The following is a 57,306-nucleotide window of genomic DNA, read 5'->3' as shown; positions in this document are numbered from 1 at the left end:
AGGTGCTCGCGAAGATCGTCTTCTACATCGCCACGCCCACCCTGCTGTTCACGACGATCGCGACGACTGACCTCGCGTTCATCTTCTCCACGCAGCTCCTGGCCACGGGCGGCTCGGCGCTCGTGTGCGGCATCCTCCTCTTCCTCTTCGTGAGGTTCGCGCGCCGGGGGAACGCACGAGAAGCACTGTTCGGCGCGTGGTCGGTGAGCTATGTGAACATCGGCAACCTCGGCATCCCGATCGCCGTCTACGTGCTGGGCGACCTCAGCTACGTCGCACCCGTCCTGCTGTTCCAGCTGCTGCTCCTCGCCCCCATCGGCATGGCGATCCTCGACTCCACGGGACCGGGCGGGAATCCGCACTGGTACTCGCCGCTGGTCTCCATCGCCCGCAATCCCATCGTGATCGGCTCGGTGCTCGGCATCCTCGTCTCCGCGACCGGGGTCGAGATCCCCGCCGTCGTCTTCGATCCGCTCGAGATGATGGGGGCGATGTCCGTGCCCGGCGCGCTCCTGGCGTTCGGGCTGAGCTTCCGGGACGGCTGGAGCCTGCCCGCCCGGGGCACGCGCACCCAGCTCACGGTCATCACCGGAGTGAAGCTCGTGGTGCAGCCGCTCATCGCATGGGCCGTGGGCGGGCCTCTGCTCGGCTGGGACGGGATCGACCTGCTCGCCATCGTCGTCACCTCGGCTCTGCCGACGGCCCAGAACGTCTACATCTACTCGATGCAGTACCGGCAGTCCGAGAGGCTCGTGCGGGACGCCGTCTTCATCACGACGGTGCTCTCGGTGCCCGCGCTGCTCATCGTCTCCGCGCTCCTGGGGTGAGGCGGCAGCCCGGGGCCGACAGCGGCTCCTGAGGCCCGCCGCACCACCGGGCGGCCGGGCAGCGGAGAAGCCGCAGGGCCGCGGGAAGCGACAGGCGCAGACCGGACTTCGCCGCCTCGGGCGTGTCCTCCCGGGCTGCGGGGGCCGGCTGCAACAGAATGGCTGCGTGACTGCAGACGATTCGAACGAGCCCAAGGACCTCCTGTCCCGCAGGCTGAGCTCGCAGCCGGACGGGGACGAGCCCACGGCAGCCCAGTTCGCCGCGCCCGCGGAGCACTCGTCTGCGTCCTCCGACGCCGCGGCTGCGGGCGATGGAGCCTCCGGTGGCACTGATCTCGAGGACACCCAGGCGTTCGAGCCCTTCGCGGCGGACGGTCCTGCGCACACGGCCTCGGCTGCCTCGACTGCTCCCGGGTCCTCCGGACACGGCGCCGCGGGCAGCGGGACGACTGCGAGGCCGGCCATGTTCTCGGACGAGGAATGGGCTCTGTTCGAAGGCGGGTCCGCCGCAGGCGGCGCCTCAGCCGGTGCTGCGGGAGGCACTGCGGCACCGGGAGCGGGGACCACCCTGCCGCTCCGGGTGAAGGCGGGAGAGCCCTCCGCCCCCGCCGGGAGCCGCAATGACGACAGGCGCGGCCGCAGTGCGCTCGATGTGATCGGCGCGATCTGGATCGCCGCCGCGATCCCGTTCGTGATCGTCGCGCTGGCGGTGCGGGCGGTGGCCTCGGGCACCTTCCTCAAGTGGACCTACTTCTGGCGCCCCGGCTTCCCCGAGGACCAGTACGGCTTCACCGCGGAGGACCGGCTGCACTACGGCTCCTACACCGTGGACTACCTCTACAACCTGGACTCCTCGCGCTATCTCGCGGACATCGTCACCCCCGAGGGCGTGCCCGTGTTCACCTCCGGCGAGCTCGCGCACATGGCCGATGTCAAGTCGCTCGTGGGCCTGCTGACGCTCATCGCGATCATCGGCGGGATCGGCGCGCTCCTGTTCGGGCTGTACAAGTGCCGCACGGGAGGGACGGGAATGCGGGGCAGCCTGCGCGTGGGCTCGATCCTGACCGTGGTGCTGTTCGCGGTCCTCGGGGTGCTCGCGGTCCTCGGCTGGGACACGTTCTTCACGCGCTTCCACGAGGTCTTCTTCGCCGAGGGCACCTGGACCTTCTACCTCGACGACTCGCTCATCCGCCTGTTCCCGCCCCAGTTCTGGATCGATGCGGGGATCGCCGTCGCCGCGCTCACCCTGATCCTGAGCGTGTTCGCGTTCGTGCTCAGCTTCGTGGGCCGCAGGCGCGCGGAACGGGAGGGCTCGCTGCGCTGAGCAGGGCTCAGTGCGCTGAGCGCGGCGCGCGACCGGTCGTCGTCCCTGCCCGACGAGCGCACCGAGCGCGTCGGGACTGCGCGGTGGTCCCCGGGACGCGGTCGCCATCCGGACGTGGAGCCGGGCGAGTTTTCCCCTCTCGCCCGGCTCCAGTGCTGTCCGCTGCTGCGACCTGAGAACGCGGCAACCGGGAATGCCGGCTTCCGGGACGGCGTTCTCCTCAGGTGAATATCGACATCTGGTCCGACATCGCCTGCCCGTGGTGCTACATCGGCAAGCGCCGGTTCGAGAGGGCGCTGGCCGCCTTTCCGCATCGCGAGGAGGTCACGGTCACCTGGCACTCCTTCCAGCTCGACCCTTCGCTCCCTGCCCATTACGACGGCACCGAGGCGCAGTACCTCTCCACCCGCAAGGGGATGTCAGAGGAGCAGGTGCGCCAGATGTTCGCCCACGTGAGCGAGCAGGCGGCCGGGGAGGGACTCGACTACGACTTCGACTCCCTCGTGGTGGCGAACTCGATGCGGGGGCATCAGCTGCTCCACCTCGCGAAGGAGCACGGTGCTGCCGATGCGGTGAAGGAGGCGCTGCTGAGCGCTCACTTCGAGCACGGCACGGACATCGGCGAGACCGAGGCGCTCGTGCGGATCGGCCTCAAGGCGGGCCTCGACGAGCAGGCCGTCCGCGAGGAGCTCGCCACGGGCTCTCGCGTTCCGGCCGTCGGGGCGGACATCGCGGAGGCCGCCGCGCTCGGCATCCGCTCGGTGCCGACCTTCGTGCTGGACATGCGGTATGCGGTCTCCGGCGCTCAGCCCGTCGAGGTCTTCGCCCAGGCGCTCGCGCAGGCCCGGCAGGCCTCGCACGAGACCGGCTGAGCCGCACGCGCGAGGACAGCGGGCACTTTCTGACAGTGCGGGCACCCAGCAGCGTGCCCGCACCGTAGAAAAGTCCCCGCTGATGCTGAGCCGTTGATGCTGAGCCCTCAGTCCCCCACGGCGTCGAGGCCGCGCTGCACCAGCTGCTCGTCGGCGGGGTACACGACGGTGTCGTCACGTCCCTCGTAGTCGAACTGGTTGAGGAAGTGGCGCAGGGCGTTGAGCCGTGCGCGCTTCTTGTCATTGGACTTGATCGTGATCCACGGCGCGAAGTCCGTGTCCGTGCGCAGGAAGGTCTCTTCCTTGGCCGCGGTATAGTCCTCCCACCGGTCCAGGGACTCGAGGTCCATGGGCGAGAGCTTCCACTGCCGCACCGGGTCGATCTGGCGGATGGCGAACCGCGTGCGCTGCTCGGCCTGGGTGACGGAGAACCAGAACTTGGTGACGTGGATGCCGGAGTCGATGAGCATCTTCTCGAACAGCGGCGCCTGCGTCATGAACGTCTCGTACTCCTCGTCCGTGCAGAAGTCCATGACCCGCTCCACGTTCGCCCGGTTGTACCACGAGCGGTCGAACATGACGATCTCCCCGGAGGTCGGGAGGTGCTGGACGTACCGCTGGAAGTACCACTGGCCGCGCTCCACATCGGAGGGCTTGCCCAGAGCCACGACCCTGGCGGCCCGAGGGTTGAGGTGCTCCGTGAAGCGCTTGATGGTGCCGCCCTTGCCCGCGGCGTCGCGGCCCTCGAAGACGATGACGTGCTTGAGCCCCTCGTCCTGCCCCCAGTACTGGAACTTCAGGAGCTCCACCTGCAGTCGGTACTTCTCCAGCTCATAGGCCTCGCGGTCCATGCGCTCGTCGTAGGGATAGCCCTCACGCCAGGTCTCGACGGCGCGGCCGCCGGGGTCGATGAGATCGGGGTCGTGGGTGTGCCCGTCCGCCACGTGGTAGCCCTCGAGGTGCAGGCGGTCGATGTACTCCCGCAGGTTCTCCCGCTGCCGCGGATGCATCTCGTCCATACCCATCGCCCCACCCTTCCGTATGCGCGCACGCGCCGTGACCGTCTTCCCCGAGGCTAGTGCGGGCGGGTGAGCAGTTGATGAATTCCACGCCCTCCGGGTGTGAACGGGCCGGCCGCGCCTTCCGTCCGGCGGCGGTGTGCGCGGACGCTCACGGCCGCTCCACATCGTGCCGCGGGACGAGGAGGGAGGCGACGACCGGAACGGCCGCCACGCACGCCAGCGCCGCCGGATAGCCCAGTCCGGTGATGAGCGCGCCCACGAGCGGTCCGACGCCCGATGACACGATGTGCTGGCCCGTGTTCTGGATGCCGAGCGCCTTGCCCGACCACCGGTGGCCCGCCGCCTCGGCGATGGAGGTGAACGCGAGCCCGTTGTCCGCCACGGACGCCGTGGAGGCGAGCACGAGCAGGACCGCGCCCAGCACCGGCCACACGCCCAGCGATGCCGCCGCGACCGCGCCCGTGAGCACCGCGGCGGCGAGCGCGACGAGGCGCAGGACGAACATCCGCGAGGGCGCCAGATCGCTGAGGCCGCCCATCGCGATGCGCCCTCCGGCGCCCACGAGCTGAGCGGCGCCCACCACCAGGCCCGCCGTGTGCGCCTCCATCTGCTGGACGTCGATGAGCCACACCAGCCCGTAGGTGACGAAGGTGAACTGCGGGATCACCAGCAGTGCGGAGACGAGGTGGATGCGGTGGAGGAAGGAGCTGCCGCGATAGGGGTTGGAGGATGCACCCGCCGAGGCGGTGTCGGCTGCCGGTGCCGCATCGGCTGCCTGTGCCGGATCGGCTGCCGAGGCCGGACCCGCCGCCGAGGCCGCCGCGGGCAGCTCCGTCCGCGCCGGTCGCGGAGGATCGACCACGCCCAGCCAGCACGCGATTCCGGACACGGCGGCCAGGACGGTCGCGAGCGCGAAGAAGCCCGGCAGGTCCCAGCGGGCGGCCGCGGCGGGGACGAGGAGTGCTGCGATGCCCGTGCCCAGGGGCTGCGACATCTGGCGGATGCCCATCGCGAGCCCGCGCCTCTCGCGCGGGAACCAGCCCGCGACCACCCGTCCCGTCGCAGAGTTCACACTCGCCCCGGCCGCGCCGGCGAGGGCGAGCACGCAGAAGAGCGGCAGGGGTTCCGCGAGCCGGCCGTCGAGGGCCAGGAGCAGCCCGAGGCCGGTCGCGAGCGCGGCGCCGAGGAGCCCCGCGGCGATCACGAGACGCTCGCCCAGGCGATCGGCGAGCGCGCCCCAGGCCACGAGCGTGAGCACCATCCCGACACTCGTGGCGGCCGCGGCGGTGCCCGAGAGGGTCAGCGAGAATCCGTATGCGCTCCGGAGGAAGGGGATGAGGAAGGCCGGCCCGGCGATGACGACGGTCGCCGTCGTCTGCCCGAGCACGCCGAGGGCCAGACCCCGCCAGGCCAGCACGGCTCTGCGCCTCTCGTCGAGAACGGGGGCGCCGTCGCGGGGACCGTACGGCCCGCGCGGGCCGTCAGTTCCATGTCGGCCGTCCGGGCAGGGGTGCTGATCAGGTGGTTCCGGTGCGTCGGGGTCGGCGGGCATGTCCGCAGACTACGCCCGTGACCGCCATCCGGATGATTTCCGCTCACCGATCGGACAGCTCGAAGGCTGGCGGTCCAGAGTCTGGTGCCGCGGGCAGTCGAGCATACGGCATCCCGGCCGAGCGGAGTCAGCCCAGCAGCACCGTCGTCCGCGCGTGCGCCCTGAGCGCGCGCCCCGCGTCGAGCCCGACGACCGCCTCGACGCGGCCGCTGCGCGGGTCGGCGAACTCCACGAGGAGCGGCTCCTCGCTCACCGTCCGCGGCACGAGACCGGGCCGGACCGCGCCGAACCCGGCGAGCTGGCGTCCGTGGATGCGTGCGAACCAGGCGCTCGTGGGGACGTAGGGCGCGTATCGCCCTGCGCTCCCGGGAGCCTCCGCAGCCGCTGACCGGACGCCGGCCCCTGCCGCAGCGGTCCGGTGCCCGTCACCGCCTGCGCGGGCGCGCGGTGCACCCTGTGCATCTGTGTGCAGCGCGCCTTCTGCATCGGCACGCAGCGCACCCTCCGCATCCGCGCCGGAGAAGGCCGCGAGCACCGCCCTTGCGGCATGTGCGCCCTGGGCCTCCGCATCGTCCCAGTGGTCCACGAGCCAGCGGTCATCGGCGCCGGGCTCCCCGAATCCCTCGGCACGGCCGGCATGCGCGGCGACAGCGCCCGCGGCCCAGATCGGCAGACCCGGGGATCCGCTCATGACCCGCAGACTGCCGTCGACGGGCAGACCGCGCGCGGCCCTGAAGCCCACGCGCGTGAGCACATCGCCTCCGGCACCTGTCGAGGCGGTCGCATCCTGCGCGCCCTCCGCGCCCCGCGCGGCCGCTGTGTCCTGTACGGCTTCCGCACTCCGCGCATGTACAGTGCCCTGCACAGCGCTCGTGCCATGCGCAGCGCTCACGACCTCCTGCTTCCGCGCCTCTCCCGCGAGACCCTCCAGCCCCAGTGGGAGCAGGGGCTCGGCGCCGTGTGCGGCGATGACGAGGCCGGCTTCGAGCCGTGTGCCGTCGTCGAGGCGCACCGCACCGGGAGCCCCGCCCGCGGGAGGCGCGTCCAGCGACGCGATCCGCGCACCCCAGCGCGCGTCCACGGCGGCCGAATGTGCATCGGCCAATGCCCTCGCGATCGGTTCGCCCAGCACCTCGGCCCCGGGGACGGCGCTCCGGGACACGAGAGTCACCTCGCAGTCGGCGCCGGACAGGAGGCCGGCGGCCTCCGAACCCACCAGACCGGTGCCGGAGACGATGACGCGCAGGCGGGACTGCGCCTCGGCGGCGGCCTCGACGAGACCGCGGATCCTGAGCGCATCCGCGGCGGAGTGCAGGGAGGTGAGCCTGCCGGCCTCCCGCCAGTCCGCGGCGCCGGGCACGTCCAGAGTGCGCGGGGCCGAGCCCGTCGCGACGATGAGCGCTGCGGCGTCGAGGACCTCTCCCCCGCTCAGCACGAGCCGCAGCGGCGCAGCGCTCCCGGTGCCCTCCCCGGTGTGTTCGACCCGCAGCAGGTGCGCGTCCCGGGTCTCGACGCCCTCCACCGGCGGTCGCAGTGACACGGCCCGCTCCGGCGTGAGGCGGCCGGTCATGAGGGCCTTGTCGACCATCGTCCGGTCGATCGCCTCCGCCGCGGGGCCCGTGAGGTGGACGATGCGGGCAATGCCGGGGCCCGAGCCCCGGGAGCGGGATTCTGCGAGGCCCGCGACCAGCGCACCGGCCGCCGCCCGTCCCGCAGCGCCTCCTCCGGCGATGACGACTGTGGCCGCTCCGCTGTCCGCCATCCGGCCTCCTCTGCCGCTCACAGGTCCGCCGACCGCCCCGGCCGCGGTTCCGCCCCGATCCTAGTCCGCGGCCCCTCACGGCGCAGTGAGCTCGCTCACCTCGGCGAACGACCATCAGCCGGTTCCTGCAGCGCTGTCCCCCCACAGGGACTCGAACCCTGACTGAACCGATTTTAAGTCGGCTGCCTCTGCCGATTGGGCTATAGGGGGCCGGATCAGCCTAGCGGTCCTCCACGTCGAGGCGCACCTCGATCCGTGAGCTCTCCCCCGGCCCCGCAGTCCCCGCAGCGGACCGCCCTGCGCTCTCCTCAGGTGCCGGCCCGGCTCCCGTCTCAGCTGCACCCGTCCGCCTGCGCCGCCGTACGGGTATGAGCACCAGCAACGCGATGAGCACCACGATCACCGCGCCTGCCGCACCGGTCGCCGCGGGTGCGCGCTCGAAGGCGAAGCGCACCGCCGCGAACCCTGCGAAGCCCACGAGCGAATAGACGCTCGCCCAGGCCGCACCGCCCAATGCCAGCGCGGGCAGATAGCGGAGCAGCGGCATGCGGATCGTGCCCGCCGCCAGGTTCGCCACCGTCTGGAAGCCCACCGTGAGGAAGCTCAGCGCCACGATGGGGGCACCCCAGCGGCTCACCCTCGCCTCGGCGGCCGCATAGCGCTCGGAATCCAGCAGCCTCCGCACCCGCAGGGACCGTGAAAGACCTCCGCGCGCCAGCCGGCCCAGCGCATAGGTGCCTCCGGCCCGCAGCAGCACGATGCCGTACATGATCAGCCACACGAGCACGAGGGGCAGATTCCACGAGGTCGGGTCCACAGCACTCCTCTCGCATCGGCGCTCCGCCCCACCATAGTAAGGCTCACCTCAGCGACGCAGTGACGCCCGGCACGTTTCCAACGGTCGGCCCAGCAGGAGAGAGGAGCCGCCGCGAGCCGGAGGGAGACCAGCCGGGGCCGGAGAGGAGGATCGCACCGGGTCGAAGAGCAGCCGGCCGCGCCGGAGAGGGAAGCGGCCGAAGCCGACGAGAGCCCGACAGGAGCCGCAGACGACGACAGGGCCCGGACCGGTTCGCCCGGCCCGGGCCCTGTTCCTCGGAGTGCGCTGCTCAGTGAGAGGCGCTCACCGCCTCCGCACTCGCCCAGCCGCTCTCAGCAGCAGGGATCGTCCAACAGGGATCATGCGGCAGAGGTCACGCCGGCACGGGCTCCTTCTTGGGAGCCGGCTTGGAGTGCGCGGCCTCGACGAAGGCCTTGCGCGGCACATCGAGGTCCTTGAGCGGCGTGACGTCGCGGCCCAGCACGAGGTTGAGGCCCCAGTTCGCGAACACGCGCACCTTGCGGTCCACCGTGGGGATCGCGTAGCCGTGGTAGCCGCGGTGCATGAGCCAGGCGAGCACGCCGCGGGTCTCGAAGCTGCCCATCTGGCTCACGCCCTTGTACAGGCCCATGCCCGCGACGGCGCCCAGCGACTTGTGGAAGTACTGCGTGAACTCGGACTCCCCGCGCATCGCGGCGAGCAGGTTCTTCGCGAGCACCGGGGCCTGGCGGACGGCGTGCTGTGCGTTGGGCACGCAGAAGCCGCCGGGGCCCTCGCCCGAGAGGTCCGGGACGGCGGCGTTGTCACCGGCGGCCCAGGCCCCTTCGACGACGCCGTCCTCGCTCTCCACGCGGAGGTCGGCGCGCACCGTCACCCGGCCGCGCTCGTCGAGCGGGAGGTCCGAGTCGACGAGGATCGGGTTGGCCTTGACGCCGGCGTTCCAGACGATGGTGTCCGCATCGAACTCCTCGCCGTTGGAGAGCTTGATGTGCTTGTCCGTGCAGTCCTGGAGGAAGGTCTCGAGGTAGACGTCGATGCCGCGCTCGCGCAGGTGGTCCACCACCCAGCGGGCCTGCGCCTCGCCGACCTCGGGCATGACGCGGCCCAGGGCCTCGACGAGCACGAAGCGGAGATCGGCCTCCGTGAGCGTGTCGTACTGCGCCACCGCGGCGCGCGCGAGGTCCTCGAGCTCGCCCAGCGCCTCGATGCCCGCGAAGCCGCCGCCCACGAACACGTAGGTGAGCGCCTTGCGGCGCTCCGCGTCGTCCTCCATGAGCGAGGCCTCGGCGATGCGGCTCAGGACGTGATCGCGCAGCGCGACGGCCTCCTCGATCCGCTTGAGTCCGATCGCCTCCTCCGCCAGACCCGGGATCGGCAACGTGCGCGGCACGGAGCCGGCGGCCAGGACGATCTGGTCGTAGTCGAGTTCGAAGGGCTCATCGCCCTCCTGCTCGATGACGACGAACTTCTTCTCGTGGTTGATGCTCGCCACGGAGCCGGTGATGACCTCCGCACCGCGGAGGTTGCGGCGCAGCGGCACGACGGCGTGGCGCGCCTCGATGTTGCCGCCGGCGACCTCCGGCAGGAACGGCTGGTAGGTCATGTACGGGTTGGGGTCCACCACCGTGACCGTGGCCTCACCCCGGCCCAGGTCTCCGAGGAGGTTCTGAGCCACCACGAGGCCCAGATAGCCGCCGCCGACGATGAGGATGCGAGGACGCAGAGCGTTGTTTCGAATGAGAGCCATGACCTCATCCTAGGCCCTTGTGAAAACTTTCACTAGCCGCGCCGGGACGACCTGCGGATCCGCAGGAAACCCACACCGCCCGCGGTCAGAAGACCCAGCGAGACGACTCCTCCCGCCACCAGGAGCGCAGGCCCCAGGCGGGCTGCAGGAGCGGCCGCGGCCCGCACCTGCGGCTCCTCGTCCTCGCCCGTCGCGGTCCCCTCACCGTCGGCGTCCGCCTCCCCGGACGCGCTCGGCGGCGAGTCCGCCGGGCCCTCGGCGCCGGCCTCGGCCTCGGCGTCCGCCCGGCGGTGCATCCGGACCCAGTCCTCGAGCTGCTGCGCCGCCGAGGCCTCGCTGCCGTCGGGCTCCCAGGCCAGTGCCGCGCCCGGGTCGACCCGGCCCCAGCCCACGATCGGGTCGGGTTCCTCGGCGGTGCTGCGGCCCTCGTGGCCGGCGACGTCTCCCGCCGTCTGCGTGAGTGCGGCCACGACCTCGTCCGCGGACATCTCCGGGTGCGCGGACCGGAGCAGCGCCGCGATGCCGGAGATCACGGGCGCGGCGAAGGAGCAGCCGTCGGCGGTGCCGTAGCCGCCGTCGTGATAGGGCACGGGAATGTCCTCCGCCGGGCCCATGAGGTCGACCGCGGTGCCCGGCGCCGTCGAGGACTCGCGGACCTCGCCGGAGCGGCCCAGTCCCCCCACTCCCACGACGCCGGGCACGGTGGCCGGCGACCACGCCTGGCTGGCCCCCTGCGAGCGGTTGCCCACGCAGGCGATGACGACGACGTCCTCGGCGTAGGCGTGCGCGAAGGCCTCGTCCCAGGACTCCGGCCATGCCGGGTCGTTCCAGCCCAGGGACATGTTCACGACCGAGGCCCCCGAGTCCACGGCCCACTCAAGGGCCTGCTGGGCCTGCACGCGCGTGGACTGCGCGGCGGACGGCCCGCCCGCGCCCAGCCACACCGAGGCCGAGGCGATCTCCGCCTCGGGAGCCACTCCGGTGGGTCCGGCCCCGCTGCCGTTGCCCGCGATCACGCCGGCCACCGCCGTGCCGTGGTGGATGATCTCCTCCGGCCCCACCGGCACGGTTCCGTCATGCCCCGAGCCCGAGAAGTCGCGGGAGGCCTTCACCTTCCCCGTGAGGTTCTCGTGATCGGCCTTCACCCCCGAGTCGACCACCGCGACGGTGACCCCCTCGCCGCGCGTGGTCTCCCACAGCTCGGGAATGCCGTAGTCCTCCATGAACCACTGCCCGGGCCCGGGCTGCGGGCCGTCCTCGGCGGGGGCGCTGTGCGCGGGGGCGGCGCCCGCGGTCCCGCCGAACACGTAGACCGCGATCATCCCGAGCGCGGCGACCACCGCAGCGACCCGGAGGAGGCGCGAGCGCAGCCGCCTGCGGCGCTCTCTCCGCTGCCGGTACTCGTCCATGCCCTCGCTCCCGTCGGTCGGCCCTGTGCGGTCGGCCCTCTGCGGTCGGCGCGTGCGGGCCTGCCGCACAGCCGGCCCCGTGCAGTGTCCTCCGAGTCAGTCTGCCGGATCCGCGAGCCCCAGCGCGATCCCGTCGAGGATGTCGGACTCGCTCACCCGGATCTCGAGGCTCCCGCCGGCGCCCGCGACCGCATCGTCGATGAGCTCGACGAGCCGTGCGAACACCTGGGCTCCTGCGGCGATGACATCGGCGCGTCCGGGGTGCATATAGGGCAGGGAGCGCCGCTCCTCCGCGGTCATGGCGGCGAGGCGGTCCGCGGCCGCGACGATCTGCTCCCGGCCGAGCACGGAGCCGTGGATCGCCTCCCGGTCGTACGCGGGCAGTTCGAGGACGGCAGCCGCCACCGTGGTGATCGTCCCGGCCACGCCCACGAGGGTGCGGGCCGAGGCGATGTCCACGTGCGCGGAGGCCTCGGCGAACGCCTGTTCGACATCGGCACGGAGCGCGGCGAGCTCCTCGGCCGTGGGCGGATCGTGGCGCAGCCAGCGCTCGAACAGCCGCACGCAGCCGATATTCATCGAATGCCCCGTCTCGGCGCCGCCCAGGCCCACTACGAGCTCGGTCGACCCCCCGCCGAGGTCCATGACGAGGTGCGGGCCGGGCGCATCGAGCCCCGCCGTCGCCCCGCGGAAGGACAGCTGTGCCTCCTCGGCGCCCTCGATCACCTCGGGCTCGATCCCCAGCCGCTCGCGCACACCCGCGATGAAGGTCTCGCGGTTTCGCACATCGCGGCTGGCCGAGGTCGCGACGAACCGCCTGCGCTGCGGTGCGAGGCTCTCCACGATCCGCGCGTACTCCTCGCACACCGCGAAGGTCCGTTCGAGGGCCTCGGGCGCGAACTCGCCCGTCGCGTCGACGCCCTGCCCCAGGCGCACCACGCGCATCTCGCGGGCGAGCTCCGTGAGCGTGCCGTCGGGAGCGACATCGGCCACCAGCAGGCGCAGGGAGTTCGTGCCGCAGTCGAAGGCCGCCGTGCGCACGGTCTCCGCCGGAGTCGCGGCAGCGGCCGGGGCCGCAGCCGGCGCAGCAGCCGACGTCGCGTCCTGTTCGACCGCGGGCACCCCCGTCATCCGGGACAGGGCGAGATCGCCCACCGGGTTCACACCGGGACCGGCGGCGAGGCTGTGGCCCACGAGGGCGTGGAGGCACTTGACGCGCGTGGGCATCCCGCCCGCGGAGAAGTCCTTCACCTCGGCCACCTCGTCGAGGCCCGCCTCGGCACCGATCCGCGCACGGTCGGCGAGGTAAGCGGTGTGGGCGCGCGCATAGGCCGCGCGCAGCTCCTCGTCCTCGGCCAGCAGCGTGGAGAACTCCGCCATCGCACCGCCGGCCTCCATGCGCGAGCACTCGGCCACGTAGTCGGGGTGCGTGAGGTAGTAGGTCGTGGGGAACGGCGTGCCGTCCTCCAGCCGGGGCGCGGTCGCGACCACGAGCGGCTCTCCGGTGGACGCGGCGCGCGCGGCCACGCCGACCACTCCGCGGGGCATCCGGCCCAGTTGTTCGCGGATGCGCTCGCGATCAGCGTCGGTGCAGGGGGTGATCACCGTTCCTCCTCGTATGCGTAGCCGACCGCGCGCAGGGAATCGGCGAGCTCGATGTACCACGGGCGGGCGCGCGTGGTCCGGGACGCTCCGGCGGACGAGGTCACATTCGCCTCGTCGGCCTCGGGCCCGCCGACGACGATATAGGCATTCTCGCCCTCGCGCACATAGCCCATCCGCTCACGTGCGAGCCGCTCGATGTGCTCCGGGTCGTCGAGCTTCGCCCGCTCCTCGCGCAGCTGCTCGACCTCGCCCTGCGTGGCCTCGATGTCCGCCTCGAGCGCCGCGATCTGCTGCATCTGGCTCAGGCCCGTGCCGATGGGCTTGAGCAGGCCCGCTCCCACGATGACCAGCGCCCCGAGGATGACGGCGGAGCGGTAGGTGAGCCGCCTGCCCGCCGCGGTCTCGTCCGCGGCATCGGGATCCGTGATCGAGGAGCCGGGCCGCCAGCCGGAGCCGGCGCGCCGGGCGCCGGTGCCCCTGCGCCCTGGACCGCGGTCCGGGCGGCTCTTGTCGCTGCGTCTGCTCATCGGTTCACCTCGGGCCGTGGGAAGGAGGAAGGGGCACGGCACACCCAAGTGTGCCGTGCCCCCGACGCCTGCGAGCGGATTGCCCGACCTCCGGCGTGTCAGCGCCGATGCCGCGGTGCAGAGGCGTCTGTGCTGGTCGCAGGCCCGCACAGACTTCGGGAGCAGTCTGCCGCAAGACCGCTCCCGAAGCCGCGGAGGGCCCGCTCGGCCTCTCGCACGTACAGCGCCGCGTGGGTGCGGCCCGGCGCGTCCGGCCCGTGCGTTCCGCCTGTGTGCTCAGCCCTGGAAGCGGGGGAACGCGGAGCGGCCGGCGTAGCGCGCGGCGTCGCCCAGCCAGTCCTCGATGCGCAGGAGCTGGTTGTACTTCGCCACGCGCTCCGAGCGTGCCGGTGCGCCCGTCTTGATCTGGCCGGCGTTGAGCGCGACGGCGAGATCGGCGATCGTGGTGTCCTCGGTCTCCCCGGAGCGGTGGGAGATCATCGCGGTGTAGCCGTTGGTCTGGGCGAGGCGGACGGCCTCGAAGGTCTCCGTGAGCGTGCCGATCTGGTTGACCTTGACCAGGAGCGAATTGCCCGCGCCGGAGTCGATGCCGCGGCGCAGCCGCTCGGGGTTCGTCACGAAGAGGTCGTCGCCGACGATCTGGACGCTGTCGCCGAGCCGCTGCGTGAGCGCCACCCAGCCGTCCCAGTCGTTCTCGTCCAGGGGATCCTCGATGGAGACGAGCGGGTACTTCGCGACGAGGTCCGCATAGTAGTCGGTCATCTGCTCCGCGGTGCGGACCTCGCCCTCGAAGCGGTAGCCGGCCTCGGCGTGGAACTCGGAGGAGGCCACGTCGAGGGCGAGCGCGATCTCCTTGCCCGGGATCCGCCCGGCCGCCTCGATCGCGGTGACGATGAGGTCGAGCGCCTCGGCGTTCGAGTCGAGGTTGGGCGCGAAGCCGCCCTCGTCGCCGAGGCCGGTCGACAGCCCGCGCTCCACGAGCACCTTCTTGAGCGCGTGGTAGACCTCCGCGCCCCACTGCAGGGCCTCGCTGAAGGAGGCCGCGCCCACGGGCGCGATCATGAACTCCTGGATGTCCACATTGGAGTCCGCGTGCGAGCCTCCGTTGAGGATGTTCATCATGGGCACGGGCATGACGTGCCCGTTCGGTCCGCCCAGGTAGCGGAAGAGCGGCAGGTCCGCGGAGACCGCTGCGGCGCGCGCGACCGCGAGCGAGGTGCCGAGAATGGCGTTGGCTCCCAGCCGGGACTTGTTCTCCGTCCCGTCGAGGTCGATGAGCACCTGGTCGACGATGCGCTGCTCATCGGCGTCGATGCCGGAGATCGCGTCGTGGATCTCGTCGACGACGGCCTCGACGGCGTTCTGCACGCCCTTGCCCAGGTAGCGCTCGGGATCCCCGTCACGGGACTCGACGGCCTCGAACTCACCGGTGGAGGCGCCCGAGGGCACGTCGGCGCGGGCGGTGGAGCCGTCTTCGAGGAGGACCTCGACCTCGACGGTGGGGTTGCCACGGGAGTCGAGGATCTCCCGTGCGTTTGCGGCGATGATCTCTGCCACGAGCTCTCCTTAGATGTGTGCGCCTTGGGGCGGTGCTGTCCGCGGACGCCTCAAAGCCTAGTGCACATCCCGCCCCGGCCGGCGTCGTAGTCGGACCTCCTGTCCCCGCCTCCCTGCCCCCCTTGTTGCCCCTCACCCTGCCCCCTCCCCCTGCCCCTCATCGGTTGAGCGCTTCCTGTCGGCTTGACGCCGCCGGACCGACAGGAAGCGCTCACTCGGGGGATGACGGGGCAGGATGCTCAAACGGGGATGAGGTCGGGGCCGGGGGTGTGGTGCTCAGCTGCCGGCGGATGCTCTCCGAGGTCTGCGCGAGGCGGAGCATGTCCACGACCACGCGGGAGAGCTCGTAGGTGCCCACCGCGACGTCCAGGGCGACCCTTTCGCGCGAGCCCGAGAGATCCAGGCCCAGCGTCCCGATCCTCTCCACCGCCTCGGCGATGGTCCCCAGCGCCTCCTCACTCCACGAGGCTCCCCCGCTCCGGACCCGGGCGAGCCCGCGCTCAGCGGCCCGGCGGGCCTCACTGTCCGCATCCGGCCAGCCCCGCGCCTCGATGACCGCGGACACGGACGCCGAGGCCGGGGCAGGCTCTGAGGCAGTCCCTGCAACAGGCCCTGCGGCGGATTCCGGGGCAGGCTCTGGGGCGGATTCCGGGGCAGGCTCTGCGGCGCCTCCCGCCCAGCCGCCCACCGCAAGGGTCTGCGCGGCCTCCATGACCGCGAGCAGTCCGGCCTCGGGGTCGTCGATGACGGAGGTGAGCGCGCCGATCTCCGCCAGTGAGGAGCCGATCCGCTCGCGCACCCCGAGGATGAGGGCGAGGCGCTCCCGGTGATGCTCTCCGTAGACCGCCGTCGTCTGGTTCCGCTTGACTCCGGGCGCCAGGAGACCCGAGCGGATGTAGAACTTCACACTCGCAGTCGTCGTCCCCGCCGCAGCCGCCAGCTCGCTCAGCCTCACAGGACCGCACTCCTCTCCTCACCACTCCCCGCCGCACGCCACGCACCCGCCGTCCCGCGCAGTCCGACCGTGTGGGCCGGCGGCAACGGCGGGACGGCTCCGGTCGGATAGTGCGGGCCTCCCTCACTGTCCACGTTGCCGTATTGGGTAGCGACACTATCCTAGAGGAGTATGGAACTCCACACAGTCACCGTCATCGTCCATGCCACGGCAGCCTTCGCAGCCCTCGTGCTCGGGCCGGTCAACATGATCAGACGCTCCCGCGATCGGCTCCACCGGCGCATCGGACGCTCCTGGGTGGTCCTCATGTACGCCACGTGCGTGAGCGGCCTGCTCATCTTCGGCCACGGGATCACCGTCTTCCACGCACTCGCAGTCTTCACCCTCTGCACCGTCACCCTCGGCCTCTGGCGGATCCGCCGGGGCGACTGGCGCGGGCATGCGGGGAACATGATCGGCAGCTACGCGGGGACGCTCATCGCGTTCGCCTTCGCCGTGCTGATCCCGGAGCGATTCATCCAGCAGACGGCCGCGACGCATCCCGTCGGGCTGACGGCGTACGCCGCGGGACTGATCCTGGCCGTGGCCGGCTGGGTCCTGCTCATGCGCAGGCTCTCCCGCGGGGACGGAGATCGCACGCGGAACAGCGCTCCGGCTCCTGCCGGCGTACCCGCGTAACCGTCCTCGTCAGTGTTCCCCTGCTGCCATCCCCCCTACAGTCGCAGCGGGCCCGACGTCGCAGTCGCAGCGGGCCGCGGGGACGTTCCGCCCGAACGCTTTCCGCGTCGGGACAGGAGCGGGGCTCAGCCCTCGTCCGCCGCCGCGTCCACCACGAGACGCTCCCGCAGCCGGACCGCCACATCATCGGACAGGCCGTGGTGCGCGAGGTACCCCTCCACCCCGTCGAACTCACGGTCGAGCCGGTCGAGCACATCGGCCATCCATTCGGGACGCGCGGCGGTGGCCATGATGTTCCGCTCGGCGATCCCTGCGCTGGCCACGTCCCGGCCGAGAGCACGCAGGAAGTCCTCGCCCAGGTACTGCTCCGTGAGGGAGTAGTCCGCGATGACGTCGTCGCGGCGCACCCCTGCCAGCGTGAGCACGAAGGCCGCGATCATTCCCGTCCGGTCCTTGCCCGCGGAGCAGTGGAACACCGAGGCTCCCTGCTCCTGTTCTGCGAGCCGGGTGATGACCTGCGTGAAGAGGGCGCCCGAGCCCTCGATCATCGCGCTGTAGAGTCCGGGCAGCGAATGGTCGGCCAGGACCAGACGGTGCGGGCTCTGCGGATCCAGCGGCATATAGCGGTTGCCCAGCAGCGGCATGTGCGCATACTCGAACAGCCCCGCCCCCAGCGCATCCGGGAGATGGTGCACCTCGCGCTCCTCGCGCAGGTCCACCACGCTCCTGATCCCCAGCTGCGACATGAGCGTGTGCGAGGAGTCGTCGAGGCGACCCAGGCCGTCCGCCCGGAACAGCCTGCCGGTGGCGATCCGCCTGCCGTCAGCAGTCCGGTGCCCGCCGAGGTCGCGGAAGTTGAACGTGCCGCTCACCGGGATGCGGGGAGCGGAGAAGGCCTCGGAACCTGATGCTGCGGTCATCTGCTCTCCTGGAATCTGTCGTGTCTCCTGGAACCTGTCGAGTCTGCGGGGAGTGAGCGCGCTCCGCGGTCCGGTCGCCCGGTCATCGCCCGCGGCGTTCACCCGGCCAACGCGGTGCGCTTCCCTCCCCGAGCCTGTGCTCCGTCACGGCGAGCGCATCGCGCACGAGCGCCAGGGCACGCACCTGTGCGGGAACCGGCGGCTCGGGCGCGGACAGGCCCGTGCGCTTCTCCCGGTCCTTCACCCCACGATAGGCGCACTGCACCTGCTCGAGCGGCACCGGGTGCTCCGAGTCGAAGACATGGGGGTGCCTGCGGACCAGCTTCGCCGCCAGCCGCGTCTCCACCCGGGCGTAGGTCTCTCCAGGCTCGCGCTCCTCGTGATCGTCGAGGAGCGCGGAGTGGAAGAGCACCTGGTAGAGGACATCGGCGAGCTCCCCCTCGACGCCGTCGACCGCCTCCTCGTGCCGCGCCGCATCGTGTGCCGTACCCGCTCCGTCTGCCGGCCTCCCGTAGAGGTGCTCCTCCGCGGCCAGGAGCTCTGCTGATTCCTCGACGAGATACCGCGACAGCGACACGTGCGTATGCGCCGAGGCCCAGGGACAGCGCGCCCGGATGAACGCCATCAGCGCGGGCAGGTCCAGCTGCTCCGTCTCCGGCCGGGCCCAGGGCTCCCGGACATCGCGCGGGTCCGGGCTGCCGCCCTCCCGCCGTGCGAGGCGGGGCTCGTCCTTCAGGCAGGACGGGCCCGGGGTAGGCCCCGTCCCGGGGGCCTCACCTCCGGCAGCCTCGCCGTCGGCCCTCCGAGCGCCGGCAGCCTCGCCGCCGCGCGCCTCGGCGCCGGCTGCCTCGCTGTCGCGCCCCTCGTTGCCGGGAACCACGCCGCCGGGGCTCTGCCCGCCGCTCATCAGCCGGCCTCGGCGCCCGCGGTCGCCGCGACAGCGCCCCCCTGCCCAGCCTCCTCACCCGGGATTGCGGGCTCAGGCTCCGGCAGGATCGCATCGAGGAACGCACGTGCCCAGGCGAGGATGTCCGAGTCGACCACCTCGGCTCGGTCGAAGCCGTTCCCCGCCACCGGCTTGGGCACGAGGATCGAACGGACGGCGGGCTTGATGAGCGATTTGGGGTACATCCGCTTGAGTCTCGCGATCTGCGAATCCGGCAGCTCCCCGACCGGCCCGAACCGGATGAAGTTGCCCTGCACCACGATGTCCGTGACGCCCGAGGCGCGCGCCCGGATGCGCAGCCGCGCCACGTCCGCGAGCACGTCCACGGAGGCCGGGGGCGGGCCGTAGCGGTCGGTGAGTTCGGCCAGCACCTCCCGGATCTCCTCCTCCCCCGAGGCAGCCGCGAGCTTCCGGTACGCCTCCAGGCGCAGGCGCTCGTGCTCGACGTAGTCGGTGGGGATGTGCGCGTCCACGGGCAGCTCGATCCGCATCTCCGGCTCCTCCTCCGCGGTCTCACCGCGGAAGTTCGCCACAGCCTCGCCCACGAGGCGGACGTAGAGGTCGAAGCCCACGCCCTCGATGTGCCCGGACTGCTGTCCGCCCAGCAGGTTCCCGGCACCGCGGATCTCGAGGTCCTTCATCGCCACCTGCATGCCCGCACCCAGCTCGGAGTGCTCGGCGAGGGTCTTGAGCCTGTCGTGAGCCGTCTCCGTGAGCGTGCCGTCGCCGGGGAACAGGAAGTAGGCGTATGCCCTCTCCCGGCCGCGGCCCACCCGCCCGCGCAGCTGATGGAGCTGGGAGAGGCCGAAGCGGTCCGCACGGTCGATGATGAGCGTGTTCGCGTTGGCGATGTCGATGCCGGTCTCGACGATCGTGGTGCACACGAGCACGTCGTACTTCCGCTCCCAGAAGTCGACGATCACCTGCTCGAGCCGCTGCTCGCCCATCTTGCCGTGCGCGATCCCGATCCTGGCCTCGGGCACCAGCTCCGCGATATGGCCGGCGACCCGCTCGATGTCCTGCACCTTGTTGTGGATGTAGAACACCTGGCCCTCGCGCATGAGCTCGCGCCGGATCGCCGCGGCCACCTGCCGGTCTTCGTAGCGGCCCACATAGGTGAGGACGGGGTGGCGCTCCTCCGGCGGCGTGGCCAGTGTCGACATCTCCCGGATCCCGGTCACCGCCATCTCGAGCGTGCGCGGGATGGGGGTTGCGGACATCGCGAGCACATCCACGTCGGCGCGCATGGCCTTGAGCGTCTCCTTGTGCTCCACGCCGAACCGCTGCTCCTCATCGATGATGACGAGGCCCAGGTCCTTGAACTTCACGGAGCCGGAGAGCAGCCGGTGCGTGCCGATCACGAGGTCGATCGTGCCCGCGCGCAGTCCCTCCACGACCCTGTCCGATTCCTTCTTGGCCTGGAACCGCGAGAGCGCGGCGACCGTGACGGGGAAGCCCGAGTAGCGCTCGGAGAACGTCTCGAAGTGCTGCTGGACGAGGAGCGTCGTCGGCACGAGGACCGCGACCTGCTTGCCCTCCTGGATCGCCTTGAATGCGGCCCGGACGGCGACCTCGGTCTTGCCGTAGCCCACGTCGCCGCAGATGAGCCGGTCCATCGGGACCGACTTCATCATGTCCTCCTTGACCTCGTCGATGGTCGTGAGCTGGTCCGGGGTCTCCACGTAGTGGAAGGCGTCCTCGAGCTCCCGCTGCCAGGGCGAATCGGGACCGTAGGCATGGCCCTGCGTGGCCTGGCGCGCGGAGTACAGGCGGACGAGCTCTCCAGCGATCTCCTTGACCGCCTTGCGCGCCCGCGATTTGGTCTTCGCCCAGTCCGCGCCGCCCATCTTGTTGAGCCCGGGGTTCTCCCCGCCCACATAGCGGGTGACCTGGTCGAGCGAGTCCGAGGGCACGAACAGGCGGTCGCCCGGCTGCCCCCGCTTGGAGGGGGCGTACTCGATGACGAGGTACTCGCGGGTGTGCGCGTCCTTCCCCCGCCCCGCGGTGCGCTGGATCATCTCGACGAAGCGGCCCACTCCGTGCTGCTCGTGCACCACATGATCACCCGGCGCCAGGTTGAGCGGATCGACCTGGTTGCGCCTGCGGCGGGCGGGGAGCTTCCGCATGTCGCGGGTCGAGGCGGCCGAGGCCCGGCCCAGCACATCCGCCTCCGTGAGGACGGCGAGCCTGAGGTCGTCGACGACGAACCCGCCGAACCCCGCCGCGGTCGCGACCTCCACCCGAGCGGCCGCGGAGAAGTCCGGCTCCTCGACGAAGGCCGCCGGCACATCGGCGTCCGCGAACACCTCGACGAGGCGCTGGCCGGGACCGTGCCCCTCCGTGAGCACCACGACGGACCAGTCCGCATGGACGAGACCGCGGACGTCCCTGAGGATCGCCTCGACATCGCCGGCGTAGCCGCGCGGCTCGCGCGCCGGAACCGTGAATACGTCCTCGCCGGGCGCGGCCAGCTCCTCATCTGCGGCGAATCCGCCCACCTCCCACCACGGCAGGGAGAGCACGCCGGCCGCCTCCCGCGTCTGCTCGAAGGTGCGGAAGCTCGCGGCGGAGAGGTCGATGGGCGCCTGCGCCCCGTCCGAGGCCGACTCCCACGCCGCCTGGAGGAACTCCTCGGAGGTGCGCACGAGGTCCTCGGCGCGCGCCGCGATCCGCTCCGGCTCGATCGCGAGCACGCGGGTGCCCGCAGGCAGGACCGCGACCAGCGGCTCCATGCCGTCCGCGAGCACGGGTGCGAGCGATTCCATCCCCTCGACGGCGGTGCCGTCTGCGATCTTCGTGAGCATGTCCGCGGCGGCCGGGACGGTCTTCGCGAGCTCCGCGGCCCGGGTGCGCACCTCGGGGGTGAGCAGCACCTCCCGGCAGGGCGGTGCCCACAGGGTCACGGCCTCACCGGCCTCGGCGGGCTGCGAGCGCTGGTCCGCGACGGAGAAGCGGCGGATCTCCTCCACCTCGTCGTCGAAGAACTCGATGCGCAGCGCGGAGTCCGCCGTGGGCGGGAAGACGTCGATGATGCCGCCGCGGACGGCGAATTCGCCGCGGCGGGAGACCATGTCCACACGGGAGTAGGCGAGCGCGGAGAGCCGCTCCGCCAGCTCCGTGAGGTCGGCGCGGTCGCCGGCGGCCAGAGTCAGGGGCTCGAGCTCCCCGAGTCCCCTGACGAGCGGCTGCAGTGCCGCGCGGACAGGGGCCACGACGACCCGCAGCGGGATATCCTCGCCCTCCGGGTGCGTGAGCCTGCGCAGGACCGTGAGGCGGGTGCCCACGGTGTCCGAGCGCGGTGAGAGCCGCTCGTGCGGCAGGGTCTCCCACGAGGGGAAGACCGCGACGGCTTCCTCCGGCAGATAGTCGCCCAGGGCGCGCGCGAGGTCCTCGGCCTCACGGGTGGTCGCAGTGATCGCGAGGACGGTGCCCGTACGTGCGGTCGCGGCGGTGAGGGCGGGCCAGAGGCCGCGCACCAGCGAGACGGAGCCGCCGGGAGAGGAGCCGTCCGCGACGGCCTCCCGGACGGCTGCGAACTGGGGCAGGGTGAGGGCATCGCTGAGTCTCGAGAGCACGCGCCCAGTCTAGGCGCAGGCGCGGACACGGGATCGGGGAGGGCGGGGTCACGCGGAGCGGGCGGGCGGGGCAGCACAGGAGCGGGTAGAGGCACGCGGGAGTAGAGCCGGCGGAGTCATTCGCTCAGGGCAGGTGGGTCCCTGAAGAGCAGAGCGCAGCTGAATCCCAGAGCCATGATTCGAACTGTAATTCGTTCATGGTTGACTGTGAGCCTCCGTCTATTGCATTTCATGATCGCTCCGGTAGAATGGGGGCAGGGAATCACAGGGAGGTGAGGAACATGGGCACCGGGCACACAGCAGGATCACCGGCGGATCGGCCGGACGGTCCGCCGCCGGATCAGGAGGAGCCCGTGTTCAGGCAGCCCTTCTCCCCCGCCGACCGGCTGACGCTCATGGAACTGGCCCTCACGGAATCCGATGGTGCGGGCTCCCCCGTCCCCGGCCTCGCGCTCAGCCTGCTCGAGGCGACGGAGCGCTGCCGGGACCGTGCAGGAACGACCTCGCTCACACCTCAGCAGACGCTCTCCGCACTGCGCGCCCTCGAAATTGTTCGCAGGCGCATCGACGGACTCTCCACGCACCTGCTGGCACAGTTCGACAGGTCCGGCACACCCACGGACCACGGCTACCGCACCACGGAGGCGCTGCTGGCCGGAGAGTTCCGCATCGCTCACCACGAGGCGCGCAGGCGCGCCGCTCTGGCCCGGCAGCTGGGGGCGCGCACCACGCTGCTGGGCGAACAGCAGGAGCCGGCACACCCGGCGATCGCAGAGCACTACGAGCAGGACCGACTCTCCGCGGATGAGGCTCGCACCCTCTGCACCGCGCTGGAGGAGCTTCCGCCCCACGTGAAACGGGAGTACGGGGAGCGGATCGAGGCGACGCTGATGGAGCTCGCACCCGGTGTGCGGCTGACCGACGTCCCCGAGCTCACCGCACGCATCATCAGCCTGGTCGATCCGGACGGCACTCCCCCGCAGTTCGCCCCGGAGCCGCAGAAGCACCACATCACGCTCACGCAGAAGGTGAATGGGGACTGGCGCGTCTCGGGACTCCTCGACTGCCCCACCGGGACAGTGATGCACTCCCTGCTGTACGCACGCATGAGAGACACTGATGCCGAGGTCCAGCTGCGGCCGCGAGCCGGGAGGGGAATGGTCTCAGAGGCGCAGGACTCGGGTCACGGCGCAGGAGCAGGGGGCTCAGGTCACGGCGCGAGCGACTCATCGGCAGAGTGCGGATCAGTGGCAGAGAATGGTTCAGCGGCAGAGCGTGGGTCGGCTGCACAGCAAGGGTCGGCAGAGCAAGGCGGGTCCGCGGCACAAGGCGGGTCGGCAGAGCAGAGCCCGGCAGTGCGGCGGGAACCGGCAGAGCGATATGAGCCAGTACAGCGATATGAACCGGCACAGCGACGCGAGTCGACGCCGCGACATGAGTCAGCGCAGCGAGCGGAACCCGCGGCGTCGACCCCTGCGCCCCGCGAGGCCGTCTGGGAGCGCACGGACGTCTCGGTGACCGCTGACGGCGGCGTCTGCCTCACCGGCGGGGCTGCCGGTGCGGGCACGATCCTGCCCGATGACCCCGGCTACCTCCTCAAAGACGACGGCTGGCCTCTCGCGATCAGCGACCGCATCGCAGAGGCTGTGGCAGAGCTGCACGAAGAGGCGCAGGAGGACGCAAACGGCACCGCGTGCCGCACCCTGTGGGAGAAGACCCTCGGGCGAGTATCAGCGGATGTGACCGGGCGCGCCGGATCAGCGGCCTGTCCTCGCTCGGCCAAATTGGCGGACTCGACCGAGGCGCCCGCCGCAGATGTCGCGGAGGCGCGGGCAGCGCGAAGCACATCAGCTGCCTCCGGCGCATCAGCCGCACCGGGGACAGCGACCCCGGCCGCATCGGACAGAGCGGTGAAGGAAGCACCCTTCCGGGAACCTGCCGCAACAGGCGGACAGCTCCGCCCGCCACCTCACCCACCGGACGAGGCCGAAGCACTGACTCCCCTCGTCGTGGGCGGCCGCGCCCAAGGTGTGCGCGAGGACGGCAGCCGCAGCGAGATCGCCCCGGAACCGGACTCGCAGTCCCCCGGCCGGCACCGGCACGACCGCCTCGCCTTCCTGCTGCGCTGCCTCTCCCGGCAGCGGGTGCTCCACGGTGCCGATCATGCACTCGTGGTCACGGCGGGCGCGCAGGACCTCGGACGCCCGGACCGCCCTCTGCCCACCCAGACCGGAGGCACCACCACGCTCCGGCACCTCGAATCCTGGTCGCAGGCCGGGCAGCTCTTCGCACACATCGCCGCAGCCGGCGGCAGGACGCTCGCGGTGCACTCCACCGGCCGGTTCGCCACCCGCACCCAGATGACGCTCCTCACCGCCCGCGACCAGGGGTGCACCTTCCCCGACTGCGATGCCCCGGCGGCATGGTGCGAAGCGCACCACATCGTTCCCGCCGCAGAGGGAGGCCCGACGCACGTCGACAACCTCACGCTGGCCTGTCCGTTCCATCACCGGTGGTTCGAGCGCTCCGGCTGGAGCTCGACATTCCGGCCCGGCCTCCCCGCATGGATCCCGCCGCCGAGGATCGACCGCGAGCGCACCCCGGTCTTCCATTCCCGGTTCCGCGCCGCGCTGCTGAAGCTTCCGCCCCTGCTCGGCTCCGCCGCATGATCCCGGCCAGCGCGCAATGCCGCCTCGCCGAGCACGGCAGTCTTCCGGCGAGTCCGCACCTTCGGGTTCGGCCCAGCCTCCTCAGGGACAATGAGGGCATGTCGCAGACGCCTGCCCGCGCCGCCGCTCCCGCATCGCCGTCCACGTTCGCACGGTTCCTCCCTCCTCTTGCGCTGCTCGCCCTCATGTGGGTGATCGAATTCGCGGACATGCTGCTGCCGGGCAGGTTCGAGGTCCTCGGCATCCGGGCCTGGGACTTCACGCACCTGCCGGGCGTCGTCCTCGCTCCGCTGCTCCACTCGACCTGGGGCCACCTCATCGCGAACTCCGTCCCCTTCCTGGTCCTCGGCCTGCTCGTCGCCGCCGAGGGCACCCGGCGCTTCTGGACGGTCACTGCAGTCGTCACCCTCGTGGGCGGGGTCGGGCCCTGGCTGCTCGCATTCCCGGGGACGCTCACGGTGGGCGCTTCGGGGCTGGTCTTCGGCTACTTCACCTACCTGATCGCACGGGTGCGCAATGCCCGCCCCGGAGGCGCCCGCGTTCTCCAGATCGTCATCGCCGTCCTCGTCGTCTGCCTCTACGGGGGTTCGATGCTCATGGGCATCCTGCCGGTGAGCCCGGGCGTGTCCTGGCAGGGCCACCTGTTCGGAGCCGTGGGCGGGGTATGCGCCGCTCTGCTTCCCGGCTCCCGTCGGAGTCAGATCTCCCGCACGGCACAGTCCTCGCTCAGAGCACGGTCATCCTGAACAGCGCGGCCCTCATGAGCGGGTCGATCTTGACGATCTGCACGGTCACCCGCGGATGGCGCGATCCTCATGCTCCTGAACGCGATCCCCGCGGTGGCCGTACATGCGCAGGGGGTTCACCCCGGCCGCACCCACGCGTAGCATTCGCCCCATGACGACGCACACGGATCGGACCGTACTCCGAGGACAGCAGCTGCTCAACGCGCTCGCGGACGCGGGCCTGGACGACTGGCAGGGCCTGCCCGGCTGCATCCGGGCGCGATTCGGCACGGGAGGCTTCACCTCGGGCCTCGCCCTGGCGAACAGGATCGGCGAGGCCGCCGAGGCCGCGAACCACCACCCGGACCTCGCCCTCTCCTACCCCCACCTCGACGTGCGGCTGACCAGCCATGACGTGGGCGGGGTGACGAACCGGGACCTGCGCCTCGCCGTCGAGGTCAGTGCACTCGCGCAGACCGCGGGCGCGTCCCCGGAACCGGACGCCCCGGTCCTGCTGGAACTCGGACTCGACACGGCCCAGCGGGAGGTCATCGCCCCCTTCTGGGCCGCGCTGCTCACGGGTGATGCCACCGCCGCCTCCGGCGACGAGATCATCGACCCGAGCGGTCAGCTCCCGCCCCTGTGGTTCCAGGACTGCGAAGAGCACGAGGTTCCCCACCAGCGCCTCCACGTGGACCTCTCCGTGCCCGAGGCCCTCGCCCCCGCCCGCATCCGCGCGGTCGTCGCGGCCGGAGGGACGGTCGTGGACGACTCCCGCGCACCCATGTTCACGGTGCTGGAGGACGCGGACGGCAACCGCGCCTGCGTCTGCACGCTCGCACAGCGCTGAGCATCCCCAGCCACACGCCCCCTGCTGCCGGGCGTGGTCCTCTCAGCCGCGGCCGTGGAACCGCTGCTGGGCGGCCTCGAGCCCCTCGAGCGTGAGCGTCTCCACGGCGTCCGCGAGGTCGGAGACCATGATCGGCAGGGTCTGCTGCTCGTCCTTCGTGAAGCGTGCGAGCACATAGTCGGCGGTGTCCATGCGACCGGGCGGCCGCCCCACCCCGGCGCGCACGCGCAGGTAGTTCTTGGTCCCGAGGTGCTGGGTCAGCGAGCGGAGGCCGTTGTGTCCGCCCTCGCCGCCGCCTCGCTTGAGCCGGACGGTGTCGAAGTCGAGGTCCACATCGTCGTGGATCGCAATGACGTTCTCGGGCGGGACGGAATGGAAGCGGGCAAGCTGTCCGGCCGACTGGCCGGAGTCGTTCATATAGGTGCCCGCGCGCATGAGCACCGCCCGCGGCCCGGGCAGACCGCCTCGGCCCGGCAGTCGTCCGCTGGCCGCGGTGGCCCGGAACCTGGTCCGGGTGAGCGCGGCGCCCATCCGGCCGAGCAGCTCGTCGACCACGAGGTAGCCGATGTTGTGGCGTGTGCCGGCGTATCGCGCACCCGGATTCCCGAGTCCCACGACGAGCCAGGTGTCGTTGCCCATCCGCCTCTGTCCTCTTCCCTGCTCCGGTGTTCCCTGTTCGAATGCCGCCCGCTTGCACACGGGTGGTCTGAGCCCTGCCGGCTCGAGCGCCCCCGAGGCCTGTGCCCACGGGGGCCTGCCCGATGGCCGAGGGCCCGAACCCGGTGCGGAACCGGGCTCGGGCCCTCGGCGGTACGGGTCCGAGTCGCAGCCGCGCACGGCTGCGTCTCAGCTCATTCCTTCCCGGCGGTCTCCGACGGGCCCTCGTCCTCCTGCGTCGCGGCGACGACATCGCCCTCGACCGCGTCGGACTCGAGCTCGGCCTCGAGCTGGGCCTCGGAGATCTCCGCGGAGACGTTGACGACCATGGTCTCCGGATCGCTCACGAGCGTGGCGCCCTTCGGCAGGACCGCATCGGAGGCGTGGACGTGCTCGCCGGCCTCGCGCCCCTCGATGCTGACCTCGACGAACTCGGGCAGCTTGAGGGCATCGGCCTCGAGCAGCAGGGTGGTGATCTCGGGGGAGACCAGCGTGCCGGGTGCGGCCTCGCCCACGATGTGCACGGGGATCTCGACCTCGACCTTCTCGCCGCGCTTGACGATGATGAGGTCGACGTGCTCGATCTCGCGGGAGACCGGGTGCACCTGGATGTCCTTGGGCAGGGCGAGCTCGTTGCGGGTGCCCTCGGCGTTCTCGAGCTCCAGCAGGGCGTTGGCGTTGCGCAGCGCCAGCATGGTCGCATGCGCCTCGAGGAGCAGGTGCTCGGGATCGGTGCCGTGGCCGTAGAGGACCGCGGGAACCTTGCCGGCCCGGCGCGCACGGCGCGAGGCGCCCTTGCCGAATTCCTCGCGCTTGGCTGCGAGCAGCTTGATGGTGTCTGCCATTGTCTTCTCCTTCGTGGTGACGGGACCACGGCGGACGCTGCTCGTGGACCGCACCCGCACCGGCGAAGGCCGGGAGGAGGCTGAGAGCACCGCGTCGATCACGGAAGCATGGGGCTTCCCTCGCCGAGGCAACCCTGCAAGTGTACGCGCACCGGTCATCCGCCGCAAAGCGGGGAGGAGCGCCTCACATGTCGAAGAGGCTCGTGACCGAGCCGTCCTCGAACACCTCGTGCACGGCGCGCGCCAGCAGCGGTGCGATCGAGAGCACCGTGAGCTTGTCGAAGTGCTTCTCGTCCTCGATGGGCAGGGTGTTCGTGACGATGACCTCCTTCGCCACGGAGCCGGAGAGGCGCTCGACGGCCGGGCCGGAGAACACCGCGTGCGTGGAGACGATGATGACGCCCTCCGCCCCCGCGGCCATGCAGGCATCGGCGGCCTGGACGATCGTGCCGCCGGTGTCGATCATGTCGTCGACGAGCACGCACGTGCGGCCCTCGACGTCGCCCACGACGCGGTTGGCCTTCGTCGCGTTGGGCCGGGTGATGTCGCGCGTCTTGTGGATGAAGGCCAGCGGCACTCCGCCGAGCGAGGACGACCAGTTCTCCGCGACCTTGATGCGACCGGCATCCGGGGAGACCACGGCGAGGTCGCCGGGGTAGTTGCTCTTCACGTAGTCGGCGAGGATCGGCAGGGCCACGAGGTGGTCCACGGGCCCGTCGAAGAAGCCCTGGATCTGCGCCGTGTGCAGGTCGACCGTGATGAGGCGGTCGGCACCCGCCGTCTTGAACAGATCGGCCATGAGGCGGGCCGAGATGGGCTCACGGCCGCGGTGCTTCTTGTCCTGCCGGGCGTAGGGGAAGAACGGGGCGATCACCGTGATGCGCTTGGCCGAGGCCCGCTTGAGCGCGTCGACCATGATGAGCTGCTCCATGACCCACTCGTTGATGGGAGCGGAGTGGGACTGCATGACGAACACGTCGCATCCGCGCACGGAGTCGCCGAACCGCACGTAGATCTCGCCGTTGGCGAAGTTGTAGACGTCGGTCTCCAGGAGTTCGGTGCCGAGGCTCTCCGCCACCTGCTCCGCGAGCTCCTGGTTGGACCGTCCGGCGACGAGGACGAGCTTCTTCTCGCCCGCTGTGGTGATCGACTTCACGATCGGGACTCCTTATCCGCGGTGGGATTCTCGCTGTCCGCGGCCAGCTGGGCCGCCTGTGCCGCAGGGGTGCCCGGTCGTTTGCGCACGACCCACCCTTCGATGTTGCGCTGCCGGCCTTCCTTGATGGCCAGCGCCCCTGCGGGAACATCTTCGCTGATCACCGCGCCGGCGCCGGAATAGGCGCCATCGCCCACCTGCACGGGGGCGATGTACATGGTGTCCGAGCCCATGCGCACATGCGATCCGATCGTCGTCCGGTGCTTCTGCACACCGTCGTAGTTGACGAACACGGAGGAGGCGCCGATGTTCGACTGCTCCCCGATCGTCGCGTCCCCCACATAGGTGAGGTGCGGAACCTTGGAGCCGGCGCCGATCTGCGCGTTCTTCGTCTCCACGAAGGTGCCGATCTTGCCGTCGGCACCCAGCTCGGTGCCCGGGCGCAGATAGGCGTATGGGCCGACCGAGGCGCCTGCTCCCACCACCGCGAGCGAGCCGTGGGTGCGCGTGATCTGCGCGCCGGCCCCCACCTCGGTGTCCGCGAGCGTCGTGTCCGGCCCGATCACCGCACCCGTCGCGATGTCGCAGGCGCCGTGCAGCTGCACGCCCGGGAGGATCGTCACGTCTGCCGCCAGGACCACATCGGCGTCGATCCAGGTGGTCTCCGGATCCACGACCGTCACGCCGGCCCGCATGTGCTCGACCACGATGCGACGATTGAGCTCGCGGCCCAGCTGCGCGAGCTGCACGCGGTCGTTGGCGCCCTCGACCTGCCACACGTCCTCGGTGGTCAGGGCCGCGACGCGCGAGCCGGCCGCCCGCTCGATCCCGATGACGTCCGTGAGGTACTTCTCCGCCTGCGCATTGTCCGTGCTCACCTGCGCGAGCGAGCGCCGCAGGGCCGCGAGGTCGAAGGCGTAGATGCCGGAGTTGATCTCGGTGATGGCCCGGACCGCCTCGTCCGCGTCCTTCTCCTCGACGATCCGCTCGAGAGCGCCGGAGGCGTCGCGGACGATCCGACCGTAGCCGTGCGGGTTCGCCACCTGGGCGGAGAGCACCGTGACGGCATTGCCGCGCTCCTCGTGGTGGGCCACGAGCTCGTCGAGGGTCATCGCCGTGAGGAGGGGGACATCGCCGTACGTCACGACCACGGTGCCCGTGAGCGTCTCCGGCAGCTGGGTGAGGGCGCATTCGGCGGCGCGGCCCGTGCCCGGCACATCGTCCTGGTCCGCGATGAGCACGGACCGGGCGATGGACTCGGAGACCTGGTCGACGTGCGCGGCCACCTGCTCGCGTGCGTGCCGGAGGACCACGACGAGGTGCTCGGGGTGCGTCCCGGCCGCGGCGCTGATCGCGTGGTGCAGGAGGGAGCGCCCCGCGATGGGGTGCATCACCTTGGGGGTCGAGGACTTCATCCTGGTGCCCTCGCCCGCGGCGAGGACGATCACTGCAGCGGGAGAGTGATCCGCCATATGCTCAAACGCTCCTCATGGATCGACATCCGATCGCTTTACCGTCCCGGTCGCGCAGCGCGCACGGCCGTCCTCCAGCTCCGCCCCTAGGACTCGAACCTAGACTGCACGGCTCCAAAGGCCGGCGTGCTGCCATTACACCAGGGCGGACCGTGTGGCGGACCGCGCAGGGGCCCGCGGACACCGACTGCAATCCTGCCACTAGACTCGGCCTCATGGAAATTCTCCGCCTCATCCTGCTGTTCCTGCACCTGCTCGGCATGGCCCTCATCATCGGCGGATACTTCGCCAATGTGAAGTCCCCCCGCGTGATCCCGGGCATGCTGCACGCCTCGTTCCTCCAGCTGGTGACCGGGCTCGCCCTCGTCGGGGTCGTGGAGATGGGACCGGGTGAGGTCGACCACGCCAAGATCGCCGTCAAGACCGTGCTCGCCATCGCCGTCACCGTCCTGGCGCTCCTGGGCAACCGGCGTGAGAAGGCCTCCCCCGGCGAGGGGGCCTCGGCGGGGCTGGCCCACGGCACCGTCGCCGCAGCCGTTCTCGCCGTGGCGGTCGCCGTCTTCTGGGTCTGACGGCCCTCGCCCGCCCTCCGCAGCCCGGACGCATCGTGCGTCCGGGCTGCGTCCGTCCCCGCTGATAGGTTCTGGAGCACCATGACTTCGCCCTTCGACTTCCTCTCCGCCCTCACCTCGCCGGCGGCCGACGGCCCCTCCGCGGGCGTGTCCGCCGCGAGCGCGGTCTCCGTCGCCGAAGCCGATCCGGCCGCCGAAGGGGCGGCAGGCTCCGCCGGCCTGCGCGCAGGGACGGCCGCCGCTCCCCCGCCCGGCGCCGATGAGCTCCTCGACGGCCTCAATCCCGCACAGCGCGAGGCGGTCCTCCATACGGGCTCCCCCCTGCTCATCGTCGCGGGCGCCGGATCCGGCAAGACGAGCGTCCTCACCCGCCGCATCGCCTACGCCCTGCGCACCGGCAGGGCCCGGCCGGGCGAGGTGCTGGCGATCACCTTCACCAACAAGGCCGCCAAGGAGATGGCCGAGCGCGTCGCCGGCCTCGTGGGCCCCTCGGCCCGGAGCATGTGGATCTCGACCTTCCACTCCGCGTGCGTGCGCATCCTCCGGCGGGAGGCGCAGGCGCTGGGCATGAAGTCGAACTTCACGATCTACGATGCCCAGGACTCCCTGCGCCTCATCACCCAGGTGTCGCGGGAGGCCGATCTCGACCCCAAGAAGTTCCCGCCACGCGCCCTGCGCAGCCGCATCTCCAATCTCAAGAACGACCTCCTCACCCCGGAGGACTTCGCGGCCACGGCGGGAGAGCGGCCCAACGACGTGGCGGCCGCCGAGGTCTACCGCCGCTACCAGGAGCGCCTGCGCCTGGCGAATGCACTGGACTTCGACGACATCATCATGGAGACCGTCCACCTCCTGGAGGCCTTCGAGGCGATCGCGCAGAACTACCGCGCGCGCTTCCGCCACATCCTCGTTGACGAGTACCAGGACACGAATCCGGCCCAGTACCGCCTCATCCGGCTGCTCGCGGGGGCGGATCTGCCCGCACCCTCGGCCGAGCTCACGGTGGTCGGGGACGCGGACCAGTCCATCTACGCCTTCCGCGGCGCGACGGTGCGCAACATCGTCGAGTTCGAGGAGGACTTCCCGCAGGCCCGCACGATCCTGCTCGAGCAGAACTACCGCTCCACCCAGACCATCCTGTCCGCGGCGAACGCGGTCATCGCGAACAACGCCGACCGCTGGGAGAAGCGCCTGTGGACGGACCGCGGCGACGGGGAGCCGGTGACGGGCTGGGTCGCGGAGACCGAGCAGGCCGAGGCCCGGTTCGTCGTCGAGCGGATCGACGAGCTCCGCGACGACATGGGCCTCGAGTACGGGGACTTCGCCGTCTTCTACCGGACCAACGCCCAGTCCCGCGCCATCGAGGACGCGCTGGTCCGCGCGGGCATGCCCTACCGCGTGGTGGGCGGCACCCGGTTCTACGAGCGCAAGGAGATCAAGGACGCACTCGCGTACCTGCGGGCCGTGGCGAACCCGGCGGACGATGTGAACCTGCGCCGTGTGCTCAACGAGCCCAAGCGCGGGATCGGAGACCGGACGGAGGCGCTCATCGCCGCCCATGCCGAGCGCGAACGGACCGCCTTCCGCACGGCGCTCGAGGACGCGGAGAACGCGATCGGCATCACCTCCCGCGCGCTGGGTCCCATCCGCACGTTCCTCACCCTCATGCGCGACCTCTCAGGCGTCGCCGAGGCCGGGGGCGTGGCACCGGTGCTCGAGGCGGCCCTCGAGCAGACCGGCTACCTGGCCTCGCTCTCCCAGTCGAGCGATCCGCAGGACGAATCGCGGGTGGACAACCTCGCCGAGCTCGTCGCGGTGGCGGAGCAGTTCGATGCGCAGAGCGAGGGCGCAGGCACCCTGGACGAGTTCCTCGAGGCCGTCTCCCTGTCCTCGGACTCGGACTCGCTGCCGGACGAGCACGGGGGCGAGGTCACGCTCATGACGCTGCACACCGCGAAGGGCCTGGAGTTCCCCGTCGTGTTCCTCACCGGCATGGAGGACGGGGCCTTCCCCCACCAGCGCTCCTTCACCTCCTCCCAGGAGATGTCCGAGGAGCGCCGGCTCGCCTATGTGGGCCTCACGCGCGCCAAGCGCAAGCTGCTGCTCACCCGGGCGGAGACGCGCAGCCAGTGGGGGCAGCCCCAGTACAACCCGCCCAGCCGGTTCCTCGCGGAGATCCCCGAGCACCTCATCGAGTGGGAGTCGACCGGCTCCGGTGCGCTGAGCGGCCTCGGCGCACCGGGCGGCTCTGGTGCAGGGGCCTATGGCTCCGCCTACGGCAGCGGCGGGACGGGCGGCGTCATCGGCTCGGGCCGTGGGGCCTCGTCCTCCTCCAGCCGACCCGGTACGGGCTTCCCCAACCGCATCCGGCCGCAGCGCGAGATGGTCTCGGTCGAGCCCGGCGACAGGGTGTCGCACGACTCCTTCGGCCTCGGCACCGTCGTCGAGGTCAAGGGAGCCGGGGACAAGACGGTCGCGGTCGTGGACTTCGGCTCCGAGGGCACCAAGCGCCTGCTCATGCGCTATGCGCCCGTCGAGAAGCTCTGAGCGGGAAGAAGCGCTGAGCGGGAAGCTCTGGCTCGAGAAGCGCAGAAGACTCGCAGAAGGCCTCGCGGGAGCATCCCGGGGCAGGCGGCGATCCCGGGCGAGCAATGGCTCAGGCCGCACAGCGGCTCAGGCCGGACGTCGGCCCGATCAGGCGGCGAGGGCCGGTCCCCCCTCCGGGGAGCCGGCCCTCTCTCGTGTGCGGTGACGCCTCAGCGGCGGTCGTCCCGGCCTGCGCCGGGCTCTCCGCCCTCGGCTCCGCGGTTGCCGATCTTCTCATCGGCGGCATCGCGGCCCTTCTGGATCTGCTCGGTGTACTTCCCGCCGGTCAGCTTGTCCGCTGCCGCGGCGACCTTGTCCAGACCCTGGTCCGAGATCTTCTCACCTCTGTCCGAGTTGAGAGCGTCCTTGGCCTTGTTCGCAAGATCTCCGAATCCCATGCGGCACCTCCTCGTCTGTGGGCGACCGCCTTCGTCCGGCGGCTTCCCCACAGACGATTCCAGGTGGGGCGTCGCAATGCAACGGCGCCGACTCCCGTACGCGGTATCTGCGGCCTTCGCACATGCGGTTCACAGGATGCCGAGGGCGACAGCAGTGCTCGCCTCGGGCTGTCGCCGCCCCGCGGCTCAGTCCGGGACCGTGACCGTGAGCAGGGCGAGCAGAGCCGCGGTGCACAGCAGCAGCGTCGCATCGAATGCGCGCCCCCGGTTGCGCACCGTGGCGGCCCATTCCCCGCCCGTGAGCCGGAGGAGGCCCATCGCGGCGGGCACCGCGGCCAGCAGCAGTCCGCTCAGCCGGAAGCTCACGAACGAGCACGCGACCGCGGCGATCACGCTCAGGAGGATCGCCAGCAGCACCCAGTCCCGGCGCGTCGGATCGGAGTACCTGCGCTTCCAGTAGATCCAGCGCTTCGAGAACCATCCTCGGCCGCGACCGGTCCGCGGCAGGGCGTCGCGGGCGTGCCGGGGGTGCGCAGCGGGGGAATCAGTGGAAGAAATGGCGCGATCCCGTGAAGTACATCGTCACCCCGGCCGCCTTCGCCGCCTCGACGACCTCCTCGTCGCGGATGGAGCCGCCGGGCTGCACGATCGCCTTCACGCCGGCGTCGAAGAGCACCTGCGGGCCGTCGGCGAAGGGGAAGAAGGCGTCCGAGGCGCACACGGAGCCCTGCGCACGCTCGTCCCCTGCGCGTTCGACGGCGAGCCGGGCGGAGTCCACCCGGTTCACCTGGCCCATGCCCACGCCCACGGCGGCGCCGTCCTTCGCCAGCAGGATGGCGTTGGACTTCACCGCGCGGCAGGCGCGCCACGCGAACTCGAGGTCCGCGAGGGTCTCGGCGTCCGCGGCCTCGCCGGCGGCGAGCGTCCAGTTCGCCGGATCGTCGCCGGACGCCTGGAGCAGATCGCGCTCCTGGACGAGGAAGCCTCCGGAGATCGGCTTGATCTCGGCGGCCTCCCGGCGCACCTCGCCCAGCTCGAGGAGGCGCAGGTTCTTCTTCTCGCGCAGCACCTCGAGGGCCTCGGGCGCGAAGGACGGCGCGGCGAGGACCTCGGTGAAGATGGGCTTGACGGACTCCGCCATCGCGAGGGTCACCTCGCGGTTCGCCGCGATCACGCCGCCGTATGCGGAGACGGGATCGGTCGCGTGCGCGCGCTCGTGGGCCTGCGCGATGTCCGCGCCCACCGCGATCCCGCAGGGGTTCGCGTGCTTGATGATCGCGACCGCCGGGTCTGCGAAATCGTATGCCGCGCGGATCGCGGCGTCGATGTCCTGGTAGTTGTTGTAGGACATCTCCTTGCCACCCAGCTGGACCGCGTTCGCCGCGCCCCCGGCGCCCGGCAGCGCGTGCACGGCCGCGGCCTGGTGCGGGTTCTCGCCGTAGCGCAGATCCGCGGACTTGGCGCCGGCGAGGCCCGCGAAGCCGGGCATCTCGCCCTCGTCCGCGGTCTGCTCCGCGAGCCACGAGGCGACGGCGACGTCATAGGCGGCGGTGTGCGCGAAGGCCGCGGCAGCGAGCTCGGTGCGCCGGGTCAGGTCGAAGCCGGCCCCCGCCGCGACCTCGGCGACCTCGGCGTACACTCCGGGATCCGTGACGACGGCGACGCTGGGGTGGTTCTTCGCGGCGGCGCGGACCATCGAGGGACCGCCGATGTCGATCTGCTCCACGCACTCGTCGTAGCCCGCGCCGGAGGCGACGGTCTGGGTGAACGGGTAGAGGTTGACGACCACGAGGTCGAAGGCCTCGACGCCCAGCTCCTCGAGCTGTGCGAGGTGCTCGGGCTTCCGCGAGTCCGCGAGGATGCCCGCGTGCACGCGGGGGTGCAGGGTCTTCACGCGGCCCTCGAGGCACTCCGGGAAGCCGGTGAGCTCCTCGACCGGGGTCACGGGCACACCGGCCTCGGCGATCCGGGCGGCGGTCGAACCGGTGGAGACGATCGAGACGCCTGCGGCGTGGAGGCCGCGCGCCAGGTCCTCCAGTCCGGTCTTGTCGTAGACGCTGATGAGGGCGCGGCGGATGGGGCGGGCTGACGTCACGGTGTTCTGTCCTCCTGGAACTCGCGGGATCGCGGGCGGACCCGCCGGACGCTGACCTGCCCGGCGGGAGGGTCTGTCAGGGTGCCGGGGTCCATCCCGTCACGCGGCGGCCGTCCACGTCCAGGGAGCCGCCGGCCAGGTGGCGCAGCAGCTCGACGAGCCGGGTCCGCTCGATCGCGCGGATGCGCTCGTGGAGGGCGTCCTCGTCCTCGCCCTCGCGGATCGACACCGGGAACTGGGCGATGATGGGGCCGGTGTCCGTGCCCGCATCCACCAGATGGATCGTGGTGCCCGTGACCTTCACGCCGTGGGCGAGCGCATCGCGGACGCCGTGCGCGCCGGGGAAGGACGGGAGCAGCGCGGGGTGGGTGTTGATGATCCGGCCGGCGAAGCGGCCCACGAACCCCTCCCCCAGGATGCGCATGAACCCGGCGGAGACGACCCAGTCGGGCTCGTGGGCGGCGACCGCAGCGGTGAGCGCGGAGTTCCAGGCGTCCCGGTCCGCGTGATCGGCGGGGGCGACGGAGAACGTCTCCACCCCGGCGGCCCGCGCGCGTTCGAGCACGCCGGCCTGCGGCCTGTCGGAGCCCACTGCGGCGATGTCCACGCCGGCATCGGTGTGGACGAAGGCGTCGAGGACGGCTTGGGTGAGGGTTCCGGATCCGGAGGCGAGGAGGACGCAGCGCACGGGCCCAGTCTAGTACGGGAGAGGCCGAGGCGGGCGCGGGCCGAGACGCCGGCGGGTGCGGGCCGGAGCGCGGGCGGGCGCGGGCCACGGTGCGGACGGGCGCGGGCCAAGGCGCGGGCGGACACCAGCAGCGGGGCGGGTGCCGGCCCCGGGGGCGCCCCGAGGTATGGGAGACTGAGGCGGTGAGCACTCCGAACAGGACCGACGACGCGCAGGACACGAACCTCTCGGCAGGCGAGGGCGGTGCAGGCGGCTCGAACTCCCCCGGGGAGCCGGGAGGTCAGGAGCCCGAGGGCCCCACCGCCCCGCAGAAGCGTGCGGTGAAGCTGGGACTCATCCTCACCCTCCTGCTCGCCGGCGCCGTCCTCACCTCGCTGCTGCCCCTGCCCTTCGTCATCGTCTCCGGTGCCCTGGCCCTGGCTGCGATCGTCTGCGCGGTCATGAGCATCGTCGCCGGCGTGCGGGCGGGACAGGCGCCGCAGGCCCTCGTCACGGGGATCATCGGCCTCCTCATCGCCGGCTATGTGCTCATCTCCGCCGTCGCGACGGCGGCCATCTGGCCCATCCGCCAGGAGTTCGAGGAGTGCATCGCCCACGCGATCACGGAGCAGGCCCAGGCCACGTGCCAGAGCGAGTACGGCACAGGCGTCGCGGACTGGTTCGAGAGCGTCACCGGCCAGCCGCTGCCCGCGTCCCTGAGCTGAGCGCCCTCGTCCCGGCCAACCCTTCCCTCCTCCCCTCCCTCCCAATCCACGGGTGAGCGGTTCCTGTCGGTTTCAGCGTCGAGAACCGACCGGAACCGCTCACTCGGCAGATAGAGAGGAGAGAGCTCAGCTCTCCCGGCGGTCCGCGAGCAGGCGCAGCCCCCATCCCGCTGTTGCGCCGAGCGCCGTCGCGCCCGTGATCAGCAGCGTCGCGGTGCCCACGGGCGCACCGAAGCGGCTGAGCCCGTCGGGACCGATCGCGCCGGTGCAGAAGAGTGCGAGGACCGCGGTCACCGCCGCCATGAGGCACACGTGCACGAGCACGGTCCGCCAGTCCAGCCGCTCGGCCCAGGCGCGCCGGCCGATCGCCGCTCCCAGCCCCGTCAGCACGAGCGCGATGACGAGGAAGCCGCTCCAAGCCGGGGGCTGCGCGGGCACGACCGCGAGGACGGGCACAGCGGGCACGGGTCCCTCGAAGCCGGCGCCCGGCGAGGCCAGGACCGTCGCCGACATCCAGACGCCCGCGCCCGAGGCCCAGGACAGCACGAGCAGCAGGATCGTCGGGCCGAAGAGCGCCTGCACCGCGGCGAGGCCCACCGCCGCGGCGACGGGGTCCGAGTAGGCGGCCAGGGCCTCGGCGACGGACTGCCGGCCCAGCACCAGCGCCGCGGCCAGCAGCACGAGGGCGAGCACCGCCAGCCCCGCCCAGGTGCGGCCGGTCAGCCGCAGCCCGTCCTCGACCGCCTCGCCCCACTGCTCGCCGAGGCGCGGCTGCACCCATGTGCGCAGGGTCTCCGCCCAGCCCGCGCTCTCACGGTCCCCCGCCGCACGGGTCGCGCTCCGGGACCCCCGCCTGCGTGCGGCTCTGCGTGCGGCTCTCCTGTCGGACCGGCCTGCGGTGAGGAAGGCGAGTGCGAACGCGGCGGCGAGGACCAGGAGGAAGCGCGCCGTGCCGAGCGGACCGGCAGTCCCCGGTCCCACCAGCAGACCGGCCAGCAGGAGCCAGACGGCACTCGTGAGCACGACGGCCCCCGTGCCGAGGGCCCGGGCGTGCTCGACCTCCGGGATCCGCCCGGAACGGACGAGTGCGGCATTCACCGCGAGCGCCCGGCGTGTGCGGCCGAAGGCCTGGGCGAGGACGAGGACGAGGGCTGCGGTGAGCAGTGTGGGAGGCAGCGTCGTCGCGGATTCCATCGCCCAGCCGCTCGCCGCGCCGATGAGGCCTCCGGCCCAGACCGGGATCACCGAGATGGGCTGCTGCTGTGCGATGGCGACGAACCATGCGGCGGCGGCACAGAGGAAGCTCGCGCCCGCGACGAGGACGAGGGCGCGCACGCTTTCGAGCACACCGATCGCAATGGGGTGGCGGCTGGCGGAGGGGGAAGGGTTCGGAGCCTGAGACATCGTGCCCAATCATCCCTCTCCCTGCCTCTTCCCGCGCGCTCGACACACCCGCATTCACGCCCAGGTGGTAGCTTGACCTCGTGCATGTCCCCGTCGTGAAGGTGAGCGTCAGACGATGAGCTCGCAAGGCCCGATCCCGCCCAAGCCGCCGCACTCCCCCGGCTCCCAGCCCGCAGGCGACGTCCCGCGCCCTGCTCCGGCACCGGGGTACGCTGGCTCGGGCCCGGCCTTCGCAGGCGCCCCCGGCGCTCCGCAGGAGGGCCCGCACCCCTCGGCTCCGGGGCACCAGGGGCGCCCCCGCGAGCGCGGCAGGAAGCGCCGGCTGCCCCTCATCCTCTCGCTGTGCGCGATCGGCGTGGTCCTCGTCCTCGTCGCTGTGGGCATCATCACCGTGATGAACGTCAACAGGACCCAGTACGGTCCCGACGTCATCGCGCAGGAGTACCTCGACGCCGTCGCCGCCGGCGATCTGGAGGCTGCCCAGGACATCGTCGAGGCCACCGTCCCCAACGGCGCCGACACCTCCCTGCTCACCCCGGAGATCACCGCGGCCGCCGCTGCGGGCATCGAGGCGCCCCAGATCGCGGAGGTGCACGTGGACGGCGACCGGGCAGAGCTCACCGCGACCTATTCGATCGACGGACAGGCCTACGAGATGGCCCTCACCGCCCAGAAGGCGGGCCGGACCGGGATCTTCTTCGACGAATGGGCGCTGGACCCGCCTGTGCTCCCGACCCTCTCCCTCGACCTCGTCCAGACCGACGGCGTGAGCGTCAACGACGTCCCCGTCACCCTCCAGTCGGGCAGCACCGAGTACGCCGTCATGCCCGGCACCTACAGTGCTGCAGTGGAGGAGACGAAGTACACGGAAGCGGCGCAGGCGGACATCTCCCTCGGCTTCGCCGCCGATCCGGAGCCGCAGCCCGCGGCTCTGGACGTCAGCATCCACACGACGGACGAGTACGCGAAGGACGTCCAGACCGCCGTGGAGAAGAAGCTCGAGGAGTGCGTCGACTCGGAGAAGCTGGAGACGGCGTGCGGCTTCTTCGACCGCGACGCCTTCGCCTCCGAGGACGAGAAGGAGCAGTTCGACACGCTCAAGACGGAGGGCGTCGACTACGACCTCGCGGAGATGCCGACGATCACGGTGTCCTCCCTCGCCCTGACCTCGACCGGCTCGTTCTTCACCGAGGAGGACAATCGCGGCAGGGTCGAGGCCGTCGTGGAGGCCGAGAACGGCGACAAGTACCAGCTCGAGGCGGATCTCGGACCCTCGGGCACCGCGCGGATCGAGGACGACGCCGTCGTCATCGACTTCATCATGAACTGAGGCGCGCGAGGCGTCCTGAGGAGCAGGCGGGCCGGATCTTCCGGCCCGCCTGTTCCTGGCCCGGAATCTGCCCCGGGCCCGACGATTCAGCCCGCCGGCTCAGCCCAGCAGCCGCTCCAGCTCCTCTGCCAGGCTCAGCACGCCGGCGTCGTCGAAGCGTCGTCCGGCCACCTGGATGCCCACGCGGCGGCCGTCGGCGCAGGCGCCGGCGTCCACCGTCGCGGCCGGCTGCTCGGACATGTTGTAGGGCACCGTGAAGCCGATGTGCGTCATCGGCAGGTCCGGATCGCCGAAGGGCATGGGATCCTCCGCGGGAAAGGCCCGCATGGGCGCCACGGGCGAGAGGACGAAGTCGTAGCCGATCGTCGCGGCCACCGTCACCTGCCGCATGCGCTGGATCGAGTGGTAGCAGCGCATGAGCTCGACGGCGGAGACATCCGCGCCCCGCTGGCACCACCGTGCCACATGGGGCAGGATCCGACGCTGGTCGTCGGCGCTCAGCAGGCGGAAGTCCGCCCACGAGCGCACCCGCCAGAAGCGGTCCACGTCCGCGAGCAGCGCAGGCTCCATGAAGGGCGGGATCTCCACCACCTCGGCGCCCGCCTCGGCCAGCAGGGCGGCCGCGGCGGCCGTCGCCTCGGCGACCTCCGGCTCCGTCTCCGTCCCGCAGCCGGCCTCCGTGTGCCAGGCGATGCGCAGGCCCGCGAGCGGCGCCGAACGGTCCCCCGCTGCGGGACGGTCCACTGCCACGCGGCGATCCCCCGCTGCAGCGAGCCTCGCCGAGGCCCCGGACAGCGGCCGTGAGTAGTCGCCGTCATAGGGCGGCAGCTCGGAGAAGTCGCGGGGATCGGGACGGCCGATCACCTGCATGGCCGCCCGGACATCGGCGATGCGGCGGGCCAGCGGTCCGGCGCAGCGGCCCAGATAGGGTGCGTCCAGCGGGACCCGGCCGAAGCTGGGCTTGAGGGTCGCGAGTCCCAGCCAGGTGCCCGGGAGGCGGATCGAGCCGCCGATGTCCGTGCCGATGTGGACGGGTCCGTACCCGGCTGCGGCCGCCGCGCCCGCCCCGGAGGACGAGCCCCCTGTCGTGAGCGAGGGGTCGAGGGGCGAGCGCGTGATGCCGTGGCGGGAGGACACCCCGGAGGAGAGCATGCCCCAGTCGGGCATGACCGTGGAGGAGTAGATCACTGCACCGGAGCCGCGCAGGCGCGCGACGATGGGCGCATCGGCCCCGGCGACGGGCGGGGTTCCTGCGGCGTGGCCCGAGGGCACCGCGACGCCCTCACGTGCGATGTTCTCCTTCACCGTGACGGGCACGCCGTCGAGAGGGCCCAAGGGCCTCCCCTCGGCGTAGCGCCGGGTCGCCGCGGCCGCCTCCGCCCAGGCCTGCGAGCCGGGTGCGAGGTCGCTCGCCCACAGGGCGTTGATCGTCGGTTCGAGGGCGTCGACGCGGCGCTGCACGGAGGACAGCGCCTCCTCGGGCGTGAGCGCGCCCTCCGCGAACGCCCGCGTGAGCTCGGCGACGCTCAGATCTGCGGGCTCGGCGCCTCCGGTTCCCGGCCCGGGCAGCGAGGGCGCGCCGGCGGGTGAGCCGGCACCTGTCGAAGGAGCTGCGGCGTCGCTGCCGCCCGTGTGCGAATGCATGGGTCACCGTCCGTTCCTGTCGTGTGCGGCTACTGCGCCGCGAGCGCTCCTGCGAGCGTGGGGGTCGCCGCGACGAGCGCGCGCGTGTACTCCTGCTGCGGCCGGTCGTAGACCGCCTCCACAGTGCCCGCCTCCACCAGCTCCCCGCCGCGCATGACGACGACTTCGTCGCACAGATGCCGGACCACTCCGAGGTCGTGGGAGACGAACACGAGGGTGAGCCCGTACTCGTCGACGAGGTCGGAGAGCAGATTGAGCACCTGCGCGCGGACCGAGACGTCGAGCGCGGAGACGGGCTCGTCGGCGACGAGGATCCGGGGACGGCAGATGAGTGCGCGCGCGATCGAGATCCGCTGCCGCTGACCGCCGGAGAACTGGTGGGGATAGCGGAAGAGAGCGTCACGGTCGAGCCCCACCGCCTCGACCACCTCGGCCGCTCGCCTGCGGCGCTCCGCGGAACCCGCGCCCAGGGAGCGCAGCGGTTCGGCGACGATCTCCTCGGTCGTCATGCGCGGGTCGAGAGAGGCGAAGGGATCCTGGAACACCACCTGGAGGTCCTGCCGCATCGCGGCGAGGCCGGCCGCGTCGTGCGGGTCAACGAGGACGTCGCCCACCCGCACCGTGCCCGCGCTCGCGGGGATCAGCCCGGCGAGGATCGAGAGCAGGGTCGTCTTGCCGGAGCCGGACTCCCCCACCACGCCCAGCCGTCCGCCGGGCATCACCGAGACGTCGATGCCTGCCAGCGCCCGCACCTCGTGCCGGCGGAAGAGACCGCCGCGGCGCACATACGTCTTCTCCAGGCCCCGGATCTCGATGAGGGGCCGTGCGTCCTCGCCGGCATCTGAAGGCCTCGCTTCCGTGGGCGCCGCCTCCCCGGACTCCGCCGCCCGAGGCGCCGCCTCCGCCTGCTCCGGTGTTCCCGGTCCGCGGTACTCGGCCGCGGTCCGGATCGTGAAGAGGCGGCCCCGGGCATCCGTGGCGGTGAGGTCGCTGGCCGCGAGCAGGCCCCGCGTGTACGCATGCTGCGGGCGGGTGAAGATCTGCTCGACCGTCCCGGACTCGACCACGCGTCCCGCGTGCATGACGAGCACGCGCTCACACACCCGCGCGACGACCGCGAGGTCGTGCGTGATGAACAGCAGGCCCGTGCCGCGCGCGGCGATCTGCTCGTCGATGAGGTCGAGCACCGCCGCCTGCACCGTGACGTCGAGCGCCGTCGTGGGCTCATCGCAGATGAGGAGGTCGGGCGAGTTGGCCAGCGCCGCCGCGAGCATGACCCGCTGCCGCTGTCCGCCGGAGAGCTGGTGCGGATACGCTCGCGCGGCCTGTGCGGGGTCCGGCAGGTGCACCTGGTCGAGCAGCTCCACCGCACGGGCTGTCGCCTGCCTGCCGCGGGCGGTGCCGTGCAGGGTCATGGTCTCGGCGACCTGGTCCCCCACGCGCATGAGGGGGTTGAGGGCGCTCATGGGCTCCTGGAACACCATGCCCATGCGCCGGCCCCGCAGGCGTGCGAGCGCGCGCTCATCGAGGTCGAGCAGGTTCCCGCCCTCTCCCGCGAGCTCCACGCGCCCGGCGGCGGAGAGCTCGGAGGCGAGCAGGCCCATGACCGCCGAGGCCGTGAGCGATTTGCCCGAGCCCGATTCGCCGATGAGCCCCACCCGCTCGCCGGCCCCGATCGCGAAGGAGAGCGGTTCGACGAGCGTGCGCGCACGCGTGCCGATCGTGAGGCCCTCGACGGTGAGCAGGGGCGTGCCTGCCTGCGGATCGGTGCGTCTCATTCGCGCCCCCTCAGCGTCGGATCCAGACGGTCCCGCAGCCCGTCGCCCAGCAGGTTGAAGCCCAGCACCGCGACCGCGATGAACACGCCGGGGAAGATCGCGAGCTCCGGGGCCGTGCCCAGGTACTGCTGGGACTCCTGGAGCATGCGCCCCCACGAGGGGGTGGGCGGCTGCGTGCCCAGCCCCAGGAAGGACAGCCCCGCCTCGGCGAGCACGGACAGCGCGAAGGCCACGGAGGCCTGCACGACGACGAGCCCGCCGATGTTGGGCAGCACATGGGTCACCGCGATCGCCCACGGGGAGCGGTTGGCCGTCCGCGCTGCCGCGATGAACTCGCGGCTCATGATCTGCAGCGTCCCCGAGCGCGCCACCCGGGCGAAGGCCGGGATCGCGGCGATGCCGAGCGCGCACATGGCAGGCACCGTGCCGGGGCCGAACACCGCGGAGAACACGATCGCGAGCAGCAGCGCGGGGAAGGCCAGGAGCACATCGCTGCCGCGCATGACGAGGCCCGACAGCCAGCGGATCCGCGTCATGCCCGCGAGCACTCCCAGCGGCACGCCGACCACGAGCGCGATGACCACCGCGATGAGTCCCACGAGCAGGGTGATGCGCGCGCCCATCATGATCCAGGTGAGCGTGTCCCGGCCGTAGCGGTCCGTGCCGAAGGGATGCGCCGCGCTCACCCCCTGCAGCCGGGCGGCGGGATCCGGCGCGGCGTAGTCGTACGGCGTCCACACGAAGGAGACGAGCGCGAGCACCACCACGAGCCCCACGAGCACGGCGCCCGTGACGAGGGTGAGGTCGGCCCTCCGGGAGCGCCGGGAGGCCGTCGGCGAGGCCGGCCCCGGCGCAGCGGGTGCGACCGGGTCCGGCAGCGCCTCGACGGCGGATCGCGGCGCGCTCATGAGCGGCTCCTCACGCGAGGGTCGAGCACGGTGTACAGGAGGTCGATGACGAGGTTGAGCACGAGCACCATGAGCACGAGCACCATGACGATGCCCTGCACCGTGAGCAGGTCGCGGTTCTGCACCGCGCGGATGAGCTCGGAGCCGATCCCGGGCAGGACGAACACCTGCTCGATGACGACCGCACCCACCAGGAGGGTTGCGAGCTGCACCCCGGCCACCGTGATGACGGGGATCGCGGCATTGCGGAGGCCGTGCACGGCGAGTGCGCCGGCAGCGGTGCGTCCCTTGGCCCGCGCCGTGCGCAGATAGTCCTCGCGCAGCACCTCGAGCACGGCCGAACGCACATAGCGGGTGAGGATCGCCGCCTGCACGAGCGCGAGCGCCAGCACCGGGAGGACGAGGTGGGAGAGGAACCCGCCGAAGCCCTCGATGGGGGCCTGCCAGCCGGAGGAGGGGAACCAGCCCAGGCCCAGCGAGAAGACCATGACGAGGAGGATCGCCGCGAGGAAGTTCGGCACCGCGACCCCCACCTGGCTCAGCCCGGAGAGCACCGCGCCCGCGGCTCTGCCCCGCAGCAGGGCAGCTGTGCTGCCCACCGGCACCGCGATGAGCAGCGCCACCGCCATCGAGGCGAGGACGAGGATGAGCGTCACCTGGACGCTGTCGGCGATGAGCGGGCTGATGGGCACGTGCGTGACGTACGAAGTGCCGAAATCACCGCGCAGCATGCCGCCGACCCAGTCGAGGTACTGCACCGGCAGCGGCCGGTCGAGGCCGAACTCGGCCTCGATCCGGGCCACGTCCTCAGGCGTCGCCTGCAGGCCCGCCGCGACCTGGGCGGCGTTGCCCGGGAGCACCTGCATGAGCGCGAAGACGACGACGGTGGCCGCCCACACGGTCAGCAGGAACTGCAGGAGCCTGCTCAGGAGTGCGCTCACCTCAGCCCTCGGACCAGCCCAGTCCGGAGATGGCGAAGGCGTCCGAGACGGCGTTCTCCGGCAGTCCGGTGACGGCGGCATCGGCGACGATGAGGTTGGGGAAGAGGAACAGGAAGCCCGCCGCGGCGTCCTCCGTGATCGTGCGCGCGACCTCCTTCATCCCCTCGACGTACTCCTCCTCGCTGCCCTGATCGGCGGCGAGCGCGGTGTCGGCGATCCGGCTGGTGTCATAGCCGGTGTAGTAGCCCTCGCCGAACACCGTGAGGAGGTCACGGGCCTCGGCGTGGTTGACGACGCTCATGTCGTAGTCCTTCTCCGTCATCGTCTGCTCGATCCAGACGGCGGGGAACTCCTGGGTCTCGATCTCCGCGTTCAGCCCGATCTCGCCCAGCTGGGCCGCGACGATCTCCGCCGAGGCCTGCGCATAGGGCAGGGAGGGGACGGTGAAGGAGATGCTCTCTCCCTCGACGCCGGCCTCGGCGATGAGTTCCTTCGCCCGCTCCACATCCGTGGGCCACACGTCCGTGAGGTCCTCGTAGTAGGGGTCCGTGGGCGGGACCATGCCGCCGATGAGCGTGCCCTTGCCGCCCCACGCGGTGTCGAGCACGGCCTGCTCGTCGATGCCGTGGAGGACGGCCTCGCGCACCCGCTGGTCGGAGAAGACGCCCTCGGCGTTGTTCATCGAGAGCAGCACCTCGCCGTTCGTGGTGCCCTCGATGACCTGCTTGGTGTCATCGGCCTCGAACTCGGCGGTGAGCTCGGGGGCCTGAAGGCTGCCGATGACGTCCACCTGCCCGGACTTGAGCGCGTTCGCGGCGGCGACGGCGTCGCCGAAGTAGCGGAATGTCACCTCGTCGAGGGTGCCCGGCGCGGCACCGGCGTAGTCGTCGCGCTTGGCGAAGACGATCTCCTGGCCGCGGGTGAACTTCTCGACGGTGTAGGGACCGCTGCCCACCGCCTCGTTCGCGAGATCGCCCACCCCGTCCGGGGAGAACACCGCGCCGACGAGCGAGGCGAGCTCGAACAGCCAGCCGTTCGAGGGGCGCTCGAGGGTGATCTCGACGGTGTGCTCGTCCGGGGTCTCGATTGTCTCGATGATGTCCATCTTGGCGCTGAGCGCGTTCGTCCAGTCATCCGAGACCACGCGCTCGTAGGAGAACTTCACGTCCTCGGCCGTGACCGGATCGCCGGTGGAGAAGGTCGCGTTCTCGTCGAGCAGGAAGGTGTAGGTGAGGCGGTCGTCGCTGAGCTCCCAGGACTTCGCGAGCGCGGGCTGGACCTCGCCGCTCTGGTCGATGCGCACGAGCGATTCGTAGACGTTCTCCATGAGCGCCTGCGGGATCGCCGCACCCGAGGTCGTGGTGAAGTCGAGGTTGGTGGGCTCGGCCGTATGGGCGATGACGATGTCGGTGCGCGTCTCGCCCCCACCGGAGCCGCCGGTGCTTCCGCTGCCGGCGCTGCAGCCGGCGGCCAGCAGCCCGACAGCTGCCAGTGCTGCGGTGAGGAGGATCGGACGGGACATGCTTCTCCTGCGGTTGCACCGTCCCGGCAGGCGGGACGGACTCGAATGTGGGGCGGGCCACAGTTTAACGGAAGCCTGACCCGGAGCCCGTGCGGTCCGGAGTCCGGACCGCACGGGAGCGCTCCGCTCCGGCCGTCCCCGGCCCGGGCCGGGGACGGCCGGGGGCAGAGCCCACCCGGGAGGCTGCGCCCCACGGGGCACGGCGCGCAATGCGCAGCCGCCCTCAGCCGCGTACGGCGCGCCGGAGCTCGGCGGCGAGCTCCCGGAAGGCGAGCGCCCGGTGCGAGACCCGGTTCTTCTCCTCGGGGTCGAGCTCGGCGGCCGTGCGCTCGCCGCCCGCGGGCAGGAACAGGGGGTCGTAGCCGAACCCGTTCTCCCCGCGGGGCGCGGACAGGAGGGTGCCTGCGAAGCGGCCGTGGCACACGAGCTCGGAACCGTCCGGGTGCACGAAGGCCGCGGCGCACACGAACGCCGCACCCCTGTGCTCCTCGCGCACATCGGCGAGCTGGGCCAGCAGCAGCGCGTTGTTCGCGGCGTCGTCGCCGTGGGTCCCGGACCAGCGCGCGGAGAAGATCCCCGGCGCTCCCCCGAGCACGTCGACCGCGAGCCCGGAGTCGTCGGCGAGTGCGGGGAGACCGGTGAGCCGGGCTGCCGCACGCGCCTTGAGCAGGGCGTTCTCCGCGAAGGTGATGCCGTCCTCGACGACATCGGGCAGGTCGAGCTCGGCGGCCGAGCGCACCCGCACCGTCCCGGGCAGCGTCGCGGTGAGGAGAGCCTCGAGCTCGACGCGCTTGCCCTCGTTGCGGGTGGCGAGGACGACCTCCGTGAGCGGCGGGAGGGAGAGCGGCTGCCCTGACGGGGACTGCTCCGGCATGATCGATCCTCCCTCAGGCACGGCGGGGCTCGGCCAGTGCCGTCCGCTGGAGCTCGGCGAGCTGCGCGCAGCCGTGCTGGGCGAGGTCGAGGAGGCTGCCGAGCTCGGCGCGGTCGAAGGGCTGCCCCTCCGCCGTGCCCTGGACCTCGACGAAGGCGCCCGAGCCCGTCATGACGACGTTCATGTCCGTCTCCGCCTGTGAGTCCTCCTCGTACGGGAGGTCGAGCACGGGAACGCCGTTCACGATGCCCACGCTGATCGCCGCGACCGAATCCTTCAGCGGGTCCACCGCCGCCGGGATCCATCCGCGCCGGCGGCCGGTGTCGATCGCATCGGCCAGCGCGACGTAGGCCCCCGTGATCGCGGCGGTCCGGGTGCCGCCGTCGGCCTGCAGGACGTCGCAGTCGAGCTGGAGGGTGTTCTCCCCCAGCTTGGCCATGTCCACGACGGCGCGGAGGCTGCGGCCCACGAGGCGCGAGATCTCGTGCGTGCGGCCGCCCACCTTCCCCTTGACGGACTCGCGCGAGGAGCGGGTGTGCGTGGCCCGGGGCAGCATGGCGTACTCGCCGGTGACCCACCCCTTGCCCGAGCCCTTCATCCAGCGGGGCACGCCCTCGCTCAGCGAGGCCGCGCACAGCACGCGCGTGCGGCCGAACTCCACGAGGACGCTGCCCTCGGCGTGGTCGAGCCAGTCGCGCGTGATGCGGACCTCGCGGAGCTGGTCGGGGGTGCGTCCGTCGAAGCGGGTCGTCGTCATCGGGGTCCTCTCTGTCGGTGGTGCTGCATCTGTCGGTGGTGCTGCGGGGCCGGCTCGTCGGTCAGGCCGGCCCGACCGGGCTGCCGGTCCGCCTGTCCCGGAGCCTCGACGGGCACCGCCGTGGTCGCCTCGGCGCCGTGCGCGTTCACGGTCCAGCTCCGCCCCGGCCGCGCGATCTCGACGGGGCCGGGGAAGACGCCTCTCGCCTCGGCGGCGACCGTCTCCTCACCGGTCCAGGGCGGGATGTGGGTGAGCACGAGCGTCCCGGCCCCGGCCTCGGCCGCGGTCTCGCCGGCGCGCAGGCCCGTGAGGTGCACCCCGCGCACGGTGTCGCGGCCCTCCTGGTACGCGGCCTCGCACAGGAAGAGATCCGCTCCCCGCGCGGCCTCCACCAGACCGGGGCAGGCGTCCGAATCGCCCGAATAGGCGAGCACCTCCCCCTCGGCCCCGGTGAGGCGCAGGGCGTAGCACTCGACGGGATGTTCCACGAGAAACGGCTCGAATCGCACGCCGCCCACCGAGAACCCCTGCCCCTCGCGCATCTCGTGGAACGCGAAGGCCCCGGTGAGGTCCGTGGGATGGGCCTCGGCGGCGCGCGGGCTGCGTCCGGGGTCGGTGTGGTAGGCCGCGGTCAGGCGCGCCTCGGCACCCTCCGGGGCCCAGACGTCGAGGGGCGGACGGACCGCGCCGCTCTCCTCCTGCGCCGCGAGCGCCCACGGGGAGTAGCGCCGGTGCACGTATAGCCCGGCGATGTCGAAGCAGTGGTCCGGGTGCAGGTGCGAGAGCACGACGGCATCGAGCGCATCCGGGTCGATATGGGCCTGCAGGGGCCCCAGCGCGCCCGAGCCCAGGTCGAGGAGCACGGCGCGGCTCCGCTCCCCCTCCTCCCATTCCACGAGGTAGCAGCTGGCGGCCGAGGCCGGTCCGGCGAACGAGCCCGAGGTCCCCACCGCGGTCAGCCGCATCATGCGCGGTCTCCGTCCCCGCCGTCATCGGGCAGTCCCAGCGCCGCGAACTCCGTGAGGTGCTCCTGCAACCAGGAGGTCAGCTCGTAGAGGCTGATGACGGCCTCGACGGCATCGCCGTGCTCCTCCGTCCCGGAGAGGATCCGCTCCGCGTCCTCCTCGTCCGTGATCTCGAGCCGCGAGGCCAGGACGAGGCGCACATCCGTGAGCACCCGCATCCAGGCCAGCGCCGTGTCCCGGTCGAGCTCTGCCGTCCGCGCGCCCGAGGCGGGCCTGACCTCCGCGGTCCGCAGCGATTCGAGCACCACCCGGATCCGGTGGAGCTTGTCCTCCCTGAGATCCGTCTCCGTGAGCCGACGGAACTCCGCCGAACGCTCCGGATCGGAGGAGTCGACATCGGGCAGGAGCCGCAGGAGCGCGGGATCCTCGGGACGCGTGACGTGCTGGTCGGGATCGAGGTGCCCCACCAGGCGCTCGAAGGGGTCCGCCGGCGGATCCGGCATGTCCTGTGAGAGGAGCTGGGACACATCGGTGAGCAGTGCGAGGAGGATGCGGTGCTCACCGCTCTCCATCTCCAGGCCGAGCGTGCCGGAGGAGATCCGGTCGGTGAGGATCCTCATCGGCGCCCCCCGCCGTCCGCGCCGTCGCCGGGACCGTCCGGGGCGCCTTCGGGACCGCCCCAGCCCGAGGCGTCCTCGGCCGGCCTGCACTCGGCCCAGAGCCCGTAGCCGTGCATGGCCTGCACATCGGTCTCCATCTGCTCGCGCGAGCCCGTCGAGACACGGCTGCGACCCTGCTCGTGGACCTCCAGCATGAGCCGATGCGCCTTCGCACGGCTGTAGCGGAAGTACTCGCGGAAGACGAACTCCACATAGCTCATGAGGTTCACGGGATCGTTGAGCACGATCGTCGTCCACGGCAGGTCCTTGGCCGGGGCCGGCACCGGGTCGGTCCGGGGCTCGGCGACAGCTGTCGCTCCCTCTTGCTCAGTCACGTGCTCCACTCTACGGGCAACACGGGAGAGGGGGACCCCGGTGTTCTAGGATCTGGCCTATGAGCGTTCTCACGGCCGGCCCGCACACCTCTGCGCTGCTCACGGACATGTACGAACTCACGATGCTGCAGGCCTCCCTGCAGTCCGGCACAGCGCACCGCCGGAGCATCTTCGAGGTGTTCGGCAGGAGGCTGCCCGCCGGCCGCCGGTACGGCGTCGTGGCGGGCACGGGGCGCGTGCTCGAGCTGCTGGAGGACTTCCGCTTCGCAGACGAGCAGCTCCACTTCCTCGCTAAGCGCCGGGTCGTCGGCTCCGCGGCGCTCGACTACCTGCGCGAATACAGGTTCACGGGCACCATCCGCGGCTATGCCGAGGGTGAGGTCTACTTCCCCGGGTCCCCGCTCATGACGGTCGAGGGGACGTTCGCCGATGCGGTCGTCCTCGAGACGATGATCCTCTCCGTCCTCAACCACGACACCGCGGTGGCCTCGGCCGCCTCGCGGATGGCGAATGCGGCGGGCGGACGGCCGCTCGCGGAGATGGGTTCGCGCCGCACCCACGAGATCGCGGCTGTGGCTGCGGCACGCGCCGCCGCCGTCGCGGGATTCAGCGCCACCTCCAATCTGGAGGCCGGCATGGCGTACGGCATCCCCACCCTGGGCACGAGCGCGCACTCCTTCACCCTCGTCCACGACACGGAGCGCGAGGCCTTCGAGGCGCAGGTGGCCTCGCTGGGCCGGGACACCACGCTGCTGCTGGACACCTATGACGTGGACGCGGCGCTGCGGACCGCGATCGAGGTCGCGGGCACCGGTCTGGGCGGTGTGCGCATCGACTCAGGCGATCTGGGGATCCAGGCGGCCGAGGTCAGGGCCAAGCTCGACGAGCTGGGCGCCGTCGAGACCACCATCACGGTCACGAGCGATCTCGACGAGTACGCGATCGCCGCGCTCGCCGCCGCCCCCGTCGACTCCTACGGCGTGGGCACGCGCGTGGTGACCGGCTCGGGCCATCCCACCGCGAACCTCGTCTACAAGCTCGTCGCCCGGGCGGGCGGGTCGGGGCCCGGGGCGGACGGAACCGAAGCGGGCGGCGCCGAGGCCGATGGAACCGTGGCCGGCGGCACCGAGGGCGCGGGCGAGCCGGAATGGGTTGCCGTCGCGAAGACCGCCTCCGCGAAGTCCAGCCGCGGCGGACGCAAGCAGGCCCTCCGCGTCCTCGACTCGGGGATCGCGACGGAGGAGGCGATCGGCATCCCGCAGCTGCCCGCCGAGCTCGCCGACGGTCGCGAGCTCCTCGTCGACCTCGTGCGCAACGGCGAGATCGACGACGCCTTCACCGGCGCGGAGGGGGTGCGGCGCGCACAGGAGCGGCACGCAGCCTCCATCGCGGAGCTGCCGCGCACGGCCCGCCGCCTCCAGGACGGCGAGCCGGCGATCCCCACGGTCTTCTATGAGGGCTGAGACTGCCCGCCTGCCGCGAGGGCTGAGCGCTCAGCGGGACGACTGAGTGCTCAGCCCCTCCGCGGCCGCCTTCCCGGCCGGGGCCGTCCGCGTCCGGCTGTGCGCCTACGCGAGCGCTCGGACGCGGCCGGCCCTCAGCCGCGTCCGATGAACCAGGACTCGAGCTTCGTGATCCGGTCGCGGACCTGCTGCGGAGTGGCCTCGGCGACAGCGGGCCCGCCGCAGGCCTTCCGGAGGTCCACGTGCACGGTGCTGTGCGGTTTGCCGGTCCGCCGGGACCATGCGCCCACGAGGCTCTGCAGCCGGTTCCGGTCCTCCTTGAGCGCGCGGTGCTCGAACTCGTCCGTCGCCGCAGTGGGAGCCGGGGCCTCGACCACCTCGCGCGAGCGCCGGGTCTGCTGCTCGGCCTGGTGCTTGCGCAGCAGCGCGGAGACCTGGTCCGGTTCGAGGAGCCCGGGGATGCCGATGAAGTCCATCTCGTCCTCGGAGCCGACGGCGCCGCCCGCACCGAACTCGCCGCCGTCGAAGAGCACCTTGTCGAAGCTCGCCTGTGAGTCCAGCGCCTCGAACGAGCCGAGGAGGTCGGCACTCGCGCTCTCGGACCGGTTGGCACGCTCGAGCTCGTCGTCGTCGAACGTGATGAGGCCGTCGTCGTCCGGGTCCGGCTTGCGGTCGAGCGCGTGGTCACGCTGCATCTCCAAGGAGTTCGCGAGCGCCATGAGGACGGGCACGCTCGGCAGGAAGACCGAGGCGGTCTCACCACGCTTGCGGGCGCGGACGAAGCGTCCGATCGCCTGTGCGAAGAACAGCGGGGTCGAGGATGAGGTCGCGTAGACGCCCACCGCCAGCCGGGGCACGTCGACGCCCTCGGAGACCATGCGGACGGCCACCATCCACCGCCGGGTGGACTGCTGGAACTCCTCGATGCGCTGGCTCGCTCCCTCCTCGTCGGAGAGGACGACCGTCACCGGCTCGCCGGCGATCTCCCGGAGCCGGCTCGCATAGGCGCGCGCGGTGGTCTGGTCCGTGGCGATCACGAGGCCGCCGGCATCCGGCACGGTGCGGCGCACCTCGGTGAGCCGCTTGTCTGCCGCGCTGAGCACGGCGGGGATCCACTCCCCGTCCGGGTTGAGCGCCGTGCGCCAGGCCTGGGAGTGGATGTCCTTCGTCGCCTCGGCGCCCAGGACGGCGGACATCTCGTCTCCGGCCTTGGTCCGCCAGCGCATCTCTCCGGCGTAGGCGAGGAACAGGACCGGCCGCACCACCCCGTCCGAGAGTGCATCGGCATAGCCGTACGTGTAGTCGGCCTTGGAGGTGCGGATGCCTTCGGCGTCCTCCTCGTACGTGACGAAGGGGATGGGCGAGGTGTCCGAGCGGAAGGGCGTGCCGGTGAGGGCCAGCCGCCTCCGCGCGGGCTCGAAGGCCTCGCGCACGCCGTCGCCCCAGGAGAGGGCGTCGCCGGCGTGGTGGACCTCGTCGAGGATCACGAGGGTCCGCGCGGCCTCCGTGCGGTTGCGGTGCAGGGCGGGTTTGGCCGCCACCTGCGCATAGGTGAGCGCGACCCCGTGGAAGCCCGGGGCGTGACGGCCCTGGGCGTTCCGGAAGTGCGGATCGAGCTTGATGCCCACGCGGGCGGCGGCGTCGGCCCACTGCACTTTGAGGTGCTCGGTGGGGGCGACGACGGTCACCCGGTCGACGATGCGCCGGGCGAGCAGCTCGGCCGCCAGCCGGAGGGCGAAGGTCGTCTTGCCCGCGCCCGGGGTCGCGACGGCGAGGAAGTCACGCGGGGACTGCGAGAAATAGCGTTCGAGCGCCTCCGCCTGCCATGCGCGCAGCTTTCCGGCCGTGCCCCATGCGGCACGCTCGGGGAAGGCCGGCGGCAGCTGCTCGGCGGCATGTGTGCCGGGAACACGCTGTGCCCTCATTTACTCCTGCGGTCCTTCGGGCATCGTCTCGAAGATCTCCCGGCACCTGGGGCACACGGGGAAGCGCTCGGGGTCACGCGAGGGGATCCAGACCTTGCCGCAGAGCGCCACGATCGGGGTGCCGTTGATCATGGCCTCCATGATCTTGTCCTTGGGCGCGTAGTGGGAGAAGCGCTCGTGGTCACCGGGCTCGACGAGCTGTTCCTGTTCGAGGCGGTCGAGGGTCGCGGACCCTCCGCCGGCGGGATAGGTTTCAGACATGGCACCCATTCTAGGACCGCGCGAGGAGCCTCGTCGTGCAGCGGGACCGCAGATCGCTCACACCCCGCTTGCCGGACCGTCGCGTTCCCAGGCCGGCGGCGGTGCGGGCGCGGGCGACGAGGCCGTGTCCTCCCTCGGGACGGGGACCGCAGCCTCTCTACGGATCGCGGCGCAGGCGGACGACCCGGCGTTCGCGGAGGAGTACCGGCGCCTCGCCGGTCACATGCCGCGGCCGGTCGCAGTCCTCGGAGTGAACCGGCGCGGCCTGCGCCATGCGATCACCGTCGACTCCTTCCTCGACGTGTCCTACGATCCGCCCACCATGGCCGTCAGCGTGTACGGCGGCTCGCGCATGGCCGAATCGCTCGCCTCCGTCGGGGCCTTCTCCCTCAGCATCCTCACCGCGGAGCAGAAGGGCACGGCGCAGTGGCTGGGCGAGCCCGGACAGCCGCTCCGCGGGCCGCTCGACACCGTGGCGACGTTCGAGGCACCCTCGGGTGCGCCTGTCGTCTCGGACTGTGCGGCATGGTTCGATCTCGCGATCGCGGAGCGCTTCGAAGCCGCCACGCACGACCTCGTGATCGGCACGGTGACAGCGCTGGGGCCGGTGGCCGCCCCGCCGCGCGCTCCGCTCGTGCGATGGGACGACGGGTACCACAGCCCCGTCCGCCGGTGACGCCGCTTCACGCTGCCGGACCCTCCGCCACCCCACCCCACCGCACCGCCGCAGCAACAGCTCGCCTCCGCTTCTCAGCATCGGACCTCCGGAACCCGCCGCTCCAGCGCCGCGTTCCGGAGGAGGATGACGAAGGAGGCGCCCCGCACCGGCGGGACGCCTCCTCCTGGACCTGTACAGCATCTGCGAGCACGCTCAGCCGAAGCCTGAACTCACGCTCCAGCTGCGCTCAGACGACGGTTGTGCTCTCACAGCGGCTCGGACCGCACCGCAGCTGCGTTCGGCCGATGGCGCACATACTCGACGCCGGGCCTCAGACGACGCCCTGGGCCACCATCGCGCGGGCCACACGCTGGAAGCCCGCGATGTTGGCACCGGTCACGTAGTCACCGGGCGAGCCGAACTCCGCCGCCGCCTGCGCGCACGCGGCGTGGATGCCCGTCATGATCTCGTCGAGCTTCGCATCCGTGCGCTTGAAGCTCCACGAATCGCGGGAGGCGTTCTGCTGCATCTCCAGCGCGGAGGTGGCGACACCGCCCGCGTTGGCGGCCTTCCCTGGCCCGAACTGGACCCCGGCCTCGCTGAAGACCTTGATCGCACCCGGGGTGCACGGCATGTTCGCACCCTCCGCCACGGCGAGCACGCCGTTGGAGACGAGGGTCTTCGCCCCCTCTTCGTCGAGCTCGTTCTGGGTCGCGCAGGGCAGCGCGATGTCGACGGGCAGGTTCCACACGCTGCCGGCCGCATGGTAGGTCGCCGAGGAGCGCTCGTCCGCATAGGCGGAGATCCGCTCCCCGCGGGTGAACTTGATCTCGGTGAGGAGGTCGATGTCGAGGCCGTCCATGTCGTGGACGTAGCCCTGCGAGTCCGAGGCGGCCACGACCGTCGCGCCCAGCTCCTGCGCCTTGATCGCGGCGTGGATGGCCACGTTCCCCGATCCGGAGACGCTCACGGTCTTGCCGCTGAGGTCGAGGTCGCGGGCCGCGAGCATCTCCCGGACGAAGTACACGAGGCCGAACCCCGTCGCCTCCGTGCGCACCATCGAACCGCCGTAGTCGAGCCCCTTGCCGGTCAGCACACCGGCCTCATAGCGGTTGGTGATCCGCTTGTACTGCCCGAACATGTAGCCGACCTCCCGGCCGCCCACGCCGATGTCGCCCGCGGGGACGTCGGTGTGCTCGCCCAGGTGACGGTACATCTCCGTCATGAAGGACTGGCAGAAGCGCATGATCTCGTTGTCGCTCTTGCCCTTGGGGTCGAAGTCCGAGCCTCCCTTGCCGCCGCCGATCGGCATGCCGGTGAGGGCGTTCTTGAAGATCTGCTCGAAGCCGAGGAACTTCACGATCCCCAGGTAGACGGTGGGGTGGAACCGCAGTCCGCCCTTATAGGGGCCCAGCGCGGAGTTGTACTCGACGCGGAAGGCCCGGTTGATCTGCACGCGGCCGGCATCGTCGACCCACGGCACACGGAAGATGATCTGACGCTCGGGTTCGCACAGGCGCTCGATGACGCCGGTGTCCACCAGCTCGGGGTGACGTTCCGCGACTGCGCCGAGGCTCTGGAACACTTCGTGCACGGCCTGGTGGAACTCGGACTCCCCAGGGTTCCTGTGCAGAACCGTTTCGTAAATGGGCACAAGTGCGGGATGAAGTGACATGCTCGGCAGTGTATATCCCACGATCCTCCGGCTCGCCACGGCAATCGGATTCTGAGACGCGAGCTGAACACATCCCGGATGCCGCGACCACTCATCTGCCACAGGGGCGCGCAGCGTCCGACTGCACAATCACGGATGGTGCACTGAGAATTGCCCAACGGTCGCGCATCTACCGAAAAGCGAATTCGCTTCTGTTCGTGAATGCGGTTCGAAGCCCTCACGACTCGGCGAATAAGAGAATGCTCCTCAGGAACGGGCCTGCCGGCGGAGGCAGTTCGAGGTCCTCACGACCACCACCCTGGCCACCAGGGCAGGGGGTTGCGTCTGGTGAATAGGGAAAGGCCCCAACCCCCACACAAGGGGATCAGGGCCTCTCAACCATACAAAACATTGCGGCAGTGACTTACTCTCCCACACCCCCTAGGGTGCAGTACCATCAGCGCTGGCAGGCTTAGCTAACCGGGTTCGGAAAGGATCCGGGCGTTTCCCCACCGCTATAACCACCGCAAAACCACAACCACACACAATCCCCACACCCACAACCATAAAGGAAAGGGAGAAGATCATACCGTGTGGCAGGAAACCAAAAACAAGTCTACCAACAATGGACGCGAACACACAAACCAGCAATCACCAGTCATCATCGTGTTTACTCGTGTTACCCGACCCACACCACCACAAAAACAATGTGTGTG

At 71.5% G+C, this 57,306-nt stretch carries 48 protein-coding genes, 2 tRNA genes and 1 rRNA gene (1 of these 51 only partly in view); 13 read left to right on the top strand and 38 right to left on the bottom strand.

What is annotated here, in order from left to right; all coding sequences use genetic code 11:
• The 3 genes from K318_RS0111525 to K318_RS21350 all read left to right on the top strand — a co-directional run.
• Positions 1-827 carry the 3' portion of an AEC family transporter gene (locus tag K318_RS0111525; protein ID WP_029089597.1) on the top strand. Its footprint begins 97 nt before the window's first position, so only the last 827 of its 924 coding nucleotides appear in the window; its start codon lies beyond the left edge, outside the window; its stop codon occupies positions 825-827.
• A 166-nt stretch (positions 828-993) separates the two neighbouring features.
• Positions 994-2,151 (top strand): TIGR01906 family membrane protein, encoded by a 1,158-nt coding sequence (locus tag K318_RS23780; protein ID WP_051297917.1) that lies wholly within the window; start codon positions 994-996, stop codon positions 2,149-2,151.
• Positions 2,152-2,375: 224 nt separating this feature from the next.
• Positions 2,376-3,023 carry a DsbA family oxidoreductase gene (locus K318_RS21350; protein WP_051297916.1) on the top strand — a complete coding sequence of 216 codons (648 nt, stop codon included), beginning with the start codon at positions 2,376-2,378 and terminating at the stop codon, positions 3,021-3,023.
• A gap of 107 nt (positions 3,024-3,130) precedes the next feature.
• Here the strand turns inward: K318_RS21350 and ppk2 are convergent, their stop codons facing one another.
• The 11 genes from ppk2 to K318_RS23775 all read right to left on the bottom strand — a co-directional run bounded on the left by ppk2 (position 3,131) and on the right by K318_RS23775 (position 15,976).
• Positions 3,131-4,042 (bottom strand): polyphosphate kinase 2, encoded by a 912-nt coding sequence (ppk2, locus tag K318_RS0111510; RefSeq protein WP_245579891.1) that lies wholly within the window; start codon positions 4,040-4,042, stop codon positions 3,131-3,133.
• A gap of 151 nt (positions 4,043-4,193) precedes the next feature.
• The gene (locus K318_RS21345) at positions 4,194-5,597 is read right to left on the bottom strand and encodes an MFS transporter (RefSeq protein WP_084500106.1); all 1,404 of its coding nucleotides are present in this window, start codon (positions 5,595-5,597) and stop codon (positions 4,194-4,196) included.
• A 127-nt stretch (positions 5,598-5,724) separates the two neighbouring features.
• Positions 5,725-7,359: an FAD-dependent oxidoreductase gene (locus K318_RS21340; RefSeq protein WP_035281724.1), complete on the bottom strand. Its 1,635-nt coding sequence runs from the start codon at positions 7,357-7,359 to the stop codon at positions 5,725-5,727.
• Between the two features lie 136 nt (positions 7,360-7,495).
• Positions 7,496-7,569: transfer RNA gene (locus K318_RS0111495), tRNA-Leu, on the bottom strand.
• Between the two features lie 10 nt (positions 7,570-7,579).
• Entirely contained in the window at positions 7,580-8,176 is a 597-nt protein-coding gene (locus K318_RS21335) for a DedA family protein (protein ID WP_084500104.1), read from the bottom strand.
• Between the two features lie 373 nt (positions 8,177-8,549).
• A complete protein-coding gene (locus tag K318_RS0111485) occupies positions 8,550-9,923 on the bottom strand; it encodes an NAD(P)/FAD-dependent oxidoreductase (RefSeq protein WP_029089595.1) in 1,374 nt (457 codons plus the stop codon).
• 32 nt (positions 9,924-9,955) lie between these two features.
• Positions 9,956-11,332: a S8 family peptidase gene (locus tag K318_RS0111480; RefSeq protein ID WP_029089594.1), complete on the bottom strand. Its 1,377-nt coding sequence runs from the start codon at positions 11,330-11,332 to the stop codon at positions 9,956-9,958.
• A 96-nt stretch (positions 11,333-11,428) separates the two neighbouring features.
• Positions 11,429-12,937 carry a DUF501 domain-containing protein gene (locus tag K318_RS25745; protein WP_281170694.1) on the bottom strand — a complete coding sequence of 503 codons (1,509 nt, stop codon included), beginning with the start codon at positions 12,935-12,937 and terminating at the stop codon, positions 11,429-11,431.
• On the bottom strand, positions 12,934-13,464 hold the full coding sequence (locus K318_RS0111470) for an FtsB family cell division protein (protein ID WP_051297915.1): 531 nt from the start codon (positions 13,462-13,464) through the stop codon (positions 12,934-12,936). The genes K318_RS25745 and K318_RS0111470 overlap by 4 nt, the downstream gene beginning before the upstream one ends.
• Positions 13,465-13,740: 276 nt before the next feature.
• Positions 13,741-15,021, bottom strand: coding sequence for a phosphopyruvate hydratase (gene eno / locus K318_RS0111465; protein WP_029089591.1), 1,281 nt, complete (start codon positions 15,019-15,021; stop codon positions 13,741-13,743).
• A 211-nt stretch (positions 15,022-15,232) separates the two neighbouring features.
• Complete coding sequence (locus K318_RS23775) at positions 15,233-15,976, bottom strand: MerR family transcriptional regulator (protein ID WP_051297914.1); 744 nt, start codon at positions 15,974-15,976, stop codon at positions 15,233-15,235.
• Between the two features lie 171 nt (positions 15,977-16,147).
• Between K318_RS23775 and K318_RS0111455 the strand changes: the two genes are divergently transcribed.
• Positions 16,148-16,654 (top strand): DUF2306 domain-containing protein, encoded by a 507-nt coding sequence (locus K318_RS0111455; protein WP_029089590.1) that lies wholly within the window; start codon positions 16,148-16,150, stop codon positions 16,652-16,654.
• Between the two features lie 125 nt (positions 16,655-16,779).
• Here the strand turns inward: K318_RS0111455 and K318_RS0111450 are convergent, their stop codons facing one another.
• The 3 genes from K318_RS0111450 to mfd all read right to left on the bottom strand — a co-directional run bounded on the left by K318_RS0111450 (position 16,780) and on the right by mfd (position 22,095).
• Positions 16,780-17,574 (bottom strand): tyrosine-protein phosphatase, encoded by a 795-nt coding sequence (locus K318_RS0111450; RefSeq protein ID WP_051297913.1) that lies wholly within the window; start codon positions 17,572-17,574, stop codon positions 16,780-16,782.
• Positions 17,575-17,656: 82 nt separating this feature from the next.
• Positions 17,657-18,481 carry a MazG nucleotide pyrophosphohydrolase domain-containing protein gene (locus K318_RS23770; protein ID WP_084500102.1) on the bottom strand — a complete coding sequence of 275 codons (825 nt, stop codon included), beginning with the start codon at positions 18,479-18,481 and terminating at the stop codon, positions 17,657-17,659.
• Positions 18,481-22,095 (bottom strand): transcription-repair coupling factor, encoded by a 3,615-nt coding sequence (mfd, locus tag K318_RS0111440; protein ID WP_029089588.1) that lies wholly within the window; start codon positions 22,093-22,095, stop codon positions 18,481-18,483. The genes K318_RS23770 and mfd overlap by 1 nt, the downstream gene beginning before the upstream one ends.
• A 353-nt stretch (positions 22,096-22,448) precedes the next feature.
• On the opposite strand from mfd, the gene K318_RS0111435 reads away from it, so the two are divergent.
• The 3 genes from K318_RS0111435 (at position 22,449) to K318_RS0111425 (ending at position 26,339) form a co-directional block, all read left to right on the top strand.
• Positions 22,449-24,764 (top strand): HNH endonuclease, encoded by a 2,316-nt coding sequence (locus tag K318_RS0111435; protein ID WP_169721464.1) that lies wholly within the window; start codon positions 22,449-22,451, stop codon positions 24,762-24,764.
• 98 nt (positions 24,765-24,862) lie between these two features.
• The gene (locus K318_RS0111430; protein WP_029089586.1) at positions 24,863-25,510 is read left to right on the top strand and encodes a rhomboid family intramembrane serine protease; all 648 of its coding nucleotides are present in this window, start codon (positions 24,863-24,865) and stop codon (positions 25,508-25,510) included.
• Between the two features lie 151 nt (positions 25,511-25,661).
• Positions 25,662-26,339, top strand: a complete 678-nt coding sequence (locus K318_RS0111425) for a 4a-hydroxytetrahydrobiopterin dehydratase (protein ID WP_035281721.1) — start codon at positions 25,662-25,664, stop codon at positions 26,337-26,339.
• Positions 26,340-26,381: 42 nt separating this feature from the next.
• Here the strand turns inward: K318_RS0111425 and pth are convergent, their stop codons facing one another.
• From pth to K318_RS0111400, 5 genes are all read right to left on the bottom strand, one after another.
• Positions 26,382-26,978 (bottom strand): aminoacyl-tRNA hydrolase, encoded by a 597-nt coding sequence (gene pth / locus K318_RS0111420; RefSeq protein ID WP_029089584.1) that lies wholly within the window; start codon positions 26,976-26,978, stop codon positions 26,382-26,384.
• Between the two features lie 212 nt (positions 26,979-27,190).
• Complete coding sequence (locus K318_RS0111415; protein WP_029089583.1) at positions 27,191-27,841, bottom strand: 50S ribosomal protein L25/general stress protein Ctc; 651 nt, start codon at positions 27,839-27,841, stop codon at positions 27,191-27,193.
• Between the two features lie 184 nt (positions 27,842-28,025).
• Positions 28,026-28,997: a ribose-phosphate diphosphokinase gene (locus tag K318_RS0111410; protein ID WP_029089582.1), complete on the bottom strand. Its 972-nt coding sequence runs from the start codon at positions 28,995-28,997 to the stop codon at positions 28,026-28,028.
• Positions 28,994-30,469: a bifunctional UDP-N-acetylglucosamine diphosphorylase/glucosamine-1-phosphate N-acetyltransferase GlmU gene (glmU, locus tag K318_RS0111405; protein ID WP_029089581.1), complete on the bottom strand. Its 1,476-nt coding sequence runs from the start codon at positions 30,467-30,469 to the stop codon at positions 28,994-28,996. Before glmU ends, K318_RS0111410 begins: the two co-directional genes overlap by 4 nt.
• Before the next feature lie 78 nt (positions 30,470-30,547).
• A tRNA-Gln gene (locus K318_RS0111400) sits at positions 30,548-30,619 on the bottom strand.
• A 65-nt stretch (positions 30,620-30,684) separates the two neighbouring features.
• On the opposite strand from K318_RS0111400, the gene K318_RS0111395 reads away from it, so the two are divergent.
• Together K318_RS0111395 and pcrA are read left to right on the top strand one after the other, a co-directional pair.
• Positions 30,685-31,041, top strand: coding sequence for a hypothetical protein (locus tag K318_RS0111395; RefSeq protein ID WP_029089580.1), 357 nt, complete (start codon positions 30,685-30,687; stop codon positions 31,039-31,041).
• An 81-nt stretch (positions 31,042-31,122) separates the two neighbouring features.
• Positions 31,123-33,588 carry a DNA helicase PcrA gene (gene pcrA / locus K318_RS0111390; protein WP_029089579.1) on the top strand — a complete coding sequence of 822 codons (2,466 nt, stop codon included), beginning with the start codon at positions 31,123-31,125 and terminating at the stop codon, positions 33,586-33,588.
• A gap of 209 nt (positions 33,589-33,797) precedes the next feature.
• On the opposite strand, the gene K318_RS21320 is transcribed toward pcrA, so the two are convergent.
• From K318_RS21320 to purN, 4 genes are all read right to left on the bottom strand, one after another.
• Positions 33,798-34,025, bottom strand: coding sequence for an antitoxin (locus K318_RS21320; protein WP_035281719.1), 228 nt, complete (start codon positions 34,023-34,025; stop codon positions 33,798-33,800).
• A gap of 186 nt (positions 34,026-34,211) precedes the next feature.
• Complete coding sequence (locus tag K318_RS24735) at positions 34,212-34,418, bottom strand: hypothetical protein (RefSeq protein ID WP_156913957.1); 207 nt, start codon at positions 34,416-34,418, stop codon at positions 34,212-34,214.
• Positions 34,419-34,569: 151 nt separating this feature from the next.
• Entirely contained in the window at positions 34,570-36,120 is a 1,551-nt protein-coding gene (gene purH, locus K318_RS0111375; protein ID WP_029089578.1) for a bifunctional phosphoribosylaminoimidazolecarboxamide formyltransferase/IMP cyclohydrolase, read from the bottom strand.
• Positions 36,121-36,196: 76 nt separating this feature from the next.
• On the bottom strand, positions 36,197-36,808 hold the full coding sequence (gene purN / locus K318_RS0111370) for a phosphoribosylglycinamide formyltransferase (RefSeq protein WP_029089577.1): 612 nt from the start codon (positions 36,806-36,808) through the stop codon (positions 36,197-36,199).
• Between the two features lie 182 nt (positions 36,809-36,990).
• Here purN and K318_RS21310 point away from each other — a divergent pair, with 182 nt between their 5' ends.
• On the top strand, positions 36,991-37,512 hold the full coding sequence (locus K318_RS21310; protein WP_051297911.1) for a hypothetical protein: 522 nt from the start codon (positions 36,991-36,993) through the stop codon (positions 37,510-37,512).
• A 126-nt stretch (positions 37,513-37,638) separates the two neighbouring features.
• Here the strand turns inward: K318_RS21310 and K318_RS0111360 are convergent, their stop codons facing one another.
• The gene (locus K318_RS0111360; RefSeq protein WP_029089576.1) at positions 37,639-38,916 is read right to left on the bottom strand and encodes a cell division protein PerM; all 1,278 of its coding nucleotides are present in this window, start codon (positions 38,914-38,916) and stop codon (positions 37,639-37,641) included.
• 115 nt (positions 38,917-39,031) lie between these two features.
• Here K318_RS0111360 and K318_RS0111355 point away from each other — a divergent pair, with 115 nt between their 5' ends.
• Positions 39,032-40,246, top strand: a complete 1,215-nt coding sequence (locus K318_RS0111355; RefSeq protein ID WP_029089575.1) for a hypothetical protein — start codon at positions 39,032-39,034, stop codon at positions 40,244-40,246.
• Between the two features lie 99 nt (positions 40,247-40,345).
• Here K318_RS0111355 and K318_RS21305 read toward each other — a convergent pair whose 3' ends face one another.
• The 10 genes from K318_RS21305 to clpS all read right to left on the bottom strand — a co-directional run bounded on the left by K318_RS21305 (position 40,346) and on the right by clpS (position 50,578).
• On the bottom strand, positions 40,346-41,890 hold the full coding sequence (locus tag K318_RS21305) for an amidase family protein (protein ID WP_084500099.1): 1,545 nt from the start codon (positions 41,888-41,890) through the stop codon (positions 40,346-40,348).
• A gap of 29 nt (positions 41,891-41,919) precedes the next feature.
• Complete coding sequence (locus K318_RS0111345) at positions 41,920-43,668, bottom strand: dipeptide ABC transporter ATP-binding protein (protein ID WP_029089574.1); 1,749 nt, start codon at positions 43,666-43,668, stop codon at positions 41,920-41,922.
• Positions 43,665-44,576, bottom strand: a complete 912-nt coding sequence (locus tag K318_RS0111340; RefSeq protein ID WP_035281717.1) for an ABC transporter permease — start codon at positions 44,574-44,576, stop codon at positions 43,665-43,667. The genes K318_RS0111345 and K318_RS0111340 overlap by 4 nt, the downstream gene beginning before the upstream one ends.
• Positions 44,573-45,517 (bottom strand): ABC transporter permease, encoded by a 945-nt coding sequence (locus K318_RS0111335; protein WP_029089572.1) that lies wholly within the window; start codon positions 45,515-45,517, stop codon positions 44,573-44,575. The genes K318_RS0111340 and K318_RS0111335 overlap by 4 nt, the downstream gene beginning before the upstream one ends.
• Before the next feature lies 1 nt (position 45,518).
• On the bottom strand, positions 45,519-47,039 hold the full coding sequence (locus K318_RS0111330) for an ABC transporter substrate-binding protein (protein WP_029089571.1): 1,521 nt from the start codon (positions 47,037-47,039) through the stop codon (positions 45,519-45,521).
• A 223-nt stretch (positions 47,040-47,262) separates the two neighbouring features.
• Positions 47,263-47,913 carry an RdgB/HAM1 family non-canonical purine NTP pyrophosphatase gene (gene rdgB, locus K318_RS0111325; protein ID WP_035281715.1) on the bottom strand — a complete coding sequence of 217 codons (651 nt, stop codon included), beginning with the start codon at positions 47,911-47,913 and terminating at the stop codon, positions 47,263-47,265.
• A gap of 13 nt (positions 47,914-47,926) precedes the next feature.
• Positions 47,927-48,670, bottom strand: a complete 744-nt coding sequence (rph, locus tag K318_RS0111320; RefSeq protein ID WP_029089569.1) for a ribonuclease PH — start codon at positions 48,668-48,670, stop codon at positions 47,927-47,929.
• Entirely contained in the window at positions 48,667-49,638 is a 972-nt protein-coding gene (locus K318_RS21300; RefSeq protein ID WP_342664209.1) for an MBL fold metallo-hydrolase, read from the bottom strand. Before K318_RS21300 ends, rph begins: the two co-directional genes overlap by 4 nt.
• Positions 49,635-50,255, bottom strand: a complete 621-nt coding sequence (locus tag K318_RS21295) for a DUF2017 domain-containing protein (RefSeq protein WP_051297910.1) — start codon at positions 50,253-50,255, stop codon at positions 49,635-49,637. The genes K318_RS21300 and K318_RS21295 overlap by 4 nt, the downstream gene beginning before the upstream one ends.
• Positions 50,252-50,578: an ATP-dependent Clp protease adapter ClpS gene (gene clpS / locus K318_RS24375; protein ID WP_245579889.1), complete on the bottom strand. Its 327-nt coding sequence runs from the start codon at positions 50,576-50,578 to the stop codon at positions 50,252-50,254. Before clpS ends, K318_RS21295 begins: the two co-directional genes overlap by 4 nt.
• Before the next feature lie 110 nt (positions 50,579-50,688).
• On the opposite strand from clpS, the gene K318_RS0111300 reads away from it, so the two are divergent.
• On the top strand, positions 50,689-52,092 hold the full coding sequence (locus K318_RS0111300; RefSeq protein WP_029089568.1) for a nicotinate phosphoribosyltransferase: 1,404 nt from the start codon (positions 50,689-50,691) through the stop codon (positions 52,090-52,092).
• A 134-nt stretch (positions 52,093-52,226) separates the two neighbouring features.
• Here the strand turns inward: K318_RS0111300 and K318_RS0111295 are convergent, their stop codons facing one another.
• The gene (locus K318_RS0111295) at positions 52,227-54,017 is read right to left on the bottom strand and encodes a DEAD/DEAH box helicase (protein ID WP_029089567.1); all 1,791 of its coding nucleotides are present in this window, start codon (positions 54,015-54,017) and stop codon (positions 52,227-52,229) included.
• The gene (locus tag K318_RS0111290; protein WP_029089566.1) at positions 54,018-54,278 is read right to left on the bottom strand and encodes a DUF3039 domain-containing protein; all 261 of its coding nucleotides are present in this window, start codon (positions 54,276-54,278) and stop codon (positions 54,018-54,020) included.
• On the opposite strand from K318_RS0111290, the gene K318_RS0111285 reads away from it, so the two are divergent.
• The gene (locus tag K318_RS0111285; RefSeq protein ID WP_156913955.1) at positions 54,277-54,954 is read left to right on the top strand and encodes a flavin reductase family protein; all 678 of its coding nucleotides are present in this window, start codon (positions 54,277-54,279) and stop codon (positions 54,952-54,954) included. The genes K318_RS0111290 and K318_RS0111285 overlap by 2 nt on opposite strands.
• Positions 54,955-55,267: 313 nt before the next feature.
• On the opposite strand, the gene gdhA is transcribed toward K318_RS0111285, so the two are convergent.
• Complete coding sequence (gene gdhA, locus K318_RS0111280) at positions 55,268-56,611, bottom strand: NADP-specific glutamate dehydrogenase (RefSeq protein WP_029089564.1); 1,344 nt, start codon at positions 56,609-56,611, stop codon at positions 55,268-55,270.
• Between the two features lie 390 nt (positions 56,612-57,001).
• Positions 57,002-57,119: ribosomal RNA gene (rrf, locus tag K318_RS0111275) — 5S ribosomal RNA — on the bottom strand.
• Positions 57,120-57,306: the final 187 nt, after the last annotated feature.

Origin of the sequence: Brevibacterium album DSM 18261 (assembly GCF_000426445.1) — a bacterium.
In the GTDB taxonomy this organism is placed as follows: domain Bacteria; phylum Actinomycetota; class Actinomycetes; order Actinomycetales; family Brevibacteriaceae; genus Brevibacterium; species Brevibacterium album.
Note: the sequence above shows the minus strand (reverse complement) of the source record. Positions and strands in the feature narration are given on the sequence as shown.

What these genes read in the sequence shown, in the direction of transcription:
- gdhA (WP_029089564.1), bottom strand. Translation starts at nt 56,611, where the DNA reads ATGTCACTTCATCCCGCACTTGTGCCCATTTACGAAACGGTTCTGCAC.
- K318_RS0111415 (WP_029089583.1), bottom strand. Translation starts at nt 27,841, where the DNA reads ATGGCAGACACCATCAAGCTGCTCGCAGCCAAGCGCGAGGAATTCGGC.
- K318_RS0111285 (WP_156913955.1), top strand. Translation starts at nt 54,277, where the DNA reads ATGGCACCCATTCTAGGACCGCGCGAGGAGCCTCGTCGTGCAGCGGGA.
- K318_RS0111345 (WP_029089574.1), bottom strand. Translation starts at nt 43,668, where the DNA reads ATGAGACGCACCGATCCGCAGGCAGGCACGCCCCTGCTCACCGTCGAG.
- rph (WP_029089569.1), bottom strand. Translation starts at nt 48,670, where the DNA reads ATGACGACGACCCGCTTCGACGGACGCACCCCCGACCAGCTCCGCGAG.
- K318_RS0111290 (WP_029089566.1), bottom strand. Translation starts at nt 54,278, where the DNA reads ATGTCTGAAACCTATCCCGCCGGCGGAGGGTCCGCGACCCTCGACCGC.
- K318_RS0111455 (WP_029089590.1), top strand. Translation starts at nt 16,148, where the DNA reads ATGGAACTCCACACAGTCACCGTCATCGTCCATGCCACGGCAGCCTTC.
- K318_RS0111425 (WP_035281721.1), top strand. Translation starts at nt 25,662, where the DNA reads ATGACGACGCACACGGATCGGACCGTACTCCGAGGACAGCAGCTGCTC.
- K318_RS21340 (WP_035281724.1), bottom strand. Translation starts at nt 7,359, where the DNA reads ATGGCGGACAGCGGAGCGGCCACAGTCGTCATCGCCGGAGGAGGCGCT.
- K318_RS0111330 (WP_029089571.1), bottom strand. Translation starts at nt 47,039, where the DNA reads ATGTCCCGTCCGATCCTCCTCACCGCAGCACTGGCAGCTGTCGGGCTG.
- K318_RS0111430 (WP_029089586.1), top strand. Translation starts at nt 24,863, where the DNA reads ATGTCGCAGACGCCTGCCCGCGCCGCCGCTCCCGCATCGCCGTCCACG.
- K318_RS21345 (WP_084500106.1), bottom strand. Translation starts at nt 5,597, where the DNA reads ATGCCCGCCGACCCCGACGCACCGGAACCACCTGATCAGCACCCCTGC.
- K318_RS21305 (WP_084500099.1), bottom strand. Translation starts at nt 41,890, where the DNA reads ATGCATTCGCACACGGGCGGCAGCGACGCCGCAGCTCCTTCGACAGGT.
- K318_RS0111355 (WP_029089575.1), top strand. Translation starts at nt 39,032, where the DNA reads ATGAGCTCGCAAGGCCCGATCCCGCCCAAGCCGCCGCACTCCCCCGGC.
- K318_RS21295 (WP_051297910.1), bottom strand. Translation starts at nt 50,255, where the DNA reads ATGAGGATCCTCACCGACCGGATCTCCTCCGGCACGCTCGGCCTGGAG.
- pth (WP_029089584.1), bottom strand. Translation starts at nt 26,978, where the DNA reads ATGGGCAACGACACCTGGCTCGTCGTGGGACTCGGGAATCCGGGTGCG.
- K318_RS0111450 (WP_051297913.1), bottom strand. Translation starts at nt 17,574, where the DNA reads ATGACCGCAGCATCAGGTTCCGAGGCCTTCTCCGCTCCCCGCATCCCG.
- ppk2 (WP_245579891.1), bottom strand. Translation starts at nt 4,042, where the DNA reads ATGGACGAGATGCATCCGCGGCAGCGGGAGAACCTGCGGGAGTACATC.
- K318_RS21300 (WP_342664209.1), bottom strand. Translation starts at nt 49,638, where the DNA reads ATGATGCGGCTGACCGCGGTGGGGACCTCGGGCTCGTTCGCCGGACCG.
- K318_RS0111295 (WP_029089567.1), bottom strand. Translation starts at nt 54,017, where the DNA reads ATGAGGGCACAGCGTGTTCCCGGCACACATGCCGCCGAGCAGCTGCCG.
- K318_RS23770 (WP_084500102.1), bottom strand. Translation starts at nt 18,481, where the DNA reads ATGAGCGGCGGGCAGAGCCCCGGCGGCGTGGTTCCCGGCAACGAGGGG.
- rdgB (WP_035281715.1), bottom strand. Translation starts at nt 47,913, where the DNA reads ATGCCGGAGCAGTCCCCGTCAGGGCAGCCGCTCTCCCTCCCGCCGCTC.
- pcrA (WP_029089579.1), top strand. Translation starts at nt 31,123, where the DNA reads ATGACTTCGCCCTTCGACTTCCTCTCCGCCCTCACCTCGCCGGCGGCC.
- K318_RS0111480 (WP_029089594.1), bottom strand. Translation starts at nt 11,332, where the DNA reads ATGGACGAGTACCGGCAGCGGAGAGAGCGCCGCAGGCGGCTGCGCTCG.
- K318_RS0111485 (WP_029089595.1), bottom strand. Translation starts at nt 9,923, where the DNA reads ATGGCTCTCATTCGAAACAACGCTCTGCGTCCTCGCATCCTCATCGTC.
- K318_RS0111360 (WP_029089576.1), bottom strand. Translation starts at nt 38,916, where the DNA reads ATGTCTCAGGCTCCGAACCCTTCCCCCTCCGCCAGCCGCCACCCCATT.
- K318_RS0111300 (WP_029089568.1), top strand. Translation starts at nt 50,689, where the DNA reads ATGAGCGTTCTCACGGCCGGCCCGCACACCTCTGCGCTGCTCACGGAC.
- glmU (WP_029089581.1), bottom strand. Translation starts at nt 30,469, where the DNA reads ATGGCGGATCACTCTCCCGCTGCAGTGATCGTCCTCGCCGCGGGCGAG.
- K318_RS0111470 (WP_051297915.1), bottom strand. Translation starts at nt 13,464, where the DNA reads ATGAGCAGACGCAGCGACAAGAGCCGCCCGGACCGCGGTCCAGGGCGC.
- K318_RS0111340 (WP_035281717.1), bottom strand. Translation starts at nt 44,576, where the DNA reads ATGAGCGCGCCGCGATCCGCCGTCGAGGCGCTGCCGGACCCGGTCGCA.
- K318_RS21320 (WP_035281719.1), bottom strand. Translation starts at nt 34,025, where the DNA reads ATGGGATTCGGAGATCTTGCGAACAAGGCCAAGGACGCTCTCAACTCG.
- K318_RS0111395 (WP_029089580.1), top strand. Translation starts at nt 30,685, where the DNA reads ATGGAAATTCTCCGCCTCATCCTGCTGTTCCTGCACCTGCTCGGCATG.